This window comes from Flavobacterium subsaxonicum WB 4.1-42 = DSM 21790 (assembly GCF_000422725.1).
GTDB lineage: Bacteria > Bacteroidota > Bacteroidia > Flavobacteriales > Flavobacteriaceae > Flavobacterium > Flavobacterium subsaxonicum.
This window is the reverse complement of sequence record NZ_AUGP01000025.1, coordinates 1-57,671: the sequence shown is the minus strand read 5'-3', so window position 1 is coordinate 57,671 and position 57,671 is coordinate 1. Positions and strand designations below refer to the sequence as shown.

Annotated in this window: 49 protein-coding genes (1 of these 49 running past the window's edge); 38 read left to right on the top strand and 11 right to left on the bottom strand. The window is 43.1% G+C overall.

Annotation, left to right across the window (positions count from 1 at the left end):
* The 3 genes in view from G509_RS0108085 to G509_RS0108075 are tightly spaced (at most 60 nt apart) and all read left to right on the top strand, a layout consistent with a single transcriptional unit that may run on beyond the window.
* On the top strand, nucleotides 1-1,671 hold the 3' portion of the coding sequence (locus G509_RS0108085; RefSeq protein ID WP_026991055.1) for a TonB-dependent receptor. The gene continues 768 nt to the left of window position 1, outside the view; the window shows 1,671 of its 2,439 coding nt (coding positions 769-2,439); its start codon lies beyond the left edge, outside the window; the stop codon is at nucleotides 1,669-1,671.
* A 60-nt stretch (nucleotides 1,672-1,731) separates the two neighbouring features.
* Nucleotides 1,732-2,469 carry a DUF4198 domain-containing protein gene (locus tag G509_RS0108080; protein WP_026991054.1) on the top strand — a complete coding sequence of 246 codons (738 nt, stop codon included), beginning with the start codon at nucleotides 1,732-1,734 and terminating at the stop codon, nucleotides 2,467-2,469.
* A gap of 9 nt (nucleotides 2,470-2,478) precedes the next feature.
* Complete coding sequence (locus G509_RS0108075) at nucleotides 2,479-3,657, top strand: PepSY-associated TM helix domain-containing protein (RefSeq protein ID WP_026991053.1); 1,179 nt, start codon at nucleotides 2,479-2,481, stop codon at nucleotides 3,655-3,657.
* A 46-nt stretch (nucleotides 3,658-3,703) separates the two neighbouring features.
* Here G509_RS0108075 and G509_RS0108070 read toward each other — a convergent pair whose 3' ends face one another.
* Nucleotides 3,704-4,684, bottom strand: a complete 981-nt coding sequence (locus G509_RS0108070; RefSeq protein ID WP_026991052.1) for a helix-turn-helix domain-containing protein — start codon at nucleotides 4,682-4,684, stop codon at nucleotides 3,704-3,706.
* Nucleotides 4,685-4,884: 200 nt separating this feature from the next.
* Here G509_RS0108070 and G509_RS0108065 point away from each other — a divergent pair, with 200 nt between their 5' ends.
* Both G509_RS0108065 and G509_RS0108060 read left to right on the top strand, forming a co-directional pair.
* Nucleotides 4,885-6,840 (top strand): GEVED domain-containing protein, encoded by a 1,956-nt coding sequence (locus G509_RS0108065; RefSeq protein WP_081663269.1) that lies wholly within the window; start codon nucleotides 4,885-4,887, stop codon nucleotides 6,838-6,840.
* 7 nt (nucleotides 6,841-6,847) lie between these two features.
* A complete protein-coding gene (locus tag G509_RS0108060) occupies nucleotides 6,848-9,523 on the top strand; it encodes a T9SS C-terminal target domain-containing protein (RefSeq protein ID WP_026991050.1) in 2,676 nt (891 codons plus the stop codon).
* A gap of 55 nt (nucleotides 9,524-9,578) precedes the next feature.
* Here the strand turns inward: G509_RS0108060 and G509_RS0108055 are convergent, their stop codons facing one another.
* On the bottom strand, nucleotides 9,579-9,926 hold the full coding sequence (locus G509_RS0108055; protein ID WP_026991049.1) for a toxin-antitoxin system YwqK family antitoxin: 348 nt from the start codon (nucleotides 9,924-9,926) through the stop codon (nucleotides 9,579-9,581).
* Between the two features lie 170 nt (nucleotides 9,927-10,096).
* Nucleotides 10,097-11,089 carry a TlpA family protein disulfide reductase gene (locus tag G509_RS0108050; protein ID WP_026991048.1) on the bottom strand — a complete coding sequence of 331 codons (993 nt, stop codon included), beginning with the start codon at nucleotides 11,087-11,089 and terminating at the stop codon, nucleotides 10,097-10,099.
* Nucleotides 11,090-11,226: 137 nt separating this feature from the next.
* Here G509_RS0108050 and G509_RS0108045 point away from each other — a divergent pair, with 137 nt between their 5' ends.
* The 17 genes from G509_RS0108045 (at nucleotide 11,227) to G509_RS0107965 (ending at nucleotide 27,444) form a co-directional block, all read left to right on the top strand.
* Nucleotides 11,227-11,778 carry a hypothetical protein gene (locus G509_RS0108045; RefSeq protein WP_026991047.1) on the top strand — a complete coding sequence of 184 codons (552 nt, stop codon included), beginning with the start codon at nucleotides 11,227-11,229 and terminating at the stop codon, nucleotides 11,776-11,778.
* A 72-nt stretch (nucleotides 11,779-11,850) separates the two neighbouring features.
* Nucleotides 11,851-13,599 carry an aspartate--tRNA ligase gene (gene aspS, locus G509_RS0108040; RefSeq protein ID WP_026991046.1) on the top strand — a complete coding sequence of 583 codons (1,749 nt, stop codon included), beginning with the start codon at nucleotides 11,851-11,853 and terminating at the stop codon, nucleotides 13,597-13,599.
* Nucleotides 13,600-13,761: 162 nt separating this feature from the next.
* Nucleotides 13,762-13,959 carry a cold-shock protein gene (locus G509_RS0108035; protein ID WP_026991045.1) on the top strand — a complete coding sequence of 66 codons (198 nt, stop codon included), beginning with the start codon at nucleotides 13,762-13,764 and terminating at the stop codon, nucleotides 13,957-13,959.
* Between the two features lie 292 nt (nucleotides 13,960-14,251).
* The gene (locus G509_RS0108030) at nucleotides 14,252-14,617 is read left to right on the top strand and encodes an NADH-quinone oxidoreductase subunit A (protein ID WP_026991044.1); all 366 of its coding nucleotides are present in this window, start codon (nucleotides 14,252-14,254) and stop codon (nucleotides 14,615-14,617) included.
* 61 nt (nucleotides 14,618-14,678) lie between these two features.
* The gene (locus G509_RS0108025; RefSeq protein WP_026991043.1) at nucleotides 14,679-15,230 is read left to right on the top strand and encodes an NADH-quinone oxidoreductase subunit B; all 552 of its coding nucleotides are present in this window, start codon (nucleotides 14,679-14,681) and stop codon (nucleotides 15,228-15,230) included.
* Nucleotides 15,231-15,235: 5 nt separating this feature from the next.
* On the top strand, nucleotides 15,236-15,766 hold the full coding sequence (locus G509_RS0108020) for an NADH-quinone oxidoreductase subunit C (RefSeq protein WP_026991042.1): 531 nt from the start codon (nucleotides 15,236-15,238) through the stop codon (nucleotides 15,764-15,766).
* Nucleotides 15,767-15,789: 23 nt separating this feature from the next.
* A complete protein-coding gene (locus G509_RS0108015) occupies nucleotides 15,790-17,025 on the top strand; it encodes an NADH-quinone oxidoreductase subunit D (RefSeq protein ID WP_026991041.1) in 1,236 nt (411 codons plus the stop codon).
* A gap of 116 nt (nucleotides 17,026-17,141) precedes the next feature.
* Nucleotides 17,142-17,684, top strand: a complete 543-nt coding sequence (locus G509_RS0108010; RefSeq protein ID WP_026991040.1) for an NADH-quinone oxidoreductase subunit NuoE family protein — start codon at nucleotides 17,142-17,144, stop codon at nucleotides 17,682-17,684.
* A 2-nt stretch (nucleotides 17,685-17,686) separates the two neighbouring features.
* Nucleotides 17,687-19,054: an NADH-quinone oxidoreductase subunit NuoF gene (gene nuoF / locus G509_RS0108005; RefSeq protein ID WP_026991039.1), complete on the top strand. Its 1,368-nt coding sequence runs from the start codon at nucleotides 17,687-17,689 to the stop codon at nucleotides 19,052-19,054.
* Between the two features lie 148 nt (nucleotides 19,055-19,202).
* Nucleotides 19,203-20,246, top strand: coding sequence for an NADH-quinone oxidoreductase subunit G (locus G509_RS0108000; protein ID WP_026991038.1), 1,044 nt, complete (start codon nucleotides 19,203-19,205; stop codon nucleotides 20,244-20,246).
* A 2-nt stretch (nucleotides 20,247-20,248) separates the two neighbouring features.
* Nucleotides 20,249-21,289 (top strand): NADH-quinone oxidoreductase subunit NuoH, encoded by a 1,041-nt coding sequence (nuoH, locus tag G509_RS0107995; RefSeq protein WP_026991037.1) that lies wholly within the window; start codon nucleotides 20,249-20,251, stop codon nucleotides 21,287-21,289.
* A 43-nt stretch (nucleotides 21,290-21,332) separates the two neighbouring features.
* Nucleotides 21,333-21,878, top strand: coding sequence for a NuoI/complex I 23 kDa subunit family protein (locus tag G509_RS0107990; protein WP_026991036.1), 546 nt, complete (start codon nucleotides 21,333-21,335; stop codon nucleotides 21,876-21,878).
* Nucleotide 21,879: 1 nt separating this feature from the next.
* A complete protein-coding gene (locus G509_RS0107985) occupies nucleotides 21,880-22,383 on the top strand; it encodes an NADH-quinone oxidoreductase subunit J family protein (protein WP_026991035.1) in 504 nt (167 codons plus the stop codon).
* A 1-nt stretch (nucleotide 22,384) separates the two neighbouring features.
* A complete protein-coding gene (gene nuoK, locus G509_RS0107980; RefSeq protein ID WP_026991034.1) occupies nucleotides 22,385-22,705 on the top strand; it encodes an NADH-quinone oxidoreductase subunit NuoK in 321 nt (106 codons plus the stop codon).
* A 6-nt stretch (nucleotides 22,706-22,711) separates the two neighbouring features.
* On the top strand, nucleotides 22,712-24,592 hold the full coding sequence (gene nuoL / locus G509_RS0107975; RefSeq protein ID WP_026991033.1) for an NADH-quinone oxidoreductase subunit L: 1,881 nt from the start codon (nucleotides 22,712-22,714) through the stop codon (nucleotides 24,590-24,592).
* Between the two features lie 9 nt (nucleotides 24,593-24,601).
* Entirely contained in the window at nucleotides 24,602-26,047 is a 1,446-nt protein-coding gene (locus G509_RS0107970; protein ID WP_026991032.1) for a complex I subunit 4 family protein, read from the top strand.
* The gene (locus G509_RS0107965) at nucleotides 26,047-27,444 is read left to right on the top strand and encodes an NADH-quinone oxidoreductase subunit N (protein WP_026991031.1); all 1,398 of its coding nucleotides are present in this window, start codon (nucleotides 26,047-26,049) and stop codon (nucleotides 27,442-27,444) included. Before G509_RS0107970 ends, G509_RS0107965 begins: the two co-directional genes overlap by 1 nt.
* A 75-nt stretch (nucleotides 27,445-27,519) precedes the next feature.
* On the opposite strand, the gene G509_RS0107960 is transcribed toward G509_RS0107965, so the two are convergent.
* Nucleotides 27,520-28,266, bottom strand: coding sequence for an NUDIX hydrolase (locus tag G509_RS0107960; protein WP_026991030.1), 747 nt, complete (start codon nucleotides 28,264-28,266; stop codon nucleotides 27,520-27,522).
* Between the two features lie 402 nt (nucleotides 28,267-28,668).
* Between G509_RS0107960 and G509_RS0107955 the strand changes: the two genes are divergently transcribed.
* The 6 genes from G509_RS0107955 to G509_RS0107925 all read left to right on the top strand — a co-directional run bounded on the left by G509_RS0107955 (nucleotide 28,669) and on the right by G509_RS0107925 (nucleotide 39,152).
* Nucleotides 28,669-30,930 (top strand): TonB-dependent receptor, encoded by a 2,262-nt coding sequence (locus tag G509_RS0107955; protein WP_026991029.1) that lies wholly within the window; start codon nucleotides 28,669-28,671, stop codon nucleotides 30,928-30,930.
* 332 nt (nucleotides 30,931-31,262) lie between these two features.
* Nucleotides 31,263-32,066 (top strand): haloacid dehalogenase type II, encoded by an 804-nt coding sequence (locus G509_RS0107945; RefSeq protein WP_026991028.1) that lies wholly within the window; start codon nucleotides 31,263-31,265, stop codon nucleotides 32,064-32,066.
* Between the two features lie 6 nt (nucleotides 32,067-32,072).
* Nucleotides 32,073-33,122: a nucleoside hydrolase gene (locus G509_RS0107940; protein ID WP_051200063.1), complete on the top strand. Its 1,050-nt coding sequence runs from the start codon at nucleotides 32,073-32,075 to the stop codon at nucleotides 33,120-33,122.
* Nucleotides 33,122-35,209 carry a beta-galactosidase gene (locus G509_RS0107935; RefSeq protein ID WP_081663268.1) on the top strand — a complete coding sequence of 696 codons (2,088 nt, stop codon included), beginning with the start codon at nucleotides 33,122-33,124 and terminating at the stop codon, nucleotides 35,207-35,209. Before G509_RS0107940 ends, G509_RS0107935 begins: the two co-directional genes overlap by 1 nt.
* Nucleotides 35,210-35,211: 2 nt before the next feature.
* On the top strand, nucleotides 35,212-36,693 hold the full coding sequence (locus G509_RS0107930; RefSeq protein WP_026991025.1) for a glycoside hydrolase family 30 protein: 1,482 nt from the start codon (nucleotides 35,212-35,214) through the stop codon (nucleotides 36,691-36,693).
* Between the two features lie 17 nt (nucleotides 36,694-36,710).
* Nucleotides 36,711-39,152, top strand: a complete 2,442-nt coding sequence (locus G509_RS0107925; RefSeq protein ID WP_026991024.1) for a glycoside hydrolase family 3 C-terminal domain-containing protein — start codon at nucleotides 36,711-36,713, stop codon at nucleotides 39,150-39,152.
* Nucleotides 39,153-39,489: 337 nt separating this feature from the next.
* Here the strand turns inward: G509_RS0107925 and G509_RS0107920 are convergent, their stop codons facing one another.
* Nucleotides 39,490-40,242: an SDR family NAD(P)-dependent oxidoreductase gene (locus tag G509_RS0107920; RefSeq protein ID WP_026991023.1), complete on the bottom strand. Its 753-nt coding sequence runs from the start codon at nucleotides 40,240-40,242 to the stop codon at nucleotides 39,490-39,492.
* A 148-nt stretch (nucleotides 40,243-40,390) separates the two neighbouring features.
* Between G509_RS0107920 and G509_RS0107915 the strand changes: the two genes are divergently transcribed.
* The 6 genes from G509_RS0107915 to G509_RS0107885 all read left to right on the top strand — a co-directional run bounded on the left by G509_RS0107915 (nucleotide 40,391) and on the right by G509_RS0107885 (nucleotide 48,072).
* Nucleotides 40,391-41,662 (top strand): Y-family DNA polymerase, encoded by a 1,272-nt coding sequence (locus G509_RS0107915; RefSeq protein WP_026991022.1) that lies wholly within the window; start codon nucleotides 40,391-40,393, stop codon nucleotides 41,660-41,662.
* Entirely contained in the window at nucleotides 41,653-42,102 is a 450-nt protein-coding gene (locus tag G509_RS0107910) for a LexA family protein (protein ID WP_026991021.1), read from the top strand. Before G509_RS0107915 ends, G509_RS0107910 begins: the two co-directional genes overlap by 10 nt.
* Before the next feature lie 112 nt (nucleotides 42,103-42,214).
* Complete coding sequence (locus G509_RS0107905) at nucleotides 42,215-43,972, top strand: glycosyl hydrolase family 28-related protein (protein ID WP_161627175.1); 1,758 nt, start codon at nucleotides 42,215-42,217, stop codon at nucleotides 43,970-43,972.
* 327 nt (nucleotides 43,973-44,299) lie between these two features.
* Nucleotides 44,300-45,481, top strand: a complete 1,182-nt coding sequence (locus tag G509_RS0107900; protein ID WP_026991019.1) for an MFS transporter — start codon at nucleotides 44,300-44,302, stop codon at nucleotides 45,479-45,481.
* Between the two features lie 296 nt (nucleotides 45,482-45,777).
* On the top strand, nucleotides 45,778-46,860 hold the full coding sequence (locus tag G509_RS0107890) for an L-dopachrome tautomerase-related protein (RefSeq protein ID WP_026991017.1): 1,083 nt from the start codon (nucleotides 45,778-45,780) through the stop codon (nucleotides 46,858-46,860).
* 309 nt (nucleotides 46,861-47,169) lie between these two features.
* Nucleotides 47,170-48,072, top strand: a complete 903-nt coding sequence (locus G509_RS0107885) for an Abi family protein (RefSeq protein ID WP_026991016.1) — start codon at nucleotides 47,170-47,172, stop codon at nucleotides 48,070-48,072.
* A gap of 41 nt (nucleotides 48,073-48,113) precedes the next feature.
* On the opposite strand, the gene G509_RS0107880 is transcribed toward G509_RS0107885, so the two are convergent.
* Nucleotides 48,114-48,368 carry a twin-arginine translocase TatA/TatE family subunit gene (locus G509_RS0107880; protein ID WP_026991015.1) on the bottom strand — a complete coding sequence of 85 codons (255 nt, stop codon included), beginning with the start codon at nucleotides 48,366-48,368 and terminating at the stop codon, nucleotides 48,114-48,116.
* A gap of 228 nt (nucleotides 48,369-48,596) precedes the next feature.
* Between G509_RS0107880 and G509_RS0107875 the strand changes: the two genes are divergently transcribed.
* Together G509_RS0107875 and G509_RS0107870 are read left to right on the top strand one after the other, a co-directional pair.
* Nucleotides 48,597-49,901, top strand: a complete 1,305-nt coding sequence (locus tag G509_RS0107875; protein ID WP_026991014.1) for a cytochrome ubiquinol oxidase subunit I — start codon at nucleotides 48,597-48,599, stop codon at nucleotides 49,899-49,901.
* Between the two features lie 2 nt (nucleotides 49,902-49,903).
* Entirely contained in the window at nucleotides 49,904-50,929 is a 1,026-nt protein-coding gene (locus tag G509_RS0107870; RefSeq protein WP_026991013.1) for a cytochrome d ubiquinol oxidase subunit II, read from the top strand.
* 64 nt (nucleotides 50,930-50,993) lie between these two features.
* On the opposite strand, the gene G509_RS0107865 is transcribed toward G509_RS0107870, so the two are convergent.
* Both G509_RS0107865 and G509_RS21695 read right to left on the bottom strand, forming a co-directional pair.
* The gene (locus G509_RS0107865) at nucleotides 50,994-51,437 is read right to left on the bottom strand and encodes a response regulator (RefSeq protein ID WP_026991012.1); all 444 of its coding nucleotides are present in this window, start codon (nucleotides 51,435-51,437) and stop codon (nucleotides 50,994-50,996) included.
* 142 nt (nucleotides 51,438-51,579) lie between these two features.
* A complete protein-coding gene (locus G509_RS21695; RefSeq protein ID WP_051200078.1) occupies nucleotides 51,580-52,065 on the bottom strand; it encodes a response regulator in 486 nt (161 codons plus the stop codon).
* A gap of 342 nt (nucleotides 52,066-52,407) precedes the next feature.
* On the opposite strand from G509_RS21695, the gene G509_RS0107855 reads away from it, so the two are divergent.
* Both G509_RS0107855 and G509_RS0107850 read left to right on the top strand, forming a co-directional pair.
* Complete coding sequence (locus G509_RS0107855; protein WP_026991011.1) at nucleotides 52,408-55,215, top strand: TonB-dependent receptor; 2,808 nt, start codon at nucleotides 52,408-52,410, stop codon at nucleotides 55,213-55,215.
* Nucleotides 55,216-55,287: 72 nt separating this feature from the next.
* Entirely contained in the window at nucleotides 55,288-56,343 is a 1,056-nt protein-coding gene (locus tag G509_RS0107850; protein ID WP_026991010.1) for a phytase, read from the top strand.
* Nucleotides 56,344-56,412: 69 nt separating this feature from the next.
* On the opposite strand, the gene G509_RS0107845 is transcribed toward G509_RS0107850, so the two are convergent.
* From G509_RS0107845 to G509_RS21690, 3 genes are all read right to left on the bottom strand, one after another.
* Nucleotides 56,413-56,751, bottom strand: coding sequence for a hypothetical protein (locus tag G509_RS0107845; RefSeq protein ID WP_026991009.1), 339 nt, complete (start codon nucleotides 56,749-56,751; stop codon nucleotides 56,413-56,415).
* A 210-nt stretch (nucleotides 56,752-56,961) separates the two neighbouring features.
* On the bottom strand, nucleotides 56,962-57,327 hold the full coding sequence (locus G509_RS0107840) for a hypothetical protein (protein WP_131450748.1): 366 nt from the start codon (nucleotides 57,325-57,327) through the stop codon (nucleotides 56,962-56,964).
* Nucleotides 57,328-57,452: 125 nt separating this feature from the next.
* On the bottom strand, nucleotides 57,453-57,671 hold a 219-nt coding region (locus G509_RS21690), incomplete at its 5' end, for a GIY-YIG nuclease family protein (RefSeq protein ID WP_035738735.1).

Here is a 57,671-nt window from a genome sequence, read left to right as displayed (position 1 = left end):
CTTGGCAGTTTCGACCTTTACAGAACAAGCCTGGACTTAGATGGTAAACTGTCTGAAGATGGCAAACTACTTTACCGCTTAAACCTTTCGGCTCAAAACAAAGGGTCTTTCAGGCCATACGAACATAACGACCGTTACGTAATTGCCCCGGTAGTATCGTACCAGATAGACGACCAGACTAAAGTTACTGCAGAGTACAACTACCAGCATGCGAACATGACCGAGGTTGGGTCTTATTACGTTTTTGGAACCGGCGGCTATGCATCGGCACCAAGAAACACAACAATGACACAGCCGGGTTTACCCGATACTAAAATAGACGACCACAGTGTTTATGTTATGTTAGAGCATAAGCTTGATGATAACTGGAAACTTACAGGCCAGCTTTCTTACTTTAACTATCAGCAAACGGGTTATAGCTCATGGCCAACTTCTGTTGGGCCATATGCTGCCGATACCGATGGAGATGGTGTAACCGAAGACCTTCTTGCTCCCGGTGAAGTTATAAGAAACGTAGGTATCTGGGATGCTAAAAGCACCATGAAATTAGGCCAGGTATTTGTAAACGGTAAATTTCAGACAGGCGCTGTTAGCCACAAAATATTGGCCGGTTTAGATATGGGTAATAAAAACTACATGGCCGATTGGGGCCAGTCGCACAACCTTGACACTTTCGAGAATCCGTTTAACGTACTTGCCCCTAACTACGGTTATCCGGCAAACGGAATGCCGGTATTTGACCGTACAACTTCGTTAGAAGAAAGGGCACTTATAGCAGGTGGCTTAATGGATAGTAAGTACTCAGCGGGTTACATTCAGGATGAAATTGGTTTCTTCGAGAACAAGCTTAGGCTTACCCTTGCTGGCAGGTATACGTATGTTAGCCAGTCGAGCTGGGGTGGTGCACCAATTTCAGACAAGCACATTACACCTCGTGTAGGTATTAGCTACTCTGTTAACGAGAGCACATCGGTTTACGGATTGTACGACCAGGCTTTTACACCGCAAAGCGGTATTATAAGAAACGGCGATAACGTTAAGCCACTTACAGGTAATAATACCGAGTTTGGTATTAAAAAAGACTGGTTTAACGGCGACTGGAGCACATCGCTTTCTGCCTACAGGATTTTAAAGAAAAACGAGTTAACGGGCGACCCTCTTAACCTGCCAAACGAGAACTACAGTATTGTTTTTGGCGAAAAAAGAGCGCAGGGTATAGAATTTGACGTAAGGGGTAAAATTACCGATGGCCTTAATGTTATTGCTAACTACGCCTTTACAGAGTCTATTGTTAACGAGGTTGCCAATGGTGTAACCGGTATTAAAAAGGGCGATGTGGTACCGGGCTACTCTAAGCATGTTGCCAACGCATGGATAAACTATACCATACAAAGTGGTGTTTTAAAAGGCCTTGGAGCATCGGGTGGTTTTACATTTTTAGGAGACCGTGCAACAGATACCTGGAGCGTAGGTTTACAAAAACTACCGGATTATTTTAAACTGGATGGCGGACTTTCTTACGAAAAAGGAAAAGTTAAGCTTACAGCAAACATGTTTAACATTCTAAATAAGTACCTTTACAGCGGCTCTTATTATGCCTACCTAAGTGCTTATTACTGGCAGGCAGAAGCTCCAAGAAATGTAAGGTTTAGTGTAACATATAAATTTTAATAACAACAAAACATACCTTTCTCAATACCGGGAAAGGTATTCTTTCTTAACTATAGTACTATGAAAAAATGTCTTTTATTATTGTTGGCGTTAGTAGCTTCGGGCAATGCATTTGCGCACTTTATGTGGGTAGAAACCAGTGCAACAGGCAAAGTAAACCAAAAACAGGAGGTTAAGGTTTTCTTTGGCGAATACACCTACGGGCTTCAGGAAAAAGTGGGTGGCGAAGCCTTCGAAAAAATGAAAAACTTTGAAGTTTGGGCTGTAGCCCCTAACGGAGAAAAAACCCTGTTAGAGCTTAAGCCGGGCGAATTGTTTTACAGCGGTTACTTTACCCCTAAAACTAACGGCACCTATACTATTGTGCTTAACAATAATAAAATTGATGTTATAGATTATACGCAATACGATTTTGGTATTTTTAAAACGCATTACCACGCCATTACAAAAACCCAGATTGGTGGTACCCCTGCCCCAACTGCGGCAATAAATGCCGATGGCCTTACGGTTGTAGATACATCAGTTAAAGAAGCTAAAGAAAAAGGCGAAACCACCCTAAAGGTTTTGTACAAAGGCGAACCTGCTAAAGAAACAGAGGTTACCGTTTTTATAAACGATCAGTGGTCTAAAAAACTGTATACGGATGCTAATGGCCTTGTAAAATTTACTCTGCCTTGGAACACCAAATATGTAATAGAAGTTACTAAAAAAGAAGAAGTGCCGGGCAAATACAACGGTAAAGACTACCAGTTTGTATGGCATTGTGCTACCTATACAATACCTTTGGCTAAAAATTAGCAGCAGCCTATGACTACTAAGAAAAAGAAAAAAAAGGATTTTAAATACTGGGCCGGTAAAGCCCACCTTTGGCTCGGATTAGCATCCGGGCTTATTGTTTTATTTTTAGCCATAACCGGTTGCATTTATGTATTTAGCCAGGAAATTAGTAACTGGGCCCGTAAAGATGAAATATACGTACCACAGGTAACGCAAATCCGCATTCCGGTAACGCAGCTGTGGCAGCAAACCCAGAAAGCCGTTGGTAAAAAGATTCAGATAAACAGTGTACAGGTTTATAATAACCCCAAAAAATCAGTGGTTTTTACCTGCTATAAAGGCAGCGAAGGCTCTATATGGTATTTTGGCAATATCGACCAGTATTATTCTATTTATGCTGACCCCTACACCGGTAAGGTATTGGGCATTTATGATGAAGAGATGGACTTTTTTAACATCGTAAAAATGCTGCACTGGAGCCTGCTGCTGTCTCACCCCATAGGGCAGCAAATTACAGGCTGGGCTACCTTTATATTTGTAATAATGCTTATAACAGGCATTATACTATGGTGGCCTAAAAACAAGGCTGCACGTAAGCAAAGGGTTTGGTTCCAATGGAAAGAAACCACCAAATGGCGCCGCAAAAACTACGACCTGCACAACATCCTTGGCTTTTATATAGCCTCTATAGCACTTATTATAGCCTTAACAGGTATGGTATGGGCCTTTAGCTGGTTTCAGGCGGTGGTTTATGTAGTGGGATCGGGTAGCGTAACGCCGCCGGAAAATGTTCAGAAAAAATCGGTTATGATAGCAGAAGCCAATAAAGACGCCGCAATGGAAAAGGCCTATGTTGTGATAAAGCAAAAATATGCCGATGCCAGCGCATTCTCTATGAGTCCGCCTGCCGATAGCACTGCTGTTATAAGCGCTTATATACAACAGTATGATGGTGTTTATTATGTAAACCACAGCCTTCAGTTCGACCAGTATACCGGCAAGCTTTTACACGAGCGCAGGCAGGAAGAAAAAAACTTTGGCGAAAAACTTATCACTGCAAATTACGATATCCATGTGGGGGCCATCTTAGGTATACCCGGTAAAATAATTGCTTTTATAGCCAGTTTTATCTGCATGCTGTTGCCAATATCGGGCTTTTTAATATGGTATGGCCGTACCTTTAAAAAAGGTGCTGCTGCAAAAGCATAATTCAAATAGTGTTTATACTAAAAGAGCGGCCCATAAGCCGCTCTTTCTATTTCCTGAACTTTTCGGGGGTAACCCCAAATTTCTTTTTAAAGGCCGTTATAAACGACTGTACGTAGGCATAGCCACAGTATTCGGATATCTCGGCAGTGCTTTTGTTGTTTTCCAGCAGCATTTTTTGGGCAATATCCATACGGTGGTCGTGCAGGTAGCCAAAAACGGTGTTGCCAAATACCTCTTTAAACCCCTTTTTAAGTTTAAAATCGTTAAGGCCGGTGCGCCTGGCAAGCTCTGCCAAAGAGTACGGATTGGTAATGTTTTGCTCCAGTAGCTGCCTGGCATGGTGCAGTTTATCAACATCATAATCTTTAACCCAAGTGTAATGCTCTTTTACAAATGCCGCCTCATACTGCTCAAATTGCAATTGCAGTAACTTAAGTACGCTGGTTTCTATAGACAGTTGTTTAATAATTCCCTCTTTTTCGCAGTGCACAATATCATCTAACACCGTATACATCTGTGGGGTTATCTGCAAATCGAAATCGCTTAAAATAGAAAGCTCTTTTTTACCGATACTCTCTATAAACGAAAGCAACAGCGGATGGTTTATCTGGGTAAAGCGGTTAAAATAAGCTTCGGTAAATTGTATTTGCAGCGTAATGTTCTCTTCATCGTTTATGGCAGGTTCTATATAAAATTCGGTATCGGGTATATAAAATAAATTGTGGTGGCCCTGGGCTACATTGCTGCGGGCACTGCTTTGTGTAAATACCATACGCCGGCAGCCTGCCAGAGAAAAATACATCTCTACAAACGGCTCAGAGTTTTCTATCTTAACCGGAAAGGGTTTTTTAAAACGCAGCTTGCCATAAAGCAGCCTTACCCCGCTAAAGTTTATTTTTTTGAATGATGTACGCCCAAATTCGTACGCAAATGATATCTCCTTTTCAGTGATTTCCTTCACAGTACCAAGGTCGGCCGGAAGGTTAATCCTGCAAATTACTTCGTCTAAAAAAGCAGCTGTATCCATACCAGTTTTAAAATATCCGTTTTACAAACATCAAAATCCGTTTATCAAACAACAGATCTTAATTAGTTTATGAATTTTGCACAAATCTAACTATTATTATTTAGACTAAATACACATAGAGGCTATTAAAATGTTATATCTACTACAATAACAAATTAATTAGCTGTGGTTACAAACACAATTCAATTTTAAATACATCTATGAAACATTCTCTATTGAGTACTGCTAAAGTAGTAGCAGTGCTATTTATGCTTGCACTTACCCCTGCACACGCGCAGGATTGTGCCGCACCACAAAGCCTTTCGGTTTTATCTAACGGCATGGCCTACGGTTCTTTTACCTGGACAGCCCCAACTACCGCCCCTGCAAACGGTTATGCCTGGCAAATTAAAATTACAGGAACCAATACCCCCCTTCAGCAAGGCACCGTACAAACCAACAACCTGCTTGTACTAAACCTTACTGCCGATACCGATTATACACTTACGGTACAATCACTCTGCGGTACAGACAATACAAGCGAGTGGGCATCTCAAAATTTCACAACCTTACCGGCTGCCTCGCCTTACACCATTCAGATTGGTGTGGGTACCGGCCAGGACCTCTCTTTATACGGGCCAATAATGTACAGTATGGTTACTACCAGAAAAGGATCTGTAGCTAACATGCTGTATTCTGCGGCCGAATTGCAGGAAACCGCCATTCCGGTAGGCGCCACGATAACCGGTGTTGCTTTTAATAAAGTAAGCAACGCCACCAGCGAAGGTTTTGCACCGGTACGCTTAAGGCTGCTTGCCATGAACTCTACCAACGTTGCCCCACTAAGTATGGAAACCACACTTGCCGATGTAGAGGCATCGCATACCGAAGTGTACGATAATAGCGAGCTTACCCTATCGGCTGCGCAGGGCTGGATCGATTTTGATTTTAACGAGCCGGTAGAATACACCGGTAACGGACTGGAAATTGCTAGTGTGTTTTACCATTCTAACTATCCGGCGGCACAATTCAGCAGCTTTGTAGCATGGCAGTTTACACCGGGCTATAAAGATTACATGACCGGTGCATGGCCCTTGCCAACCATAGACATGGAAGCTACCGAAACCATAATTTTAAGTCACAATAGTGGTAGTGGGCAGTTTAAAGACCGCCCGAACATCAAGATACATTACGAGGTTTCTAATGTAGTTGAATCGGTTACAGTAGCTACTGTAGCCAATGTCGAACCTATAATAACAGAAAACCAGGGCAGCCTTGATTTAACGGCAGCGGTTTTACCGGAAAACATCAGCCAGTTGGTTATCTGGGAGATAGTTTCAGGGTCTGAATTTGCCACAATAGACCAAAACGGACAAGTAGCTGCTTTTGCAAATGGCACGGTGGTTATCAGGGCAACATCTGCTGAAAATGGTACTATTTACGATGAAATAACAGTAACAATAAGCAACCAGCACCCTTGCGAGGTTAGCTTTCCGGGCAATGTAGAGCCTATTACGCAGGTTATCTTTGGTGGTTTAAACAACCAGTCGTTAGCAACGGTAGGCACTACTACACCCGCGTTAGAAAATTTTACAACACTTATAGCCAATATCGCTTTAAGCGAAACCCTGCCTATTACAGTTAAAGGTAACACCAACGGTAACTTTACCCACCACATTACTGCTTATGCCGACTGGAACCGCAACAATAGTTTTGACGACGAAGGCGAAAGCTTCGAAATTGGAACGATAACCAATTCTACCGGCCTTGATGCTATTGCAGCAACAGGGTCTATAACTGCCCCAGCAGATGCCCTGCTTGGCACTACGCGTTTAAGGATTATTAAAAAGTTTAACAGCCCGGCGCCATCGTGCAACACCGTAGGCTACGGACAGGCCGAAGATTACACCATTAATATTACCGAAGAAAGTACTGCCGATGTTAAAGACTTCTACAAAAATGGTATGGTACTTTATCCAAACCCTGCAACCGATGGTATTACGGTAGCTCCCGCAAATGCTGTTATAGCATTAGAAGTTTACAATTCGTTAGGCCAGTTAGTACAATCTACAAACGGTAATACGGCTAACCTTTCGGCTCTTGGCAATGGTATTTATATGGTTAAGGCCAATCTTATAAATGGTACATCCAAAACATTTAAGGTAGTAAAGCAATAACCATCTAATGAAAAAAAGTATTGTATTACTGTTCTTTATACAGTTGTTTTTATTTACCTGTACGGTATCTGCACAGGGTGTTGAAATTTGCGATAACGGCATAGACGATGACGGCGACGGTCTTGCAGATCTTAACGACCCGGAGTGCACCTGCCAGTTACCATCGCTTTTGCTTAATTCTTCTTTCGAAGAGTATTCGCAATGCCCCAGTACCTACGGACAGCTCAACTACAGCTCATCGTGGGTGCAGGGTAGCATGTTTACCACCACCGATTATTATAATTCCTGCGGCTTTTTGCTGCAGGATTTTGCCACTACAGGGCTGTACCCTTTTCCGCATGGTAACGGTGTTGTAGGCGCCGCTTTTATAAACAGCTATAAAGAGTATCTGGCCATGTGCCTGCCATCAGAATTGCAGACCAGTACAAATTATACCCTTAAAATGCATATTGCCTGTTTTGCATTAACAAACACGGTATACCATCCTGCCGGTGTTGTATGCAGCTCAATACCCGATTATGAGCCCGTAGAAGTAACCATATATGGTTCGGCTAACTGTAACAATATACAGGTTTGGAGCATGAACGAGCCCACAGCCGACCCATCGTGGATTGTGTTAGGCAGCGCTACTTACACCCCTGCCATGCAGTGGGCTGAGCTAACCCTTAACTTTACGCCTCCCACAAACATTAAGGCCATAAGCATAGGTCCGCCCGAGGGTATCCTGCCCCCCAACTACCCTATGTTCTCTTCACTGTACCCGCCAGACCAGTGCTCTCCATATTTTCTATTCGACAACCTTGTGTTGAATGAAACCCCGGTATTTGAGGTAGATTATGGCGATGTTTGCATTAATGGGGCTGTACTTACCGCAACGCCAACGCAGCCGCTAAGCACTGCTGCCATATACCAATGGTATTATCAGGGTATTGCCATACAAGGCGCAACAGGGCCACAGTACACTGTAACCCCGGGCACAAACATTGAGGACTACAGCATAAAAATTACCGATAATAGTTACTGTATGGTGCTTATTCCGTACAGCGTGCCTATGGATACACCGGTGTTAACACAAACCGATAATTGCAACAGTTTTATTACCGCTACACCGGGCATGGAGCCTTACCAGTGGTACCTTAACGGAATAGCTATTGCAGGTGCTACAGCCGCACAATACAGCCCTGTTGCAACGGGCAATTACACCGTAACGGGTACGATGCCGTGCGGAATAACCAATCAGTCGGAACCTGTAGCCGCAACCGTATGCAGCGATTTACAGATTACTAAAGAAATTACCGATGTTGTAAACGGGCAGGTTACTTTTAAGCTTACCGCAAAGAATAACGGGCCGCAAAATAATAATGCCGTAGTAGTTACCGATGTTTTACCATCCGGGTACACTTACACATCGCACACCACCACTGCCTTAACTTATAATAACATTACAGGTATTTGGGATATTGGCGATCTGGCTGTGGATAACGAGGTAGAATTATACATATCGGCGCAGGTAAACATTACAGGCAACCACACCAATACTGCTACCGTAACGGGGCTTAATAACGATACCAATCTTGCTAACAACACGGCATCGGTAACGCCTAACGGGCAGTTGTATTTAAGCAAAGCCGCACAAAGTAGTGTTTATCATAATGTGGGCGATGTTATAACCTACACTCTTGTGCTTACCAATACGGGTAACGTTACGGTGCACGATATAACTGTAGATGACGATAACGCCAATGCAGGCAGTATCATTCCCAGCCAGGTAGCACAGCTAACTCCCGGCGAGAGCGTTACCATTACAGCCCAGCATACTATTACCGATGCGGATGCTGCTGCCGGGGTTGTAATTAACCAGGCAACCGTTATTGGCGAAACGTATAACGAGATATTTGTTAAGACAAGTTCTGACAATCCTGAAACCACAGCCGTTGAAGATGCTACCATAACCAATGTGGTTATAGAATCTGATCTTGAAATAACTAAAACCAACAACCAGGAGGAGTACCAGGCCGGCACTGTTGTTACATATACCATTACGGTTACCAATAACGGGCCTTCTACAGCTTATAATGTAGTAACGTATGATGCTATGCCCGCAGGCATAACCACTATGCAATGGACGGGCAGCGATGCATCAAGCGGCAGCGGAACTTTACAACAAACCGCTGCAAGCCTTGGCGAAGGCGAAAGTATAACCTATACGGTAACGGTAACAATACCCGACAATTTTGAGGGCAACCTTGTTAACACGGCAACTGTACAGAGCGATATCCCCGATCCGGACCTTGCTAATAACGAGGCTACCGATACCGATACGCCATGCCTTACCTGCCCTACCGAGCCAGTGCCTTGCGATAATTGCCCGCCGGACCCGTGTGATACCTGCCCGCCCGAACCTTGTGTGGATTGCCCGCCACCATTTATACCAAAAGGCATATCGCCAAATGGCGACGGTATGAACGACACGTTTGACCTAACCGCAATGGGAACCGTTAGCAAACTTGAAATTTTTAACCGCTACGGCAAACAGGTTTACAATTTTACAAACTACACCAACCAGTGGCAGGGCCAAGACAATAACAATAACAATTTGCCAACGGGCACCTATTACTACATTGTTTATTTTGAAGATAAAACCACCCAAACGGGCTGGGTTTACATTAACCGTATGGACTAAAAAACACAAAGGCAGCCAATTGGCTGCCTTTATTATTTGGTATACGTATGTAATTTTATTTATTTACGGCAATAGCATCTTTAGACCATTTTTTAATGTCGGCTATCCTGCTGTTAGAGTAATCTACTTCGTTAAGTACAGACCCGGTCCAGAAAAACCATTTACCTGATTTTTGTCCGTTTACATACTCGCCCATAGATTGTTTGGTGCCATCTTCGTTATAGGCAACCCAGCTACCATGCAGTTTACCATCTTTATAATAACCGGATTGTTTTACGTTTCCGTTATCATAAAAGTAAGTAGATTTTATTATATTGTTCTCTATTTCGTGTGTTGGTTTAACTGACTGGGCTGATATTACACCTGCAAAAAGTAACATTCCGGCAACTATTATCTTTTTCATATCTGTTTAGTGTTTAAGGTTATACATATTCTTAAAACAAATATATTAAATATTATTTACACAAAAGACACGTTGGCTTAACAATTTGGTAACATTGAGTAAAACTTAACATTGGAAAAATAAAAAAACCCTGCCAATGGCAGGGTTTATAAGGGTTTTGGGCTATTTGCCTATTTTAGCAATTTATCCAATTGTGCCTGTAAAGCAGGGTCAGATGGGCGTTTAGCATCGGCTTCAACCACTTTACCCTGCGGGTCTATTAATATAAACCTTGGTATAGAGTTAACACCATAAGCTGTAGTAAAGGCAGATTTCCAATCGTTATCTGCAATAATCTGCACACCGCCTAACGATTTATCGCCTACCATCTTTCTCCATTTTTCGTAATCCTTTTTAGTATCTATAGAAAGGCTTACAAATTCAATATTCTTGCCTTCGTATTTTTTTTCTACTTCTTGTAAATACGGAATTTCCTGGCGGCAAGGCCCACACCAAGTAGCCCAAACATCTATATATACGTATTTACCTTTAAAATCTTCCAGTTTGGTAGTACCGCCCTTGTAATTTTCGTACGCAAAAGTAGGAGATTGCTGCCCTTTCATTTTATTAGCTTTCATACTTTGCTCAGCCATACCTTTAAGTTGCTCGCCTTCGGCTTTAAGCTGGTGGCTTACCATAGTCCTAAATTCTGCATCAATATCTTTATCGGCAAGTGCAGCCTCATACTTGGCGTTCCTTGCAATAAGAAACTTATCTACGGCAGCCTCATCGGTAGAAGCAGTACTAAGATCGGCAACCAGGTTTTCATCACCTATGGTTTTTTGGGCAAGTAGGTTGTTCTCTTTAGCCCCTTTACCTTTAAAAGCAATAGATTCGTCAAATTTTTTGGCATCCATAGTCATACTAAGGTCGTAACCGTTTTTAAGGTAGAGCGTAGCATACTCGGCACCGTCAAACAATTGGTACAGGCCGGCCTCTGGTACAGCAAAGGCATCGGCAAATGCCCCTTTTTTATCGGCTTTTAAAGTTTTAGTAAAGTTGCGCGACCTTACAACCAGCGAGTCGCTGTTTCGGTTTTCTATTTTTGCAGTAAATTTTACTTTATCGGCTTGGGCAAATGCGCCTGTGGCTACGAAAAGCAAGAGTAACAGGATTTTTTTCATAATTAAATTCGTTATTTGATAGACGTAAAATTAACGTTAGTACATGAGATAACCATATAAAGCAATAAATATTTTAATGCCTTAAAGATTTATCTCATTTTTACTACATTTAGCTTAACCAATACCGTACCATTACTATGAAAATAAAATTATTGCTTGCCGCTTTTGTTGTATTATTTATTACATCGTGCCAGGAACAACCCCAGCTAATAAAAGTTAAAGGCAGGTATAGCCTGGAATTGCCAGCTTCGTTTAGCCTTGCCACCAATCTTAACGACCATGCCTCTTTACAATACCAGGATATTAACTCGGATTTTTATGTAATTGTATTAGATGAAGATAAGCGCGATGTACACTATAATTTTACCGAAAATGATATGGGTTACACCACCGATTTTAAAGGTTACTGTAATTATTTGACAGAATCTTTAAACGAAGGTACCGAATTTGACACCATACTAAAATTAAAGCCCTTAAAAATAAATAAACGCGCTGCCGCAACAGCAAGCATAACCGGCACAATAGACAGCATACCTGTATACTGGAAACTGGCTTATGTAGAGGGTAAAAACTATTACTACCAGATAATAACCTGGACACATGCCGATAACCGGGAAAAACACGACGTACAAATGGAAAAGATTGTACAGTCTTTTAAAGAGACGGATAAGTCTAAAAAGCGTAAATAAAAATGTTTTTTTGCTGCTTTTAGACATTATTGGTAATAGTTACTAAATTTGCAGCACAAAAAATTACATGTAATGTATAGAAGCCACAATTGCGGGCAGCTTAACGCCTCGCATATTAATCAGGAAGTAACACTTGCAGGATGGGTGCAAAAATCGCGTAACAAAGGGTTTATGATATGGGTAGACCTACGAGATCGCTATGGCATAACCCAGCTTATTTTTGACGAACAGCGCACACAAAAAGAGGTGCTGGAGCTTGCTACTACCCTGGGCAGGGAATTTGTTATACAGGTTAAGGGTACAGTTATAGAGCGCGAAAGTAAAAACGCAGCTATGGCTACCGGAGATATTGAGATATTAGTAAGCGAACTTACAGTACTTAATGCCTCTATTACCCCACCTTTTACTATAGAAGATGAAACAGACGGTGGCGAAGACATTCGTATGAAATACCGTTACCTTGATATTCGCCGTAACCCGGTAAAAAACAGCCTGCTGTTTCGCCACAAAGTAGCCATGGAGGTACGTAACTACCTTTCGGCACAAAACTTTGTAGAGGTAGAAACACCGGTGCTTATAAAATCTACCCCAGAGGGCGCACGCGACTTTGTGGTGCCAAGCCGCATGAACCAGGGCCAGTTTTATGCCCTTCCGCAATCGCCACAAACCTTTAAGCAGCTGCTTATGGTGGGCGGTATGGATAAATACTTCCAGATTGTTAAATGCTTTAGGGATGAGGACCTTCGTGCCGACCGCCAGCCGGAGTTTACACAAATAGACTGCGAAATGGCTTTTGTAGAGCAGGAAGACATTATACAAACCTTTGAAGGCCTTGCAAGCCACCTGCTTAAACAGGTTAAAGGTATTGATACAGGCGCTTTTCCTCGTATGACGTATGATGAGGCCATGAAAAAATACGGTAACGATAAACCGGACATTCGTTTTGGGATGGAGTTTGGCGAGCTTAACGCAGTGGCGCAGCACAAAGACTTTGCGGTTTTTAATAACTCAGAGCTTGTTGTAGGTATTGCAGTTCCAGGCGCGGCATCGTACACCCGCAAGCAAATAGACGAGCTTATAGAGTGGGTAAAACGCCCACAGGTAGGTGCCAGCGGTATGGTTTATGCCAAGTATGAGGCAGATGGCTCTATAAAATCATCTGTAGATAAATTTTATGATGCTGCCGATTTACAGCAATGGGCACAAATTACAGGCGCACAACCGGGCGACCTTATAGTAGTACTAAGCGGCGATGCCCATAAAACACGCACACGCCTTAGTGCCCTGCGTATGGAGCTTGCCACACGCCTTGGCCTGCGCAACCCGGAGGTTTTTGCTCCGCTTTGGGTAGTAGACTTCCCATTATTAGAGTGGGATGAAGATAGCCAGAGGTTCCACGCCATGCACCACCCGTTTACATCGCCAAAACCGGAAGATATTTCACTTTTGGAAACCAATCCGGGCGCAGTACGTGCCAACGCTTACGATTTAGTGCTTAACGGTAACGAAATTGGCGGCGGATCTATCAGGATACACGATAAGGCCACGCAGGCACTTATGTTTAAATATTTGGGCTTTACAGAAGAGCAGGCTAAAGCACAGTTTGGCTTCCTTATGGATGCCTTTCAGTATGGCGCACCGCCACACGGCGGCCTTGCTTTTGGTTTCGACAGGCTTGTTGCCATATTAGGTGGCCAGGAAACGATAAGAGACTTTATAGCATTCCCTAAAAACAACTCTGGGCGCGATGTAATGATCGATGCGCCGTCTACAATAGATGAGACCCAATTAACCGAATTACATATAAAATTAAGAGGATAGTTTTAACAGGTAAAACCTACAGTTAAACTGTAATAAAATTTACAACATAATAAAAAACAGAAGGTTAAATTAATTATTATTTAATTTTTTTAACGTTTCGCTTTGTAGTGTCAATATTAATTTTACCTTTGGAGCATTATTAATTATTTTTTTTATTGCATAATGCGAACAGGCAAAGTAAAATTTTTTATTGAATCTAAAGGTTTTGGATTCATTACAGACGACGAAACAGGCAAAGACATTTTTGTACACGCTACAGGACTTCAGGTTGAAGGCCTAAGAGAAGGTGACAAAGTGAGCTATGTTGAAGAAGACGGCAAAAAAGGTAAAGTAGCTGCTCAGGTAGCTGCCATTGACTAATATACTATATATTTATCAATACCTCCAACAAATTAAGCCACCCAATAGGGTGGCTTTTTTTATGCTAAACCATTGTTAAATGCACTTTTTTATATGTTTTTCTGCCAAATTGATAAACATTAAAAAAGTATTATAGCAAATCCGTAGAAATGCCTTATTTCATTGCGAAATTTGCTTTTATTTAGAACCAATAAAAATTGGGGTTATATTCTTTATCTCTCAACAAAACCTTGAAATTGTTTCATTATGACGTGTATATTTGTGAATTGTTTCACAAATTAAGCATCTGTTTATGCAAACAACGCAGGTAGATTACTTCCCAATATTAATGCAAACCTTACTGGCTATAGGTTTTGTGGTTGGAACTATTTTTGTATCAAGCCTTTTGGGGCCAAAACGAAACTCGTTAAACAAAGACAAAAACTTTGAGTGCGGTATAGAGTCTGTAGGTAACGCCCGTATACCTTTTTCTGTAAAATATTTTCTTGTAGCCATACTTTTCGTATTGTTCGACGTAGAGGTTATATTTATGTACCCATGGGCGGTTAACTTCCGCGATATGGGTTTTGAAGGATTAATGAAAATGGGCATATTTATGTTCCTGCTTATTGTAGGCTTTTTCTATGTTATGAAGAAAAAAGGCCTTGAGTGGGAATAACAAAAGAGCTATTAGGTATGCTTTTTGCACTATATACCTGATAATCAAAAACTAAATTACAATGAGCAATTCAAAAGATATTAAATTAGTCGACGCTCCTCCGGGGGTAGAAGGCAGTGGCTTTTTTGCCACACAGTTAGATACCGTTGTGGGTATGGCCCGTGCCAACTCGCTTTGGCCTTTGCCTTTTGCAACATCTTGCTGTGGTATAGAATTTATGGCCACTATGGCATCACATTATGATGTGGCCCGTTTTGGGTCTGAACGTATGAGCTTTTCGCCACGCCAGGCCGATATGCTTTTGGTAATGGGTACCATTGCCAAAAAAATGGCACCAATTTTACGCCAGGTTTACGAGCAAATGGCCGAGCCACGCTGGGTTATTGCCGTGGGTGCCTGCGCATCATCGGGTGGTGTTTTCGATACATACTCTGTACTACAGGGCATCGATAAGGTTATACCGGTAGATGTTTACGTACCGGGCTGCCCACCAAGGCCGGAACAGATATTAGACGGCATTATGAGGCTTCAGGACATTGTAAGGTCGGAGTCGGTTAGAAGAAGAAATTCGCCAGAGTATCAAGAACTTATGGCTTCTTATAATATTACATAAGTAAAATGGCTTTAGAAACATCTGTAATAGAAGAAAAGCTTACCGATAAGTTTGGCGACAAAGTTACCGGCTATATCCAGCTTAAGGATATATTTTCGTTTGAAGTAGATTCGGCCTCAATGGCCGATGTAATGGGGTTTCTTAAACAAGACCCCTTGCTTCGTTTTAATTTCCTTACTGATGTGTGCGGGGTGCATTACCCTGACAACAGCATAGACAGGCAGTTTGCCGTGGTATACCACATGCACAACTGGTACGATAACGTAAGGATTAGGTTTAAATGTTTTTTAAACGGCGAACAGCCCGAAATAGAAACTGCAACCAACCACTTTTTAAGCGCCAACTGGCAGGAACGCGAAACCTACGACTTTTACGGTATTATTTTTAAGGGGCACCCGCAGCTTAAAAGGATACTTAATATGGACGAGATGGTATCGTTCCCTATGCGCAAAGAGTTTCCTTTAGAGGATGGCGGCCGTACCGATAAGGATGACCGTTTCTTTGGCCGTAAGCCAGATAATGTTAACAATAATTAACCGGGAATAAATTTTTATATAAAATGTCAGACCTGTTATTACCACCAGAGCACCGCTATGCCAAGATGATTGAGCAAAGGCAGAATGAAGACGGCAGCGAACTCTCTATACTTAACCTTGGGCCTACTCACCCTGCTACACACGGTATCTTTCAGAACATCCTGTTAATGGATGGCGAGAGAATTGTGGATGGCGAAGGCACTGTGGGCTACATACACCGCGCTTTTGAAAAAATTGCCGAAAACAGGCCGTTTTACCAGATAACCCCGCTTACCGACAGGATGAACTATTGCTCATCGCCCATTAACAACATGGGCTGGTGGATGACTTTAGAAAAAGTGCTGGATATTGAGGTACCTAAACGTGTACAATACCTTAGGGTTATTGTTATGGAGCTTGCCCGTATTGCCGACCATATTATATGCAACTCGGTTTTAGGTGTAGATACCGGTGCATTAACAGGGTTTTTATACGTTTTTCAGTACCGCGAAAAAATTTACGAAATATACGAAGAGATCTGTGGCGCCCGCCTTACTACCAATATGGGCCGCATTGGCGGTTTTGAGAGAGACTGGAGCCCGGCTACCTTTAAAAAAATAAACGACTTTTTAGAAGATTTCCCTAAAGTATGGCAGGAGTTTGAAAACCTGCTAATGCGTAACCGAATCTTTATGGACCGTACTATAGACGTAGGCCCAATATCTGCCGAAAAGGCAATAAGCTACGGTTTTACAGGCCCTAACCTTAGGGCAGCAGGTATCGATTATGATGTTCGTGTTATGCAGCCATACAGCTCTTACGAAGATTTTGAATTTGATATTCCTGTAGGCAAATCAGGCGATACGTACGACAGGTTCTGCGTTCGTAGTGCCGAAGTTTGGGAAAGCCTTAAAATTATAAAACAAGCCATGGATAAGCTGCCCGAAGGGCCTTTCCACGCTAATGTGCCTGATTATTACCTTCCGCCAAAAGAAGATGTTTACAACAACATGGAGGCGCTTATTTACCACTTTAAAATTGTAATGGGCGAAATACCCGTGCCAAAAACAGAGGTGTACCACGCGGTAGAGGGCGGTAATGGCGAGCTTGGCTTTTACCTTATTACAGATGGTAGCCGTACGCCTTTCAGGCTGCATTTCCGCAGGCCGTGCTTTATATATTACCAGGCATTTAACGATATGGTTAGGGGGCAAATGCTATCTGATGCCATTGCAACCTTATCAAGCCTAAATGTTATTGCAGGCGAATTAGACGCATAAAGAGAATTTATTTTAAATGATGAATTATAAATTTTGAATTTTGGGTTGAGGATTAAAGATGATGCTACATCATTTAAAGTTCAGGATTCATCATTTGAAATAGAAATAAAAAGAGGATGGAAATTAGTAACGCAAAACAGGTTATAAATATTGATGCAGCCCTAACAGCACGCATTGATGAGCTTTTAAGCCACTACCCTGCAGATAAAAGAAAATCGGCGCTGCTGCCCGTGCTTCACGAAGTACAGGATGCACACGATAACTGGCTTAGCATCGAATTACAGGACAAAGTAGCCGAAATTTTAGGCATCAAACCTATAGAAGTATACGAGGTGGTATCTTTTTACACCATGTACAACCAAAAGCCCATTGGCAAATATATGTTCGAGTTTTGCAGGACTTCGTGCTGTGCGCTGCGCGGTGCCGAAGACCTGATGGACTATACCTGCAACAAACTTGGCATTAAAGAAGGCGAAACAACGCCCGATGGCCAATTTACCGTTGTTGGCGTAGAGTGCCTTGGCGCATGCGGCTATGCACCCATGCTACAGTTAGGCGATTACTATAAAGAGCACCTTACCAAAGAAAAAGTAGATGCACTTATAGACGACTGCAGGGCAGGAAAAGTAGATTTACATAAACTGACCATTACTGAATAACAATGGCTACAAAAATATTATTAGAACATGCAAATGTTCCCGGCATAAAAACCTACGACGTGTACCGCCAAAATGGTGGTTACCGCTCTGTAGAAAAAGCACTTAAGGGCATGACGCCCGATGAAGTGGTAGAAGAGGTTAAAACATCGGGGCTTCGTGGCCGTGGTGGAGCCGGTTTCCCTACGGGTATGAAATGGAGCTTTATCGACAAAAAATCAGGCAAGCCAAGGCACTTGGTTTGTAATGCCGATGAGTCTGAACCCGGTACGTTTAAAGACCGTTACCTTATGGAGTACATTCCGCACCTTTTAATAGAAGGGATGATAACTTCAAGCTACGCATTAGGCTGTAACTTATCGTACATCTACATCCGTGGCGAATACATGTGGGTTTACCGCATTTTAGAAAAAGCAATTAAAGAAGCCTATGCCGCAGGCTGGCTGGGTAAAAATATATTAGGTACGGGCTGGGATCTGGACCTTCACGTTCATTGTGGTGCCGGAGCTTACATTTGTGGCGAAGAAACCGCTCTTATTGAGTCGTTAGAAGGCAAAAGGGGTAACCCAAGGATAAAGCCACCGTTTCCGGCAATTAGCGGTTTATGGGCCAACCCTACCGTGGTTAACAATGTAGAGTCTATATCGGCTGTGCCGTGGATTATTAACAACACCGGTGCAGAATATGCTAAAATTGGTGTTGGGCGTTCTACAGGCACTAAACTATTCTCTGTTTCGGGCCACGTTAAAAACCCGGGCGTTTACGAGATAGACATGGGTATGACGGTTGATGAATTTATGAATTCTGACCAGTACCTTGGCGGAATGATGAACGACAGGCCTTTAAAAGGCTTGATTCCCGGAGGGTCGTCGGTGCCAATATTGCCATCGCACCTTATTTTTAAAACCGCTGCCGGAGAAGACAGGTTAATGACGTATGAGTCGCTTGCCGATGGTGGGTTTGCCACCGGATCGTCTTTAGGTTCAGGTGGGTTTATAGTGTATAACGATACGGCATGTATTGTACGTAATACCTGGAACTTTAGCCGTTTTTACCACCACGAAAGCTGTGGCCAGTGCTCGCCTTGCCGCGAGGGTACCGGCTGGATGGAAAAAGTACTGCACCGTATAGAAAACGGCCATGGCCGCGAAGAAGATATCGATTTGCTTTGGGATATACAGCGTAAAATAGAGGGCAACACCATTTGCCCGCTTGGCGATGCAGCAGCATGGCCGGTGGCAGCAGCCATTCGCCATTTTAGGGACGAGTTTGAATACCACGTTCGTTTTCCTGAAAAAATCAAGAACAGAGACCACTTTGTTGCCGAGCCTTTTGAAAAGGTGAAGCATTTAGTGGCAAAACAAGTAGTGTAAGTAAGTCATAAAGTTTAAAAGTCAAAAGTCATAAAGCCTGATTAAAAAGCGGGCCATGCTTTAAAATATAGTTTGTAACGTTTTTGATGTAAGGTGCCTAACGGCAACCTGAAACCTGAAACCTGAAACTTTCAAACAAAAAATTACAATGAAAGTAACAATAGACGGCCAGGAAATAGACGTAGAACCGGGGACCACCATCCTGCAGGCTGCGCGAATGATAGGGGGCGAAAGCGTGCCTCCAGCCATGTGCTACTACTCTAAACTTAAAGGTAGCGGGGGCAAATGCCGTTGCTGCTTAGTAGAGGTTTCTAAAGGTAGCGAAGCCGACCCACGCCCTATGCCAAAACTTATGGCATCTTGCGTAACCGGTGTTATGGATGGTATGGAAGTAAAAAGCATCTCATCTGAAAGGGTTGTGGATGCCCGTAAATCGGTAACCGAATTTCTTTTAATTAACCACCCGCTGGATTGCCCCGTGTGCGACCAGGCCGGTGAGTGCGATTTGCAAAACCTTAGCTTTAAGCATGGTGCTGCCAAAACGCGCTTTATTGAAGAGAAAAGAACTTTTGAGCCCGAAAATATTGGCGATAAGATACAGCTGCACATGAACCGTTGCATTTTATGCTACCGTTGTGTTATGACTGCCGATCAGCTTACTGATAACCGTGTACACGGTGTATTAAACAGGGGCGACCATTCGCAGATATCTACAGCCATTTCTAAAGCTATTGATAATGAGTTCTCGGGTAACATGATCGATGTTTGCCCTGTTGGAGCACTTACAGATAAAACATTCAGGTTTAAGCAAAGGGTTTGGTTTAACAAACCGTATAACGCCCACCGCGATTGCGATAAATGCTGCGGTAAAACTACACTTTGGATGTTTGGTAACGAAATACAAAGGGTTACTGCCCGTAAAGACGTATACCACGAAGTGGAAGAGTTTATTTGCAACGAATGCCGTTTTGACCACAAAGACCCGGCTGACTGGGTTATTGAAGGGCCTCGTAAATTCGAGAAAGATTCGGTTATCAACCAAAATAACTACACCAGGCAAATTGAGCCGGTTAAAATTGAAACCGAGCACAACATTTTGTTAGGCCGCGACCAGGACCGTAAAAAAATCAGTATGCCTGCTGTTCCGCTTAAGCGCGAAGAGGCAGAAATTTATAAAGAAGGAAACGTATAACTATGGATCAGGCAATAATTATAGAAAAAGGTATTTTTATAGTGGTGATCTTTGCCATTACAATGCTTTTTGCAATGTACGAAACATTAGCCGAGCGTAAAATTGCTGCTTGGTTCCAGGACCGTGTTGGCCCTAACCGCGCAGGTAAAGGTGGTATATTACAGCCCCTTGCCGATGGTTTAAAGCTATTCTCTAAAGAAGAGTTTTTTCCTAATACAGAGAACAGGTTCCTTTTTATTGCAGGCCCGGCCATATCTATGACCACCGCTTTAATGACGAGTGCCGTTATACCTTGGGGCGATAAGCTAACGCTATTTGGCCGCGATGTTATCCTTCAGGCTACCGATATTAATATTGGTATGCTGTACGTTTTTGGCGTACTATCGGTAGGTGTGTACGGTATTATGATTGGCGGATGGGCTTCTAACAACAAATTCTCGCTTATGGGCGCCATGCGTGCTTCATCACAAATGATATCGTACGAGGTTGCCATGGGCCTTGCCATTATCTGTTTGGTAATGATGACAGGAACCCTTAGCCTTGGCGAAATTGCCGCGGGCCAGCATGGCTGGAGATGGAATGTGCTTTACCAACCGGTAGGGTTTATCATCTTCTTAGTGTGCTCGTTTGCAGAGACTAACCGTACCCCGTTTGACCTTGCCGAGTGCGAGGCCGAGCTTATAGGTGGTTACCATACCGAGTATTCTTCCATGAAAATGGGCTTTTACCTGTTTGCAGAGTATGCAAGTATGTTTATATCGTCTACCATATTAGCGGTATTGTACTTTGGTGCTTACAACTATCCGGGCATGGACTGGGTAGAGAGCGTTGCAGGTGCTAACATTGCCAACATTATTGGCATATTTGTTTTATTTGCCAAAATTTGCTTCTTTATCTTCTTCTACATGTGGGTGCGTTGGACGATTCCAAGATTCCGTTACGACCAGCTGATGAAGTTAGGATGGAAAATGCTTATACCACTTGCCATTGCAAACATTATTGTAACCGGTATTATTATATTACTGGCAGACCAAAACCTTTAGATTTAAAGACAACACCTGTAGTTCAGGTTAAAAGAATATTACAATGTCTATAGAAACCATATCGTTATCCGGCCGTAAAAAGGAGGTTTCCAATAAAAAGATGACCTTTGCAGAGAGCCTTTACCTTATTGCTATTGCAAAAGGTTTATGGATTACCCTAAAGCACCTTTTTACCAGAAGTGTTACTATTAAATATCCTGAGCAAACGCGCGAGCTTAGCCCTGTTTACCGTGGCCAGCACATGCTGATGCGCGATGACGAAGGCCGCGAGCGTTGTACTGCCTGCGGTTTGTGTGCCCTTTCGTGCCCTGCCGAAGCCATTACCATGAAAGCCGAAGAGCGCAAGCCCGAGGAGAAACACCTTTACAGGGAAGAGAAATATGCTTCTATCTACGAGATAAATATGCTGCGCTGCATTTTTTGCGGCCTGTGCGAAGAGGCTTGCCCTAAACAGGCTATCTATCTTACAACATCGCGTGTTATGGTTAAATCAAGCAGCAACCGCGAAGATTTTATTTACGGAAAAGAAAAACTTGTTATGCCGTTAGATATGGCTATCAGGAATACCCAAATGCAAACGGCTAACTAATATGCTAACACTATTTTACATCTTATCGGCCATTACATTAGGCACGGCGTTTTTAACCATTTTGAGTAAAAACCCTATCCACAGCGCCATATACCTTGTACTTTGCTTTTTTTCTATAGCCGGGCATTACTTAATGTTTAATGCACAGTTTTTATTCATCGTACATATTATAGTTTATTCGGGTGCCATCATGATCCTGATGCTCTTTACTATAATGCTTATGAACCTTAATAAGGCCGACGAAAAAAACAAACCAATACTATCGCGCATAGCCGCCGTAGTTGCTTTTTGCCTTGTGGCATTGGTACTATTGGCTACCTTTATCAAATCGCAGCCGGTAATAAACGAATATAAAGTATCGGGCCAGGATTTTCAGTCTATTAAAGTACTGGGCCAGGTATTGCTAAACAATTATATGGTGCCTTTTGAATTTGCATCGGTACTGTTATTAGTATCTATGATAGGTGCGGTACTATTGTCTAAAAAAGAACACATTAACAACTAAGATGGAAAATATTTTACAACAAGTTGGCATAGACAACTACATTTACCTCTCTACCCTGCTTTTTTGCGTGGGTATATTTGGTGTATTGTTCAGGCGTAATGCCATTGTTATGTTCATGTCTATAGAAATTATGCTAAACGCCGTTAACCTGTTACTGGTAGCATTTTCTACCTACCACCAGGATGCAGCCGGGCAGGTGTTTGTGTTTTTCTCGATGGCTGTTGCCGCTGCCGAGGTTGCCGTGGGCCTTGCCATACTGGTAGCCGTATACCGTAACCATAATGGTATTGACATTGATAATTTAAAGAAATTAAAAGGATAACGCCTGATGGAGACAAATTTGGCCTTACTATTACTATTTGCCCCATTTGCAGGGTTCTTAATTAATATTTTCTTCGGAAAAAAACTTAGCAAAACACTTACCGGTACCCTGGGCACCGTAGCTGTTGCCGTATCTTTTGCCGCTACCCTGTATTTCTTTTTACAGGTACTGCAAACAAAGACACCTGTAATGGTTAACCTTTTTGAGTGGCTGCACCTTGCAAACTTTACTGTAAACTTCAGCTTTCAGTTAGACCAGCTTTCGCTGCTTTGGCTGATGTTTGTTACCGGTATTGGTACGCTTATCCACATGTATTCTATAAGCTACATGCATGATGACGAGAACATGCACAAATTTTTTGCCTACCTAAACCTGTTTGTTTTCTTTATGATAACACTGGTAATGGGCAGCAACTTACTAATAATGTTTATTGGCTGGGAAGGCGTTGGGCTTTGCTCGTACCTTCTTATTGGTTTCTGGTACAAAAACCAGGAATATAACGATGCTGCCAAGAAAGCATTTATTATGAACCGTATTGGCGACCTTGGTTTCCTTATCGGGATATTTATCCTTGCCTACCTTTTCCACACTGTGGAATACGACCTTATGAAAGCCGAGCTTGAAAACGGCTGGTCGGTAGATAAAGCCTGGTTAGGTATTGCAATGTTATGTCTGTTTATTGGTGCCTGTGGTAAAAGTGCCCAGCTGCCTTTATATACCTGGCTACCCGATGCAATGGCAGGGCCTACCCCGGTATCGGCGCTTATACACGCGGCTACCATGGTAACGGCGGGTATCTTTATGATAACGCGCTTAAACTTCTTATTCAACTTAACACCTGATGTTCTCGAAATTATAGCCGTAGTAGGTGCCGTAACCTCACTGGTTGCTGCCTCTATAGGTTTGGTTCAGAACGATATTAAAAAAGTACTGGCCTACTCTACCGTATCGCAATTAGGATTGATATTCCTTGCCCTTGGGCTTGGCGCTTACGAGATTGCAGTATTCCATGTAATAACACACGCTTTCTTTAAGGCATGTTTGTTCCTTGGCTCAGGGTCGGTTATACACGCGCTTCATGGCGAGCAGGATATGCGTAACATGGGCGGACTTAGAAAAGTAATGAAGATTACCTTTGTTACCTTCCTTATCTCTACACTTGCCATTTCAGGTTTACCGCCATTCTCCGGTTTCTTCTCTAAAGACGAAATTTTAATGACGGCGTTCCACCACAATAAACCGCTATGGGTTATAGGGTCGTTAGCCTCTATAATGACTGCATTTTATATGTTCCGCCTTTTATACCTAACTTTCTACAAAGACTTTAGGGGTACCGAAGAGCAGAAACACCATTTACATGAATCGCCTACGCTTATTACCTTCCCACTTATTGTTTTGGCAATACTTGCTCTTGTGGGTGGCGCTATAAGCCTGCCGGGAATGAGTTGGTTAAACGAGTACCTTGCGCCTGTTATGGCCAAGCCTGCCGAACACCACCATTTAGGCAATACAGAGTACATGCTTATGGGTATAGCCGTTGTTGGTGCGCTTATTGGTATTGGCGTTGCCTATGCCAAATACATTAAAAAAGGCGAAGTTCCGCCTGCGGATGCCCAGATTACGGGTGTTACCAATGTATTGTACAACAAATATTATGTAGACGAAATTTATACCGCCATAATTATAAAACCAATTTATGCCATTGGCAGCTTCTTTAAAAATGTTACAGAGGTAGCCTTATCAGGCTTTGTATTTGGTTTGGGCAGGGCAGCCACATTATTGGGCAATCAGGGCAAAACCGTGCAAAATGGCAGCATAGGCTTTTACCTTCTTGTTTTTGTACTGGGCGTTTGCTCTATTTTAGGTTATATTTTTCTGGTAAAATAATTCATACTGATGGACGTATCTTTTATACTTGTTATCTTATTATTTGGGGCAGCGGCCACATGGTTTGTTGGCGATAAGCTGGCCTCTAAGGCGGCGCTGATTTTTAGTACGGCAGCCTTAGCGGCAACACTGTACGTTATATACCGCTACAACCAGGGCGCACCTGTAAGTTTTATATACTTATGGAACCAGTCGCCGCGCATATTCCTGGGCTTTCAGGCCGATGGACTATCGCTGACAATGACGTTGCTAACCACGGCGCTTACCCCTATTATCGTGTTCTCGTCTTTCGGAAATTTATTCCCAAAAACAAGGGCATTTTACGCACTTATCCTTTTTATGGCCTTTGCCATGGTAGGAACATTTTTAAGTGTAGACGGTTTGGTGTACTACGTGTTCTGGGAGCTTTCGCTTATACCTATTTACTTTATTGCCCTTATTTGGGGTAGCGGTACTGCCGAAGAGCGTAAAAAATCAGTTATTAAATTCTTTATATACACCTTTGCAGGATCGTTATTTATGCTGGTAGCCTTTGTTTACCTGTACCAAAGAACGGGTTCTTTCTTAAACCTGCACCTGTATAAAGCAATGCTAACCTCAACAGAGCAAACCTGGATATTTGCGGCCTTCTTTTTAGCGTATGCTATTAAAACGCCAATTATCCCGTTCCATACCTGGCAGGCCAATGTGTACCAAAAAGCCCCAACGGCAGGTACCATGCTACTATCGGGCATCATGCTTAAAATGGCATTATTTAGTATTATAAGATGGCAGCTGCCTATTACCCCGTGGGCTGCCAACGAATATAAATACATTGTTATTGGCCTTTGTATTGCCGGTGTTATTTACGGTTCTATACTTGCCCTTAAACAAACCGACCTTAAAAAACTTTTGGCTTACTCGTCTTTAGCCCACGTTGGCCTTATTGCTGCGGGCGCTTATACGCTTACGCTGGATGGCCTTCGCGGTGCGTTTTTGCAAATGATAGCCCACGGCTTTGTTGTGGTAGGCCTGTTTTTTGCTGCCGAGGTTATTAACCGCAGGTTCGAAACCGGCGAAATTAGCGGCATGGGTGGTATAAGGGTGCAATCGCCTAAATTTACCTCTATGTTTATGATACTGGTATTGGCATCTGTTGCCTTACCGGGAACCTTTAACTTTGTGGGCGAATTTGAAGTGCTGTACAGCCTTGCACAATCTAATATATGGTTTGCCGTAATTGGCGGTACCACAATTATATTGGGTGCTTTTTATATGCTTAGGATGTTCCAGCAGGTTATGCTTGGCGAAAAGAACGAGAAATTCTTTGCAGATGTTACGGTAAGCGAAGGTGCTGTGTTTGTAATTATACTGGCGGTACTGTTATTTTTTGGACTATACCCAAAACCAATTACCGATTTTATTACACCCGAGCTGGAAAAAGTTTTAGTTTATATAAACCGATTTAATAAATAATGGATATTTTAATAGCTATTGCTGCATTAGGCATTATATGTCTTATAGCTGAAATTTTTAACCTCAGGAAAGCCATAGTGCCGGTAACCATTATTGGCCTGTTTGCTGTGCTTGGGCACGCCGTGTACAAAGCTAAATTCGGCACTACCTTATTAAGCTTCGAGCTTGATGAGAACCAGTACTTTAATATGGTTGTAAGCGATAAATATGCCCTTGGTTTTTCGAGCCTGTTTATATTGCTTACTATCTTTTTAGTTGCATTAACCCCTGATTTTCATAAAGAACACAAACCAAAAATATCCGATTTTGTTGCTATAAAGCTATTCCTTTTAACAGGAGCCATTGCTATGGTTGCTTTTGGTAATCTGTCTATGTTCTTTTTAGGTATCGAGATATTGTCTATATCACTTTACGTATTAGCGGCAAGCGAACCTAAAAATGTAAAAAGTAACGAAGCCGGTATGAAATACTTCCTAATGGGGGCATTTGCATCGGGTATACTATTGTTTGGTATCGCGCTTATTTACGGCGCTACCGGTACGTTTGACATTCCATCTATAAAAGCACTTAGCACTACTGACTTACCATCATGGTATACAATAGGCTGCGTAATGGTATTTATAGGTTTACTGTTTAAAATTGCTGCAGTACCGTTTCACTTTTGGGCTCCCGATGTTTACGAAGGATCTCCGGCACTTACTACCGCTACAATGAGTACACTGGCTAAAGTTGCTGCAATGGCATCTTTATTCAAAATGATAACAACGCTTAATCCGCATTTAGCTGGCTATATTACGTGCATAAACGTAGTAGCCGTATTGTCTATGATAGTGGGTAACTTAATTGCCCTAAGGCAAACCAACGTTAAGCGTATGCTTGCGTTCTCAGGTATATCGCATGCCGGCTATATGTTATTATCAATACATTTTACCAACTTTGCCGACGCTCAGGGCAACCTGCTATACTACGCAGCAGCTTATGCCTTTGCCGGTATTGCAGCCTTTGCCGTAGTACTTAGCGTGTGTGGCAAAAAAGGTAACGAAGAGGTGTACAACTTTAACGGCCTTGGTAAAACCAATCCGCTATTGGCAGGTGTGTTAACATGTGCGCTGTTATCTATGGCAGGTATACCAATATTTTCAGGGTTCTTTGCTAAATTCTTCCTGTTTAGCCAGATATTAGCTAAAGGACAGGTTACACTGGTAATTTTTGCGGTAATAAGCTCTATAATCAGTGTTGGCTACTACTTTAAGCTTATAATAGCCATGTACACCAAAGACAGTACCGAAAAAGTACAACCGGTACCTGTGGCTTACACCACCGTTGCTGTAACAGCCATAGCACTAAACATAGCTATTGGCCTTGTACCTTCTCTTGTAATGGGACTGATACGATAATAAAAATTCAACATACAAAAAAGGCGCAGTAATAATTAATAATTACTGCGCCTTTTTATTATATAGCGGTAAGTATTACCAACCCTCTTTAAGGCCGTTTTTAAGGGCTGTGGTGTACTTTTCGGCATTGAACTTATAAAGGTTAGGTGCTTTGTGCGCGCCGCCTTTACGGGGCTCGTCCAGCTTATCTAAAATATCATAGCCAATCATTTTGCGGTAAAAATTACCACGGTTCAGTTTTTTGTCCAGTATAATCTCGTACAATTTTTGCAGTTCGGGCATTGTAAATTCTTCCGGCAAGAGCTTATCGCCTATAGGTTTGTAATTTAGCTGTCTGCGCAGGGTAACCAAAGCTTTATCAAATATCTCCCTGTGATCCATCATCATTTCAGGCAGAGCATTTATATCAACCCATTCGCAACCATCCGAAAACTCATCTACAACAGGCACAACATCAGTATACGCCACCAAAGCATAAAACCCAATAGATATAAAACGCTGTTTATGCCAAAGGCTATTATCAAACTCTTCAAAAAAGCCTTCTGACCGGTTTACTTTTGCAAACACCTTAAACTGCTGAAGATAAATATCTTCGGCACCGGTACGCTCGTTAAGTATCCTTCCGGCTGCTTCTTTTAAATCTTCCTCTTTACTCATATAACCTCCGGGTAATGACCACAATGGCTGATCTTTTAACTTAGTAAGAAGCACTTTTAAAGAAGATTCGTGAAAACCAAATACGGCACAGTCTATTGATATGTGGGGTATATTTTCCTGCCACAACACTTCCGACTTTTTTTCCAACAGTTTTTTTAAACTCATTTTCCTTTTTCTTTGGTTTACAAAAGTAATTATTTACTCTTTTACGTGCTAATCCTCTCTTATTTTATTATTTGGGTAAAAAAAGTTATCAACTATCTTTTTATTGATTAACGATTGAATTTTCGTAATCGAAATAGTCGACAGGTAAAATCTCATTTTACAGAACATCCAGTAAAATAAGGGTTTTGCCGCAAACGTAGTAGTATTTGCAAGTGTAAGATACACATCTTTTCGGTAATTTAAAAATTATTGAATTTAATACAGCATACTTCAACGATCGATGCCGTAATAAAAATTATTGGCTCTTTTTTTTGCAGAATTAAAAAAACGCCTTAATATTGCTTCATATTGAAACAATGATTCGATATGTACTCAACCCAAACTCATAACCCAAATTTTAAAATGAACAAAAAATTACTCCTGATGCTGGCCTTTTCTATGGCGGCAACTGCGAATCTAACTGCGCAGGAAACGCCAACCGGCACCCCACCCGCCGCTACCGATACTATAAAAAAAATAAAGGTGGTTAATAGCGATACCAAAGAAGAAAAAAACCGTAACGTAATGCTTAATGCAGCCAACAATACAGGCCCGCGTGAGGTTAATATAGGTTTGCCCTCTACAGTTGGTGGTATTACCATTCAGGAAAATGATTTACCCGTTGTATATTTCTTTTGGCCCGAACTGCCCAACCGTACCTGGAGGCAAAGCACCAGCCTGGGCCGTACAGGCCTTTTAAAAATTAGCGAAGCCGCCATTACAACCGGCGACCTTGGCTTTGCCGTAAACTCGTACACCAAACTGGGCAGCGATAAGCAGGAAGTGGTGGGTAACCTTTCGGGCAGCCACTTTGGCTGGTTAAAAGGCGATGTAAACATATCTGGCCCAATGGGCAAAAACTGGTTTTACACCCTTGGTGCTTATGCCAACTACGACCCCAGCACTTATGATATGAAGTTTGCCAAATACTCTGACCGTACCCAAATTTACCGTGCAGGTGTTACCAAACGTTTTAATAATGGCAAAGGCCAAATTAACTTTTTATACAAATACGCCAACTCGGCATCGTTAACCAACTATGCTATCTTTAAATATAAAGAAGGCGGTAAGGTAGAAGAGGTTAACGATTTTAGGATTGGCCGCGACTCATACATTGTAAACGATGGTACGCTTAAATTTAAAGACCTACTTACAGGCAAAACCAAATTTGCGGATATGGGAGGCAGCGATGCAGCATCATTCTCGCACTCGTTTGATGTTAACGGTAAATATACATTGCAAAACGACTGGAACTTTACGTTTGCATCGCGCATAAGGTATGCCGAATCGTCTCAGCTAATAGGCATCCCGTTAGGAGTATTTAATGTTACTGCCGAAGATGGCTACGCTTACCAAAAAAGTGGCCAGGCCTATACCGGTGCTGTAAACTCTATGTTGGGCCTTTATACCGATGGTACGCCAACTACTACATTCTTATCGCGTTTTGAGGTTAAGAAAACCAAGAATGCCCACAACATGAGGATAGGCTTTACAGAGTACTATTACAACGTAGACCAGTTTACAAGCAACAGGTCGTTTTATAACCAGACTGCAAGTGCAGCACCCGATAAACTGGTGCACAACCAGGTTGGAAGCTCATCTAACACCGATGCCGACGGTTTTTACAACTACAACATAGGTGGCGAGTACCACAATGGTTTCGAAAATAAAATGTCGACTTATTTTTCTGATGACTGGGCGGTTACCGATTGGTTTAGCGTTAACTACGGTATCAACCTAAGGTACCAGAAAATTAAAGGCGATTATTACCTGACTCCAAGAACCGATGGTTTTGTTTTTGATCCTTCGCAAAAAACATATTTTGATAACGACTGGTTCCACATTGGCGGATCGGTAAACACGGTCTTAAAAGTAACCAAAAGGGCCGGTGTGTTGTTAGATTTTACTTATACCCAAAACAATGGCCAGTTAGAAAGCTACTCAGGCTTTGTAACGCCAAACCTGTCTAAAACTAAGAGCCCGTTATTAGGCTTTGGAGTATACTATAACGATAAGATATTCAGCGTGGTTTCTCAGGCAACGTACCTTACAAGAAACAACTTCCAGGCAAGGCTAAACCTTGTTAATCCGGATGATGTTAGCCAGTCATCGGTAGCAACCATATTTTACGACATACAAACATTAGGCTGGACTACCGATGTTGTTGCCAGTCCGTTTAAAGGCTTTAGCCTGCACTACCTTATAACATTCCAGAACCCGGTATACAAAAACTACGATTTTACCGCTTTTGGCAACAACTACTCATACAACGATAAAAACGTATTAGAAATATCTAAAACCCTAATGGAGATAGACCCAAGTTACTCATACAAAAAATTCAAGGTATGGGCCAGTTTCCGTTATTTCTCTAAACAGTTTGCCAACCTTACCAACGCCCTTTATTTTGATGATCGTTGGGAAACCTTTGGCGGCGTAAATTACCAAATTAACGACCATTTAGATTTTGGTGTTACTGCGGTAAACTTTTTAAACCAAACCGGTGCTAAAGGAACCATTAACGGTGCCGAACTTATTACCGATGCTTCGCAGTACTACGACCAGACACTGGTAGGATCGTACATAAGGCCATTTACATTAGAGGCTTCGCTTAACTTTAGATTCTAATAATTAAAACTATAATAACCTCATCAACCGTGGCCTGTACAAAAGGCGCGGTTTTGGGGTATACAGCTGTTTCGGGTTTCAAAAAAACGCAGCATTTTTAGCAGGAGGCCCAATAACAAATGCTAATTAAAAGACTGTACCTTTAAGGGTACGACTGTTACAGCAGCCCATACAATGGATTAAGGACCATTGCCGACACGAAAACTCTGGTGGGAGACAAACGGTAATTGTGTCGGTAACGGCTGCTAATAATGGTTTTTGCCTGGTTTAAGACACTGCCGGGTAAAAGCCGGCAACAACAATTAAAAAAATTGTTTTTAAAACATTTTTATATGAATAAAGACAGAAGAAAATTTTTAGCACAGGCAGCAACAATAAGTGGTATAGGGTTGCTTTCGCCCCTTGAATTGTTAGCTGCGCAAACGGCAGACAGTACGGAATATCAATATCCAAATCCCGCCGAAAGGCCTAAAGCCTTATTTTTTGATATAAATGAAACGGTTTTAAACCTTGAACCATTAAAGGTAAGCATAAATACGGTTTTAGGCAATAAACCAGGGCTGGCAACACTTTGGTTTACAACCATGCTGCAATACTCTTTAGTGGTTACTGCCGCCGGAAAATATGAAGACTTTGGGGCCATAGGCGCAGCCGCACTTTTAATGGTGGCAAAAAATAACGGCATAGCCCTAACGCAGGAGCAGGCTAAGAATGCTATTAAACCTATACTGAATTTACAACCCCACCCGGATGTTGTTAGTAGCCTTAAAAAGCTAAAAGCGAACGGCTACAAGCTTGTATCGTTTACCAACTCGTCTAACAAAGCTGTAAAAACGCAATTAGAAAATGCAGGCCTATCTGCTTATTTTGAGCAGCAGTTAAGCATAGAAGATATTGGCAAATTCAAACCTCATACCGATGCTTATAACTGGGCGGCAAAAAAGCTTAACCTGCAAAATAAAGACTGCATGCTTATAGCAGCACACGGCTGGGATGTTGCCGGGGCTGCCTGGAGCGGCTGGCGAACCGCGTTTATTGCGCGCCCGGGCCAGCAGCTTTTTCCGTTAGCACCCGAAGTGGAAATTAACGAACCCAACTTAACAGCAATTGCCGATAAGCTGTGTGCTTTAAAATAACCAACCATGATACATTACAACAATAAAACATTACTGCTTATAGCCTTTAGCCTGATCGCAATAGTTACTGCCAGGGCCCAAAAGGCAACGCCTTTATATCCTGAAAGCGTGGTTAAATCCCGCTACCGTGTTATTGTAGATAACGATTTTGGCGGCGACCCCGATGGATTATTTCAACTGGCGCACCAATTGTTAAGCCCGTCTACCGAAATTAAGGGCATTATAGGCTCACACCTGCGCAAGGGCGACCCTTTTGATTCGTCTGACCAAACAGCAACTAACGCCGTTAAAACGATAGAAGAGTTGCTTAAGGCCATGAAACTTAGTGGTGCCTACCCCATATACCAGGGATCTAATTCGGCTTTAACCGATATGGAGACCCCGCAAAATTCGGCTGCAGCCGATGCCATTATTAAAGAGGCATTGAGCGATGATAAACGTCCGCTTTTTGTAGTGTGCGGTGCCGGCCTTACCGATGTTGCCAGTGCCTACCTTAAAAACCCTGAAATTGCCAAACGCCTTACCGTAGTGTGGATAGGCGGGCCGGAATATCCTGCCCTTGCCACACCCCCACCCGGCTATACCAGTTTAGAATACAACCTCAACATCGATATCAACGCAGTGCGTGTGGTGTTCAATAAATCAGACCTCAACATCTGGCAGGTGCCCCGCAATACCTACAGGCAGCCGCTTATGGCATATTCTGAACTGCTTACTAAAGTAAAGCCGCAGGGTGCTACAGGCGCTTACCTTGCCGGAAAAATTGAAGGCTTGATGCAACGCCTGGCATCTATGGATTTCCCTTCGGGCGAAACCTACATTATGGGCGACAGCCCGTTGGTGCTGCTTACGGCATTGCAATCGTCTTTTGAGGCCGACCCATCGTCCAGCGATTACGTGCTTATGCCATCGCCACTGGTAAACGAACAGGGACTGTATGAAACCAATCACAAAGGCAGGAACATACGCGTGTACACCAAACTGGACACCCGTTTGCTGTTTGAAGATTTTTATAATAAGCTTGCATTATTCAACCAACCAAAACCTAAAAAATAATGACAATCTCCCACAAACTGACTGTTTTTGCCGCAATGGTGCTATCGGCAAATACGCTCTCGGCACAATTGCCCAAAAACGAGCTGCTATACGGCGTAGCCTACTACGATGAGTACATGCCCTACGACCGTTTGGATAAAGACATCAAGATGATGAAAGATGCCGGCATTAACGTAGTGCGCATTGCCGAAAGTACCTGGAGCACTGTAGAGCCCAGCGACAACGTGTTTAATTTTAGCCACATAGACCGTGTGTTAAACGCCATGCACAAAGCCGGGATAAAAGTTATTATTGGCACGCCAACCTATGCCGTGCCGGCCTGGCTGGTTAAAAAATACCCCGATGTACTGGCTACAACGCCGGGCGGCCGCAACCAGTACGGCATGCGTCAGAATATGGATATTACCAATAAAGACTACCTGTTCCACTCCGAAAGGGTTATCAGAAAAATAATGGAGCATGTTAAAGACCACCCGGCCATTATTGGCTATCAGGTAGATAACGAAACCAAATCGTACAACACGGCAGGCGCTAATGTGCAGGCGCAGTTTGTACAGTACATGAAAGACAAGTTTAAAACTACCGATGCCATAAACAAAGCTTTTGGGCTGGATTACTGGAGCAACCGCATTAACTCGTGGGAAGAATTTCCCAGTATGGTAGGTACTATTAATGCCGGTTTAAAGAGCGAGTTTGCTAAATTTTCGCGCGGGCTGGTTACCAACTTTTTATCATGGCAGGCAGGCATAGTGCGCGAGTACAGCAAAAAGGGCCAGTTTGTTACCCAGAATTTCGATTTTGAGTGGCGCAACTACAGCTACGGCATACAGGAAAGTGTAGACCATTTTGCCGCTGCCAAAGCGTTAGATGTTGCGGGTGTAGATATTTATCACCCGTCTCAGGACCATTTAACCGGTGCCGAGATATCGTTTGGTGGCGATGTGGCCCGCTCTATGAAAAACGGTCAGAACTATCTGGTTATTGAGACAGAGGCACAGGGCTTTCCGCAATGGGTGCCGTATGCGGGGCAACTGCGCCAGCAGGCGTTTAGCCATATAGCATCGGGCGCCAACATGCTGGAATACTGGCACTGGCATTCCATTCACAATTCAGCCGAAACGTACTGGAAAGGTTTGTTAAGCCACGATTTTCAGCCTAACCCTACTTATAACGAGGCCATGACCATTGGCGCCGACTTTAAAAAACTGAGCCCTAAACTGGCCAGCCTTAAGGTAACCAACAAAGCAGCCATATTGTTTAGTAATGAGGCACTATCGGCGTTTAACGAATTTAGCTTTGGCTGGGGCCGAAGAGAAAATTATAACGATGTGCTGCGCCCCATGTATGATGCACTTTACAACATGAATGTGGGTGTTGATTTTATAGACCCATCTACACAAAACTGGGATAACTACAAGCTCATCATTGTTCCTGCGCTATATGCCGCCCCCGATGCGCTGCTGCAAAAGCTAAACCAGTTTGTAAAGAATGGCGGGCATGTAGTGTACACGTTTAAAAGCGGCTTCTCGGATGAAAATGTAACCGTTCGCAATACGGTGCAGCCGGGCATTATTAACGAGGCAGCGGGCATTACCTACAGCCAGTTTGTATTACCGGAAAATGTATCGCTTAAAGGCGACCCGTTTAAAGCAGGCGAGGGCAATAAAGAAATTAAGTACTGGATGGAGCTGCTAACCCCAACCACCGCTAAGGTACTGGCATCTTACGACCACCCCGAGTGGGGCAAATATGCCGCTGTTACCCAAAATAGTTACGGCAAAGGCACCGCAACCTATATTGGCTTTATGCCGGGCGATGCGCTATTAGATAAAATAATGGAAGGCGCCGTTAAAGAAGCCGGCCTGTGGCAGGAAGACCAGAAACTACATTTTCCGCTTATAACCAAATCGGGTAAAAACCTGTCAGGCAAAACGCTGCGCTATTTCTTTAATTATTCGGCGCAAACCAAAACCTTTACCTACACCCAAGGCAATAACGGTACCGAATTACTTACCGGTAAAAAAGTGGCTAAAAATGCCGAGCTAAACTTAAAACCGTGGGATGTACTAATTATAGAAGAAAACTAACCATGAAAAAAACTGCACTATATATAATTGCTGCCCTTAGCCTTACGGCCTGCTCAAAAAAAATGTACGTAAAAGAATGGGTGGCCACTACCGAGGCTTCGGCATGGAAAACGCAAAATACCAAAGCACTTTCGGCTAATGGCACTACTGCTGGCGTTGAAATTTATACCGATAAACCCCTGCAATCTATAGACGGTTTTGGGTCGTGCTTTAACGAACTGGGGTGGACATCGCTCAGCGCCCTGAACGAGGCCGACCGCACTGCCATTATGAAGGAATTATACGAACCCAATACCGGTGCCAACTTTACCATTGGCCGTATGCCGGTGGGTGCCAACGATTTTTCGCGCGACTGGTATTCGTATGATGAAGTGGAGGGCGATTATCAAATGAAAAGCTTTTCTATTGCCAACGACCGCGAAACGCTGATACCTTTTATTAAATCGGCTACAGCCTATAACCCCGGGCTTAACCTTTGGGCATCGCCCTGGAGCCCGCCGCAGTGGATGAAGTACAACAAGCACTACGCGCTGGCTAAAGTACCCTCTGTAATGGAAAAGGTAGACAACGAGCTACAGGACAACCAGGTGGGTAAAGAGGGCACGGATATGTTTATACAAACCGACCGCAATTTTGAAGCCTACGCCCTTTACTTTAAACGTTTTGTAGAATCGTATAAAGCCGAAGGTATTACTATAAGCATGGTTATGCCGCAAAACGAATTCAACTCGGCGCAATGGTACCCAAGCTGTACCTGGACGCCCGAAGGCCTATCCAATTTTGTAAGCTACCTGGGTCCGGAAATGGACAAGCTGGGTGTAAAAGTGTTCTTCGGGACACTGGAAAGGCCAAAAGCACAATTGTTTGAAGACGTGTACAACAATCCAAAAGCCGGTAAATACCTTAAAGGTGTTGGTGTACAATGGGCCGGTAAAGAGGCGGTAGTGGATATTCATAAAACGCACCCCGACCTTAAAATTTACCAAAGCGAGCACGAATGCGGCGATGGCAAAAACAACTGGGATTATACTGTTTACAGTTGGGATTTAATGAAGCATTACCTGCTTAATGGTGCCAACGCGTATCTGTACTGGAATACATCGTTGCTAAAAGGTGGCGTTAGCCGTTGGGGCTGGAGGCAAAACTCGTTAGTTACGGTAGATGCCGATAACAAGACCTACGCCTGGAACCATGAGTATTATTTAATGAAACACCTTAGCCATTACGTTAAACCGGGCGCTACCCTATTGCAAACCAGCAGCGCGGCAGCCGTTAACCACCGTAACGATGTACTGGGCTGGTGGGAAGGCGACCTGAGCAGCAATGCCGATAACCTTTTGGCCTTTAAAAACCCCGATGGTACTATTGCTGTAATTATCTACAATAATTCTGATGCCGAAAAGCAAATAAGCCTGTCGGTTTCCGGTAAAAAGGTAACCCCTACCCTTGCGGCAAAATCATTCAACACCTTTTTAATAAAATAAGAATTAATACAACCCAAATGAAATATATTAAAATGAACAAACGTGTAAAAGTAACCTTGCTTACGGCATTGGTACTGGCTAACCTTTCGTTTAAAGGCGCCCCCGGAGATGAAAAAAACCCACCCCTGCTTACGGTAGACGGCCTGCAGTTTGCCGACCTTAACCGCAACGGTAAACTGGATGTATACGAAGATTACCGCCGCACTATAGAAGACCGCGTTAACGACCTTGTTGCCCAAATGACAGAGGACGAAAAAGCGAGTTTTGTATTGGGTACCGGTATGCCCGGATATGACGGTATTACACCTGTAGTTGGCGCCATAGAAGGCCGCGTACCGGGTGCCGCCGGAGGTACTTACGAAATTGAGCGCCTTGGCATTCCGGCTATTATTGTAGCCGATGGCCCTGCCGGCCTTCGTATAAAACCAAAAAGGGATAATGATACCAATACCTATTATTGCACGGCTTTTCCGGTAGGTACAGCATTGGCCTCTACCTGGAATACCGAGCTTATTGAAAGCGTAGGTAAAGCTATGGGTAACGAGGTTAAAGAATATGGTATAGATGTGTTGCTTGCACCGGCGCTTAACATTCACCGTAACCCGTTGTGTGGCCGTAACTTTGAGTATTATTCAGAAGACCCGTTAGTATCGGGTAAAATTGCTGCGGCAATGGTAAACGGTATCCAGAGCAATGGCGTAGGTACCTCTATAAAACACTTTGCTGCCAACAACCAGGAAACCAACCGCCTTTCTATCAACGAGCATATTAGCGAAAGGGCTATGCGCGAATTGTACCTTAAGAATTTTGAGATAACCGTTAAGGAGTCGCAACCGTGGACGGTAATGTCATCTTACAACCTTATTAACGGTACGTATACATCAGCACGCGAAGACTTGCTTACAGAAATTCTTCGTAACGAATGGGGCTTTAAAGGCATTGTAATGACCGACTGGTTTGGTGGTTACGCAGGTTTTGAGTCGCTTAAAGGTACAAGTAACGTAACGGCACAGCTAACAGCCGGTAACGACCTGCTTATGCCGGGTATGGATCAGCAGAAGAAATCGATACTTGCCGACTTAAAAAGCGGCAAACTTAGTAAAGATGTTTTAGACCGTAACATTAAAAGGATATTGGAACTGGTTATGAAATCGCCGGTTACCAAAAAATATAAATATACCGATAAGCCAGATCTTAAAGGCAACGCCAAAGTAACCCGAGATGCCGCTGCCGAAGGTATGGTACTGCTTAAAAACGAAAGCAACGTACTACCTTACACCAATAAAACAGGTACTATTGCTGCGTTTGGTGTAACATCATACTCATTTATAGCCGGTGGTACCGGTAGTGGCGATGTTAACGAGGCCTACACCATATCGTTATTAGACGGTTTAAGTAATGCCGGTTTTAAATTAGACGAAGAGCTTAAAAAAGTATACGTTCCGTTTGCCGAAAAAGAAAACAAAAAAGAACTGGCACGACGCGAAAAAGAAGGCTTATTAGTACCGCCGCCAAGGTTTTCTGAACTTGACATGACCACTGATTTTATTGCACAAAGGGCTGCTGCCGATGACCTTGCTATTATAACGCTGGGCCGTAACAGTGGCGAAGGCGGAGACAGAGCCATATCTGACTTTAATATTGGTACCGATGAGGCTAAGCTTATTGATGATGTTAGCAAGGCCTTTCATGCCAAAGGTAAAAAGGTAGTGGTAATACTAAATATTGGTGGTGTTATGGAAACCGCCAGTTGGAAAAATAAAGTAGATGCTATTTTATTAGCATGGCAGCCGGGCCAGGAAGGCGGTAACTCTGTAGCCGATGTATTAAGCGGTAAAGTAAACCCATCGGGTAAATTAACCATGACGTTCCCTGTTAAGTATGAGGATACGCCATCGGCCAAAAACTGGTTGGGCACCCCGGCAGATAATCCTAAAGAGGTTACGTATGAAGAAGGTGTTTACGTAGGCTACCGCTACTACAACACGTTTAACGTAAAGCCATCGTATGAGTTTGGTTACGGTAAATCGTACACCACGTTTGATTATACCGATGTTAGACTGGGCAGCAAAGCCTTTGATAAAACCATGACGGTTACCGTTACGGTTAAAAACAACGGTAAAGTAGCCGGTAAAGAGGTGGTTGAGGTGTACTTATCTGCCCCTGCTAAAAACATCGACAAACCAAAATCAGAACTAAAAGCCTTCGGCAAAACTAAAGAGCTCAAACCGGGCGAAAGCCAGACACTTACGCTAACACTTAGTGCCAAAGACCTTGCCTCTTTTGTGGAAAGCAAAAGTGCATGGGTTGCCGAAGCCGGTACGTATACCGTAAGTGTGGGTGCATCATCATTTGATATTAAAAAAACAGCCACGTTTACCCTTGCTAAAGAGCAGGAGGTAGAAAAGGTTAAAAAAGCGTTTGCGGCAGATAAGAAATTTGCCGATATGAAACCCTAAACTATTTTTTTGGTTATAAATAGTGTTACGTTTTGTTACTTTTTATGTGTAAAAACCACTGTGCTACGGCATAGTGGTTTTTTGCTTTTAATATAATCCCGATAGCCTACACCCAACCTGCAAGGTTTTTTGAAACTTTGTAGGTTTATCAATAAGCTAAATTTAAAACCTACAAGGTCTTAGAGACCTTGCAGGTTGCTAAATCGTAAATAGCAGACCCTGAAAGGGTCGCACATAATAGCGTAGGGAAACGCCCTGCGAAAACGCCCAAGCAACGCATAAAAAAAGGCTGCTCCCAAAATAAGGAACAGCCTGCAAAGTAAAGGCATTCGAAAAATTAGATGGCGGTATAACCACCATCGGCAATAATATAGCTACCTGTAGTAAACGACGATTTATCTGAACTAAGAAAAGTAACCAGATCGGCAATTTCCTGCGCCGTACCCAGGCGGTTCATAGGTGCTTTAGCCTCAAGGGCTTTCAGCATATCTTTATTAGAGTGTGCAGTAAGCAGCGGAGTCTCAATATAACCGGGACCTACCGCATTACAACGAATGTTTTTAGTACCGTACTCTGCCGCAATGTTTTTAGTAAGGCCAACCACACCGTGCTTAGCAGCCGTATAAGCCACACTGTTAGGTGCTGCCACCGTACCGTGAATAGAAGCGATATTTACAATGCTGCCACCACCATTTTTTTCCATCTGCTCTAACTGGTAACGGCAGGCATAAAACACACCGCTAAGGTTAAGGGCAATAACTTTATCCCAGGCATCTGTTTCATATTCACCTGTTGGGGCAGCGGGGCCACCAATACCGGCGTTATTGCAGGCCACATCTAAACGGCCGTATTTAGCCACAACGGCTTCCACTAATTTCTTGTTCTCTTCGGCTATAGACGAGTCGGCTTTTACAAAAAAGGCCTCGCCACCGGCATCCTGTATTGCTTTAACGGTTTGTTCGCCGTGTTCAGCACTAACATCTGCAACTACTACTTTGGCGCCCTCCTGGGCGTATGTTTCGGCTATTGCGCGGCCAATTCCCGATCCTGCTCCGGAAACCACAGCCACTTTGCCTGCTAATAAAGACATGTGTTTGATTTTTAAAATTATACTATAAAGTTAGCGAATATCCTGCCATCATTGTCTCTATAAGAAGCATTTGTATAAACTTTAACAATAGCTTAAAATGACGTGTTAAAACATGGCTGTCAATTTAAAAATCAGGTAACTTTGCAGTATGTATGCCCTGATTGACTGCAATAATTTTTACGCCTCTTGCGAGCGTGTTTTCCAGCCCAAATGGCAGGGAAAGCCCGTTGTAGTATTGTCTAACAACGATGGCTGCATTATATCGCGCAGCGAAGAAGCCAAGGCTTTGGGCATTGGCATGGCCGTGCCGGAGTTTAAAATCAGGGATATGCTACGCGAAAACGGCGTGGGTGTGTTCTCTTCCAACTATTCCCTTTACGGCGACCTTAGTGAGCGTGTTATGGGCATTATGGAACTGTTCTCGCCCAACGTAGAAAAATACAGCATAGACGAGGCTTTTGTAGACTTTAACGGGGTTGCAGTACAAGATTACCATAGCCGCGGCCTTGAGATGCGCAACCGCGTTTTAAAATGGCTGAGCATACCTATTTGTGTGGGGGTAGCGCCTACCAAAACCCTTTCTAAAGCAGCCAACCGCATTGCCAAAAAATACCAGGACCACACTCAGGGCGTGTATGTTATAGATACCGAAGAGAAACGTATTAAAGCCCTTAAATGGCTTAAAATAGAAGATGTTTGGGGCATTGGCTACCGCACCGCGCGCAAGCTTAAGGCGCGTAATGTGGTTACAGCCTACGATTTTACGCTACCCCACATGGAAGACTGGATAAAGAAAGAAATGGGCGTAGTAGGCATGCGCATAAAAATGGAGCTGGAAGGCACACCCACCCTTGGCGATGGCGCCGTGCCGGAAAAGAAAAAAAGCATTGCTACTACCCGCAGTTTCCCTAAACAGTTGACTGATTACGATTTAATCAGGGAGCGTGTAAGCACGTTTGCATCTGTCACTGCCGAAAAGCTGCGCAAGCAAAACTCAATGTGCCATACCATTATTGTAATGCTGGTGGCCGATAAGCACAGTATAGACACCCCAAAATACCATTACAGCCGGGCGGTAACGCTTCCGTTTGCTACCAATTCGGCTATAACTATAAGTAATGCTGCCATACAACTGCTTAAAGATTTAATGCAAAGCACTGATACCGTTAAGTTTAAAAAGGCCGGCGTTATTGTAAGCGAGCTGGTGCCCGATAATACCAAGCAGTTTAACCTGTTTGTAGATGAAGACCCACGCCACGCCGCCATTATGAAGGCAATGGATAAAATGAACACCAAAAACGGCAGCCGGGTTGTTCGCCTGGGCGCGCAGGCAGAAAAAACGTGGGACATGAAGCAGGAAATGCGGTCACCACGCTATACCACAGCTATTAACGATATACTTGTTGTACAATGCCATTAGATAAAAACAACAAGCCTAAGCTTACCCTTTTTTCGCCTGATTTTGAGGGCGGTGCAGAGTTGCCCCTTATAAATCACGGGGTTAAGGCAGGATTTCCGTCGCCGGCACTCGATTTTATGGAGTACGCCATAGACCTCAATAAGCACCTGGCACGCAACCCTTTAGCCACCTTTTATATTAAGGTAGATGGCAACTCTATGACCGATGCCGGTATAGACCACGGCGACCTGCTGGTTATAGACCGTAGCCTGGAACCTGCCGATGGCCGCATTGCCATTTGCCTTATCGATGGCGATTTTACCGTTAAACGCCTTAAACTGCAAACCGACTGCCTTTACCTTATGCCCGAAAACCCTGCTTACCAGCCCATTAAAGTAACCGAAGACAACCAGCTCGTTATCTGGGCTATTGTAACGTATGTAATTAAAAGGGTGGGATAATAAGCCTATGGCAAAGAAAAATGCCATTTACCTTTTACGGCAACCGTTGTTTTTGTATTTTTCTGCATCAGATAGCAAACAGCCTTCCCAAAAAAAAATTCAATATCTCAGAATGAAAAAAATTGCTGCACTTATAGCCTTCCTTTTATCGTTTATGGTTCAGGCACATACACACCACGCAACAACCGGTTTAGGTGCTGTAGCACAGTCTAATCATAAAAAAAAGGCTCAGGGTAGTAAAGATTTTGAGGTGGTAAACGCTATTGCCGATATGCAAAAACTTGTAGTTGCCGCACCCAATAACAACCAGCTTTTGTATGTTAAAGGCTATTTTAAGCCGGGTGATGGCGGCGAGGGCTTCTTTTTATACAAGCATGCCGACACCCTTAAAACCAACCTGGGTACTATTTTTGCCTCATACAAAAAAACCGGCAGATGGATACGCCAATACTCTGGTTATATGAATGTTGCCTACTTTGGAGTGCAGCGCAACTGGGAATTTGATAAGGTAATTACCAATTCTGAAAGGATACAAAATATGATAGACTTTGCATCTGAAAATCAAATTTATAGCACCCAAAGCGATGTAACCATCTTTTTTCCGAACGGGCAGTACTTTATAGATAAACCACTGATTATAAAAGACTACGTTAAGCTATTAGGTTCTCCGGGCACATTGCTTACCAATAAGGGCGACAAGTACGATTATATGTTTAAACTCAACAAAGGTGCTGTAACCCACGTGCGTATGGAAAATTTCCAGATAAACTGCAACAGGCAGCCAGGCGTTGGGGGGATGCATTTTAAAGCAGAATTTCCTGCAAAAGGCAATCAGCAGGGTGGGCTTTGGGATGCCGTTTTTAAAAACATTACTATATCCGAAGCCTCAAACACAGGCATTTACATGGAAGGCGGCGAGGCATCTGTAAGCTATAACCTGGCGCACCAGTTTATATTGTTTGAAAACGTGAGGGTTAGCCGCATTAATGCAGAGCATCCTGCTCTTAAAATGACAGGCTATAACGCCAATTTTACCTATACCAACTGCGAGTTTAGAAACACGGGCACTTTTGCCGATAATAAATATAACGCCGTAGATGGCGCTTGCATACTTATAACATCTAACGATCCACCCCCTTATCAGCAGGGGTCGTATGCTGTTTCGTTTATAAATTCGGGGTTTGGCGGGTATCCAAAGTATGGGGCAATTATAGAAAATTCAGGACAAATAACTTTTGACACCGGCTTTTACGAAGGATCTGATATTGCTTTTGATATTAAGAACAGCAAGCATGTGCAGATTATTAACAACCGGTTTGCCAATGCCGCCGGCTGCGGTGCTAAAGAGGGCCTGTTTTCTCATACGGGGAATTCCGGTGCCATTGTAACCGCCGAAAACTCTGTAATAGAGGTATCTAACAACCGAATGGATGTAAGCCTGGACGAGTATCCGGCGCTGAAAGATCAGTATTTTATTATAGGCAAAGGCAATAACAACGTGTTTAACATTCAAAACAACTCTTTTAATGTGCCGGCCCTTTCAAAAACATTAGGCCTCGTACAAGCTATACAGGTGGTTAATGGTGCACTGGATCTTGCCGGAAGAAAGATAGTTAGCGTAAACCCGCCCGACAACTACGACTATACTATAATTGATATTGAGACACTTAACGCTACGTCCAGCACCGGCGAAACCTTTTTTATAAAGGCTAACGAATGCCGACTCAGGTTTGTACAAATGGATGCCAACGATACCTCCGGGCCAAATATTTACTTAAATGGTAAATCGTCGTTGAGTTTAAGTAATGGCCAGTCGGCTACGTTTATCAAAATAGAAAACACCTACCACCTGGTTTCTGTTACTAAATAAAACATGGCAAAAAACGCTTAATATTTCACTTTCGGACTTCGAGTTACGCTATTTTTGCGCATAAAATATCCGGCACGAATTTCCTCAATCCTAACCTTTCAAAATTTGTGAAAATTCGAAAAATTCGTGTCAGCATTTTTTCCTTCCCATCATAATTTTCAAAAACGAATGATGAAACTTTTTCCGACACGAATTTTCACAGATTTTCACGAAGCTCAAATTTTGTATTTGAGAAATTCGTGTCGGATGATTCCCTTATCACATATCTACAACAAACTATCGTATTTATACAATTGCGTTTCCTGATTATTCCCGAAATTTGTAATCATGGAAAAATCCGGAATAACCAAAACACAAATAGCGGTAATGAGCGTGGCTGCCGGCGTTTGCGTAGCCAACATTTACTACAACCAACCCATACTAAAAGACATAGCCCTAAACTTTAAGGTAACCGAAAGCCGCGCAGGCATTATATCGGTACTGGCGCAGGCGGGCTACGGACTCGGGCTGTTCTTCCTTACCCCGTTGGGCGACAAAATAAACCGCAAGAAACTCATCGTGGCCTTAATGATAGCCCTTGTGGCAGTATTGGTAGGCATTACGTTTGTACAGAATTTCTTTTGGTTGTGTATCTTTAGCCTGCTTACGGGCTTGTTGGGCGTGGCAGCGCAGGTAATTTTACCTATGGCGGCAAGCATGGACAGCAAAAACCGCGGCCGCACCGTGGGCATTATATTTACCGGCATATTGGTGGGCATACTGGCGGCCCGGGTGTTTAGCGGTTTTATTGCCGAATGGCTCAACTGGCGCTACGTATACGGCATATCGACGGGTATGGTGGTGGTTAGCACGGTTATGATACAAGTGGCACTACCCAATGTAAGTCCTGGGTTTCAGGGCAACTATGCCAGCTTGTTAGGCAGTACCCTGCACCAGTTTAGGCGTTTTCCGCAATTGCGAAAAACAGCCCTGTTAGGAGCATTAGCCTTTGGGGTATTCTGCTCGTTCTGGACAACCCTTACATTCCAGCTCGGCGGAAGCCCGTTTAACTTTAAGTCAGATATTATAGGCCTGTTCGGCATCCTGGCCATAGCCGCAGCGCTGCTGGCACCGCTTTTTGGCAAGCTGGCCGACAAAGGCAACCCCGCCCGGGCACAGCTTATAGCCATAAGTTTAGTGCTGGTAAGCATTATTTTAGTAAAATTTTATCCATTTTCGGTAATAGCCTTTGTAATTTCGGTACTACTGTTAGATGTTGGCATTCAGGCCACGCAGGTAACCAACGTAGCCACCATTTACACACTCGACGAAACCGCCCACAGCCGCATTAACACCGCCTACATGACCACCTATTTTATAGGCGGCGCCCTTGGCAGCTTTGTGGGCATACAATGCTGGAACGCCGGCGGCTGGCAAATGGTAACCTGGCAGTTGCTTATATGGTGCCTGCTGGCTTTGGGGATAGTGCTTTTGGGAGTGAGGAATTTAAAAACCTCAGCCTCTCAATAAGAAGTCCTTACCCAGCCCCTCTCCGAAGGGAGGGGAGCCAGCTACACTCAGAAGAGTAAGCACGATTGAATGAAGCTCTGGCGGCCTCATCTTTTTGCGTTAAGCAAATTATAAGAAGAGGCGTTAAAATCATTTGCTGTTTGAGCGCCAGCGAGCCTGCCTGCCGGTAGGCAGGTTCAAATGATTTAGCCGAAGCGAAATAATTGTAGCTAAAAAAGATGTAGCCTTGAATTTTTGTTTCTTTTGTTTCAAGACAAAAGAAAAATGAACATAGAACACATGAAAATACCCATATTATGAAAAATATACTCCTCACCATACTACTATCCGGAACTGCCTTTGCACAAAACAAGCTCGAAGAAGTAGCCGAGTTTGGCAAGAACCAACCCATAGGCGTGGCGGTGCAAACCGGCACCAACAGGCTGTTTGTGTCGTTTCCGCATACCGAGCCGTTTTTGTATGCCGTTACAGAAATTGTAAACGGCAAGCGCGTGCCCTACCCAAACGAGGAATGGAACAAGTACCTGCCCGAAAAACCGGCCGATCATTTTGTAAATGCCCAGGATATGTATGCAGATGATAAGGGTTTCCTTTGGGTACTCGACTCTAAGCCTGCAGGCGCGGCAGCCGTAATTGGCGAAGGCGGTACCGAAACCGAGGGTACATTCAAGATGCTTAAAATTAACCTTGCCACTAATACCGTTGCCAAAATTTACACCTTTGGCGGACTCGATAAAACCAAAAGCGCCCTTAACGATGTGCGTGTAGATACCCAAAACCAACTGGCCTACCTGTCAGACCCCGGCCTTAAAGCCATTGTAGTGCTCGACCTAAATACTGATGCCGTTAGGGTTGTGCTGCAAAACCATACCTCTACCACCGTTACCCCGGGCTACAAAGTGGTTATAGACGGCAAAGAAATGACAGACGATAAAGGCAAGCCCTTTAAAAGCGATGTTAACGGCATTGCGCTTACTAAAAACAACAAATATTTTTACTACAAGCCCATTAACCACGACAAGCTGTACCGTATAGCAACCCAATACCTGGCCGATGCCGCGCTAACCCCTGCCGCCATTGCCGCCAAGGTACAAACGGTTGGCAACGCCGGTGTTACCCACGGCCTGGAAGCCGACGCCAAGGGCAATATTTACTTTGGCAATTCGCCCGAGCATGCCATTAAGTACATTTCGCCTGATGGTAAGCTGCATACCTTGGTAACCGACGACCGCATTATCTGGCCCGACTCTTTTGGCATTGGTGCCGATGGCTACCTTTACTTTAGCTGTGCCCAAATGCACCGCCTGCCCAAATACAACAACGGCGAAAACAGGGTGGAGTATCCGTTCAGGGTTTTTAGGGTTAAGTTGGGGGAGTAGGGGATTTTGTTCGATAAGGTGGACACTAATAATCAGGTAAATTTCACTTTGGTTAAAATTCTTTTTTTTGATCACTGTACTTTAAAAAAGCTACAATTCAAGGGCATGTCCTTAAATAATCTACTATTCAATGACATGTTTTAAAAATAAGTTGTATTTTTGCAGCAACAGTACACACCACGCGATAGGCTTCTTTTAAAGAAACACAGCGTCCCAGGGTGTGTCTTTTGCTTTTATAAAGGTTTGTAAAACTATATAGCCTCGCTGATAATACATTTTTTAGTATTTTAGCGAGGCTAATTTTATTTTATGTTCACAAAAAAGGCCTTTACAATAGAGGCACAAATCAGTCAGCTGAAAGAAAGAGGGTTAATTATCAACAATCAAGATAATGCACAACATTATCTATCACACATAAGCTATTACAGATTAGGAGAATATTGGTTTTCTATGCAGGAAGATAAAGAAAATCACTTATTTAAGCCCAACAGCAGATTCCCTGATGTAATTGCCTTGTACAATTTTGACAGAGAGTTACGAATATTACTTTTTGATATTATCGAAAAGATAGAAATAAGCTTAAGAACAAAATTGATCTATCACCTTTCGCATGAATTTGATGCCTGGTGGTTTCAGAATTTTGAAATTTTTATTGATAGTAAAGCGTTAGTAAAAACTTTAGCAAGTTTAGAGGAAGAACTTGAACGCACAAAAGAAGTAACCATAAAAAATCATTTTAAAAAGCATAAAGATGATTTGCGATTCCCCCCGTCCTGGAAATCCTTAGAACAGACCAGCTTTGGGGCTTTATCTAAACTATATGGTAATTTAAAGAACAATGTCAAATCAAAAGACACTATCGCTATCGAATTTGGTGCAGTTAATCATACATATCTTCCAAGTTGGCTTCAGTCAATTGCTCAAATAAGAAATTTATGCGCACATCATTCGAGACTATGGAATAAAAATTTACCAGGAGCACCTAAACTTTTAACAAAGCCACCTTTTGCCTGGGTTAATGATGTGCCTGGCCAATTTCAAAAACTATACGTGCATTTGTGCATAATGAAGTATCTAATCAATATTATTCAGCCGGAAAATAATTTCACAAATAGGTTAAACGACCTATTTGTGAAATATCCCAATGTTGATCCTGATGCGTTAGGGATGAAACCCAAATGGCAGGATGAAGAATTATGGAAAGTCACATAATGATAAACAAGCACTTACACAAAAGCCAAAGCGTGATTAATTTAATCTTGCTTTGGCTTTTGTGCAGTCGCTCCAGTACTTACCACAGGATTAGCATTACTTCTTGCACTATTTAAATAGGGCGAGTTAATTTCCGGTTCACCTGCAAGTTTTCGTAATAATCTGTTAGTCTCATGTTGCTGCGTAATACGTTCATCAATTTTATAATACCATAAAATCAATACACGAAGTGCAAAAAATATAATTGCTATTACTGCCAGAATTACAACAAGCTCCATTATGCCAAATTTTCCCATAAGTAAGAATTTTAATTGTTACATTTAAATCTAAAACCAAAGATAAATGGTATACTGCTAAACATTTTATGGAAATCCTCATTCGATATAGATTATTACCTTACGCTTATATAGATGGACTCCCAAAACCTAAACAACTCCCCCAAAAACCTAAAACAAAAGTCCGTATCCCGTTAGGGTAAGAAATGTTTGTGGCGTATCTTTACTACGCCTAAAAAACACCCCTTCATGGATAATTTAGATGCAGCAAGAATGCAAATGGCATTCACCCTTATATTTCATATTGTTTTTGCCTGTATTGGTATGGTAATGCCCTTTTTTATGGTCATTTCGCACTACAAATGGCTTAAAACCCGCAAACCCGAATTTTTAACCCTTACTAAATCGTGGCAAAAAGGCGTAGCCATATTTTTTGTTACGGGCGCCGTGTCGGGCACCGCACTTTCGTTTGAGCTGGGCCTGCTGTGGCCCAATTTTATGAAGTACGCCGGCCCCATTATTGGTATGCCTTTTTCGTTAGAAGGTGCCGCCTTTTTTATAGAGGCCGTGGCCTTGGGCTTTTACCTGTACGGGTGGAACAAAATACCCGAACGCTTTCACCTGCTTACCGGTGTAATTGTGGGGGTATCGGGGGTACTGTCGGGCATACTGGTAGTTTCTGCCAACAGCTGGATGAACGCCCCCAGCGGTTTCGACTACGTTAACGGCCAGTTTATCAACATCGATCCCGTTGCGGCTTTTTTAAACCCCGCCTGGTTTGCACAGGCCCTGCACATGACGCTGGCTGCCTTTGCCGCCACATCATTCGCCGTAGCAGGCATACATGCCTGGCAAATTTATAAAGGCCGAAACACCGTTGTACACAAAACCGCCTTTAATATTGCCATTGTATTTGGTGCCATAGCCGCATTGCTGCAACCCCTTAGCGGCGATTATTCGGCCAAGGATATTGCCGAGCGCCAGCCCGCCAAGCTCGCTGCCCTTGAGGCGCATTACAAAACCGAAAAAGGCGCTCCCCTTTATATTGGCGGTATTGTTAACGAAGACACCCACCAGGTTACCCACAAGATAGAAATCCCTAAAGCGTTGTCCTTTTTAGCCTTTGGCGATTTTGATGCCGAGGTTAAGGGCCTTAACGACTTCCCGGAGCAGGACCGCCCGCCCGTTGCCATAACGCACTATGCCTTTCAGGTAATGGTGGGCCTGGGCACGCTGCTAATGCTGGCCGCTGCCGTTTACCTCATCAGCCTTAAAAAGCGCACCTGGCAGGATAACAAACGCTACTGGCTGTACTTTGCCGTTATGGCTCCCGTTGGCTTTTTAGCCCTGGAGGCCGGCTGGATAGTAACTGAAGTTGGCCGCCAACCGTGGATAATACACAACGTTATGCGCACTAAAGATGCCGTTACCCCCATGCCGGGCATGATATACAGTTTTTATATGTATGTGTTTTTATACGTAATCCTGTCAATCTCGGTAACATGGCTTATGGCACGCCAGATAAAAGTGCTTAACACCACCCAAACCTCATAATTATGCTGTATGTAGTGCTGTTTTTTACCGTTCTTTCGTTTTTTTTATACGTGCTTTTGGGTGGCGCCGACTTTGGTGCCGGCATACTCGAAATGTTTTCGGGTGCAGAGCATAAAAAGTCCATCAAAAAAACGGTGTATAGTGTATTGGGTCCCGTTTGGGAAGCCAACCACATCTGGATCATTATCCTTATCGTAATTTTATGGATCGCCTTTCCGGCCTTTTATAATGTGGTAATTATTTACCTACACATTCCGCTAACCTTAGTGCTGTTGGGCATTACCCTGCGCGGTGTGGCATTTGTTTTCCGTCATTACGATGCCGTTAAAGACAAAACCCAGCACCTGTACGACCGCATGTTCGAATTCTCGTGCCTGGTTACCCCTATTTTTCTGGGAATGACGTTTGGCACCCTCCTGCACGGCGACATCATGCTGTTGGAAGACTCTCCCAACGCCGACTTCTACGCGCTATACATTCATCCGTGGCTACAGCCGTTTCCTATATTTACCGGGTTCTTTTTTAGTGCGTTGTGTGTGTTTTTATCGGCTACTTTTTTAATTGGCGAAGCTAAAGATTACGAAAAACGCATGTATATGCGCAAGGCCGGTATTGCTACCTTAGTGGTGGTGGTACTGGGCATGGCAACCCTTATTGCGGGTTATATTGCAGGCAACGAGTTTACACAGGAGTTTTTATCCAATTACTACGCATTGGGTGCCGTAACCTTATCCGGGTTATTGCTGTACCCGTTGTGGAAAAGCATACGCATTGGGCGTATAATATACTGCCGCTTTTTTGCAGGCTTGCAGGTGTTGCTTATACTGTTTGCAGCCATAGGCATACACTACCCCAACCTTATTATTACCAGGAGTGGCGAGATTAGCCTGCTGGCCAACAGGGCCCCGGATGCCGTTATAAGCGTACTGGGTATCTCGTTAATAATTGGCGGACTGCTGATTATTCCCGGGTTGTTGCACCTTTTAAAATCGTTCAGGATGATAAAAATACTCGAAGAAAGAGATTAGTTGATATTGTTTGGAGGCAATAGCTTAATGATAGCGCTGATAGGTGTATGCAATTTGGGTACATTTACAAACTCAGCATAAAGTTTTCGCGGTTAAGCCCATCAGTAAGATACAGCTTGCTAATGCTCATTACATCAGACAGCATTTTTTTTAGTGCCGAAAAATCATTTGGCTTTTTAACGTAGATATTTGCACCCGCAACAAAAGTATCTTCAATATCTGCAATAGAGCCCGATGTAGAATATATGGCTACAGCTACTTCTCTAAACTTTGCATTGCCCCTAATTTCTTTAAGGCACTCTTTACCGGGCTTGCCGGGCATGTTAAGATCCAGGAAAATAATATCAGGAAGTTTCTCGGCCAAAGCCAGATAGCTCATCAGGGCATAGCCATCATTAACCATATCCAGGCTATGCACCATCTTTACCTCGTTAAAGGCATCTTCAAACAGCATCCGGTCATCCTGATCGTCATCTGCTAATACAATATGTAATTGATAAGAGCGCATTAATATGTTGGGTTAACCAAACCTGTTAGCAGTATTAAGGTATGCTTAGAATTGGTTAACCCTCCAAAAGTACTTCTAATAAAATGAAACTAATCATTAAACCGTAAAAATCTGTTTTTCAATAAATTATACATCAAAAACACTACTTAATACCGGTAGGCATAAGGGGCAGTTCTTTATCTTCCAAGTAACTCATCATAAAGCTTTCACGGTTAAGCCCATCGGTAAGGTAGAGGCGGCTTACGCTAATAACATCGACAATAATTTTTTTAAGCGATATATAATCGCCCGGCTTTTTAATAAAAATGTTAGCCCCGGCTACAAAGGCAGATTCCAGATCTTCTACAGATCCTGATGCCGTATAAACGGCCACAGCCATATCTCTAAACATTTTATTGTTCCTAATAATTTTAAGGCAGTCCATACCACTTTTATCGGGCAGGTTAAGGTCTAAAAAAACAAGGTGGGGCAGGTTTTTAGTCTGCTTTAAATGGCTTATAAGGTCTTCGCCACACGTAACAATAGTAAGGGTGTGCGCTACCCGCACATCATTAAATGCATCTTTAAACAGCATCCGCTCATTGGGGTTTGCAGCGGCAAGAACAATATTTAATTTACCTATCTTCATACATAAAATGCTAATCAATTTTTCTGCATTGTTATCCTCAAACATCCTGATTAACAAAATAAATTTAAATAATACCACGCATGACTACAAATAATTTAAGATTATTCTAAGCAATAATTATGATGTTATTCACAATTTAAGGCGCATATAATTTTATTTTAACACTATCTTACTATAATAATATACGTTTTTCCTGCTCCTGCAGATTTGATTCTTATACTTCGGTTTACAAAAAATTGCCCTTTGCTTTACGGTAACTTATTATAGCCTGCGGTGCAACTAACACCTACTTAACATGCGGCTTATAGTTTTGCGGCAATTAACAACGCAAATTATAAGTACATGAAAAAACTACTACTAATCCTGTCGGTTTTTATGCTGGCCCTAACGGCTAATGCACAAAAAACCGGCGTTATTTCCGGAAAGATCACCGATCTGGAAGGCAACTTCTCACTACCCGGGGCAACGGTAAAGCTTAGCGAAGGCAGTCGCTATACGATATCCAACCAAACCGGCGATTTCGAATTCCTTAACATTCCGGCAGGCAGCTATACTGTAGAGGTAATTTACTTAGGTTACGAAACAAAAACAGAGCAGGTAACTGTAAACGAGGGTGCCAATACTACCGTAAACATTGTTATGAGCACCGGTGCCGAAACACTGCAAAATGTTACCGTAGTAGGCGAACGCCTTAAAGGCCAGGCACGTGCCCTTAACCAGCAAAAAAACAACAGCAATATAACCAACGTAATCTCGTCTGACCAGGTGGGGCGTTTTCCTGATAGTAACGTGGGCGACGCCTTAAAGCGTGTTCCCGGTATTACCATGCAGAACGACCAGGGCGAAGCGCGTAATATTATCATCCGCGGCTTGGCGCCATCATTAAACTCGGTTACCCTTAACGGCGACAGGATACCATCGGCCGAAGGCGATAACCGTAATGTACAGATGGACCTTATTCCGTCGGACATGATTGCTACCATACAGGTAAACAAAACCCTTACGCCAGATATGGATGCCGATGCCATTGGAGGATCGGTAAACCTTATTACCCGTGCCACGCCAAACGGCGAGAGGATATCGGCTACATTAGCCGGTGGTTACGGCCCTATCAGGGAGAAGGCTATTTACACTGCAGGCCTTGTTTACGGTAACCGCTACCTTAGCAACAAGCTGGGCATGGTGGTTAGCGGATCGTACAATAACAACGATTTTGGGTCGGACAACATTGAGGCCGTTTGGGTTAAAGATGAGTTTAACAACGTATATGTAGAAGAGCACGATATCAGGAAGTACGATGTACAGCGTATTCGCCGTAGCGCATCTGTAGCGTTAGATTATAAGTTTAACGATAACAACGTTATTTACGCCAATGCCATTTACAACTGGAGGGATGACCGCGAAAACCGTTTTAGGACTACCTATGATGATATTGCGCCGGAGTATGAAGGCGAAACCATTATTGGCTACACCGGAAGGGTAAAGCGCGAAACTAAAGGCGGTGTAGATAACAGCCGCAACAAAAGCAGAAGGCTGGAAGACCAGCGTGTGCAAAACTATGCACTACGCGGCGAGCACCTTTTAAGCTCTACGTTAGATATGGACTGGTCTATGAACTACGCCAAGGCAAGAGAATTTAGGCCGGGCGAGCGTTACATAGAGTTTGAGCAGGAAGACCTTGCTTTTACACAAGACCTTAGCAACACTAAAAAACCTTTTATTGGCACCACAGGCGAAGATGCAGCTTCTTTTGCACAGTCGGCATTAACAGAAAACCGCGATAATACTGAGGAGAGCGAGTTTGGCGCAAGGGTAAACATCCGTTTTCCTTTCTCTGCTATAGCTGGGCAAAAAGGCCGTTTAAGAACCGGGTTACGCTTAAGGATAAAAGATAAAGACCGTAACAACATATTCTACTCTTACGAGCCAACCAGCGACGTTACACTGGCCGATGTGCAAACCAGCTACTTTGGTGGCAACGGTTTTAATCCGGGCAGCAAGTACGTACCGGGCCTGTTTGCTTCGGCCAACTACCTGGGCGGGCTTAACCTTAACAACACCGACCTTTTTGAGGGCGAGGCAGATCCGTCAGAATTCTTAGCGGTTAACTACAAAGCCAAAGAAAATATTTATGCCGGCTATGTGCGCTGGGACCAGGATTTTAACAGCAAACTGTCTATGATATTAGGTGTGCGTATAGAAAACACCAACATAGACTATACCGCAAACAGGGTATTGGACGAAGAAGAGCTTGAAGGCCAGATAAACAACACCAACTCGTACACCAACGTGTTGCCAAGTGTTACCTTTAAGTATGATGCTACCGAGAATTTCATCCTGCGTACGGCCTTTACAACGGCATTGGCACGACCGGATTATTATGCGCTTGCACCGTATGTAAACAACATTGCAGCCGACTCTGAAATTATTGCCGGTAACCCGGAGCTTGATGCTACCTACTCGTACAACTTTGATTTAATGGGCGAGTACTATTTTAAATCGGTAGGGCTTTTATCAGGTGGTGTGTTTTACAAAAACCTGAACGATTTTATTTATACATACAGCAACAACCAGTACTCTACAGCCGATTTTGCTGCTGATTTCCCTACCCAGGCCAACCCTGTGCCGGTAGGCGAAGAGTGGACGTTTATCCAGTCGCGCAATGGCGATAATGTAGATGTGTATGGTTTAGAGGTGGCTTTTCAGCGCCAGCTTGATTTTCTTCCGGGATTTGCGAAGCATTTTGGGGTGTATACTAACTATACCTACACAAAATCTAAAGCTAAGGGTATTGCTGATGAAGATGGTAACGAACGTACCGATGTTAGCCTTCCGGGCACGGCACCGCACATGTTTAACGGATCGTTATTTTGGGATAACAACCGTTTCTCTGCAAGGGTATCGGTTAACTACGCCTCTGATTATTTAGATGAGTTAGGGTCAGACGATTTCCAGGACAGCTACTACGATAAGCAATTGTTTTTAGATGTAAACGTATCGTACAAAATAACCAGGAACCTGCGCATATTTGCCGATGCCACCAACCTTACCAACCAGCCGTTGCGTTACTACCAGGGCATATCGTCTCGCGTTAAGCAATTAGAGTACTACCAGTCGCGTTTTAACCTGGGCATCAAATTCGACCTATAAAATTTTAAAGTAATTTAGCCTTTGCGGGGCAGATACTATTTCCTCCGTAAGGGCTAAACTAATATAGTTACAATGCGTAAAACACTTATACTTTGCACTGCTGCTGCGCTGGCTACCGCCTGTGGATCTCACCTGGCTGCCATAAGGCCGGATGCTATCATCCCCACAGTTATTACCCAGGCCACACCGCACGATACCGATGACCCATCCATTTGGGTAAACCCGGCCGATGTTACCAAAAGCCTTATTATAGGCACCGATAAAGATACCGATGGCGGCCTTTACGTTTACAACCTTGAGGGTAAGATAGTAAACAAGTCCATTACCCTAAAAAGGCCCAATAACGTAGACATAGCTTACGGCCTTTTAGTAAATGGCAAAAAAACAGATATAGCGGTTACTACCGAAAGGGAAACCAATAAGATACGAATCTTCAGCCTGCCCGATATGGTGGCTATAGACAACGGCGGCATAGACGTTTTTACCGGCGATTTAGAGAGAGACCCTATGGGCGTTGCCCTTTACACCCGCCCAGACGACGGTGCTATTTTTGCCGTTGTAGGCAGAAAAACCGGCCCAACGGGCAGTTACCTTTGGCAATATGAGTTAACAGGAACTTCAACCGGAACCGTTACTGCCAATGTGGTGCGAAAATTTGGAAGCTTTAGTGGCAAAAAAGAAATTGAGGCTATTGCTGTAGACAATGAGCTGGGCTACGTATATTACTGCGACGAGAACGAAGGCATTAAAAAATACATAGCCAACCCGGCAATTGCAAATAATACCGAGCTTGCCTTTTTTGGCCAGAAAGATTTTAAGGCAGACCACGAGGGTATTGCTATTTATAAAACAGGGCCAACAACGGGCTATATACTGGTTTCTAACCAGCAGGCCAATACTTTTATGGTATACGCTCGAGAGGGCAGTAACGGCAATGTAAACGAGCACAAGCTGCTTGCAGAAGTGCCTACATCTACCATAGAGTGCGATGGCGCCGATGCCACAAGCTTAAATATGGGTGGTAAATTTCCCAAGGGGTTTTTGGTTGCCATGAGCAACGGCATGACGTTTCATTTATACGATTGGAACCTTGTACAGGCACGAATAGATGCTGCCGTAAAAAAATAAAAAGGACCGGGAAAGTGTGCATCCCTACGCACTGCTTTCCCAACCCTTTTATTTATAGTGTGGCGTGTATTAAACTAAAGCCGTATTAAGGTAGCGCAAAATATCGGTGCGCGCCACTTCGGGCATACGGTCGGGATTTTGCTCATCAAAGTCAAAAACCGTATGGTCTATCTCTATGCTGTACCTACCCGGATTTTTGCTCAGCTTTAAAAAACCTTTTTTGGCAGGCTGCCCGCTAACCTTAGTGGTAGCAAAAGACGGCCTGAACCTAAAACGCTTAATACTGTGGCTTGCCTTATGGTACATAAACCAAAGCATCTCTTTAAAACCGCTGTTGCGATCTTCTACCTCAACTATAGCTATATCGCTGTTGTCCAGAAAATACACTATTTCATGTCCGTTTTCCATATTGATTTCATTGATGATTAAACTTATAACGACTAAGTTGTAAATTTGTTACAAAGGAAATCAAAAAAAATTAAACGCTTGTTTAAAAAATGAAATATTTATGGGCATATCTTTTTTTTGTTCGTCATATCACAGGAGTGATAGTGCGGATTTGTAATTCGTGCCCTAATAACGTATCAGTTAAAAACTTTACTTGTACGCATTATTGAATTATTCAGTAAAGGTAAAGCGATATGTAATTGTGTCTTTTTTAAGGTAAAGTGTATCGCTGCAAGGTTGTTTTATTATGCTGTCTCCTTGGGCAGCAATCTTATTAAAGCTCGGATTGTATGTAGTATCAAAAAATTTAAGACGATAAGCCTTAAAAGGTGCAAATACATACTTTTCGCCATTTTTAAGGGTAAATGCAACACACCGGTCTTCATAATAAACACGGTCCAGCTGCCCTTTAATAGATGCCTGTTCAAACTTTTTAAAATTTTCAGCTCCCCGCCTCCTCATTTCAATTTGATTAGATGCCAAAAATGCTATTACCATTATAGCACCTAAGGTAACAACAATATATTTCCATTTCATTACAGCATTGCTTTTAAACAAAGTTAAAATAAAATTTATAAACATAAAAAAACCTCTCATTGCTGAGAGGTTTTGTACCTGGAGTGGGAACCTGCCTGCCGGCAGGCAGGTCGAACTTCACACACCTAAGTACACGAGTTTGAGTCGTGCCCCTGGTTATCTCTTATTATTTTTAATTTCTCTTTACCAATACCAGATTTATAATATTTCTCAATCTTTCTGGCCGCTTCACGGGTTTCGCATTCTTCAATATAAATCAATCTAAACGGCAAATACGGCCTTGTGGTTTTATTTCTGCCCTCATTATGTTCAGAAAACCTCCTGTCTACATTATCGCTAAGGCC

Excerpts from the sequence above, each read along its gene's own strand:
- G509_RS0108030 (WP_026991044.1), top strand. The coding sequence starts at position 14,252 with ATGCAAACAACGCAGGTAGATTACTTCCCAATATTAATGCAAACCTTA.
- G509_RS0107865 (WP_026991012.1), bottom strand. The coding sequence starts at position 51,437 with ATGCGCTCTTATCAATTACATATTGTATTAGCAGATGACGATCAGGAT.
- G509_RS0108060 (WP_026991050.1), top strand. The coding sequence starts at position 6,848 with ATGAAAAAAAGTATTGTATTACTGTTCTTTATACAGTTGTTTTTATTT.
- nuoH (WP_026991037.1), top strand. The coding sequence starts at position 20,249 with ATGGATCAGGCAATAATTATAGAAAAAGGTATTTTTATAGTGGTGATC.
- G509_RS0107935 (WP_081663268.1), top strand. The coding sequence starts at position 33,122 with ATGACAATCTCCCACAAACTGACTGTTTTTGCCGCAATGGTGCTATCG.
- G509_RS0107890 (WP_026991017.1), top strand. The coding sequence starts at position 45,778 with ATGAAAAATATACTCCTCACCATACTACTATCCGGAACTGCCTTTGCA.
- G509_RS0107845 (WP_026991009.1), bottom strand. The coding sequence starts at position 56,751 with ATGGAAAACGGACATGAAATAGTGTATTTTCTGGACAACAGCGATATA.
- G509_RS0108015 (WP_026991041.1), top strand. The coding sequence starts at position 15,790 with ATGTCAGACCTGTTATTACCACCAGAGCACCGCTATGCCAAGATGATT.
- G509_RS21695 (WP_051200078.1), bottom strand. The coding sequence starts at position 52,065 with ATGAAGATAGGTAAATTAAATATTGTTCTTGCCGCTGCAAACCCCAAT.
- G509_RS0107915 (WP_026991022.1), top strand. The coding sequence starts at position 40,391 with ATGTATGCCCTGATTGACTGCAATAATTTTTACGCCTCTTGCGAGCGT.
- G509_RS0108035 (WP_026991045.1), top strand. The coding sequence starts at position 13,762 with ATGCGAACAGGCAAAGTAAAATTTTTTATTGAATCTAAAGGTTTTGGA.
- G509_RS0108080 (WP_026991054.1), top strand. The coding sequence starts at position 1,732 with ATGAAAAAATGTCTTTTATTATTGTTGGCGTTAGTAGCTTCGGGCAAT.
- G509_RS0107990 (WP_026991036.1), top strand. The coding sequence starts at position 21,333 with ATGTCTATAGAAACCATATCGTTATCCGGCCGTAAAAAGGAGGTTTCC.
- G509_RS0108050 (WP_026991048.1), bottom strand. The coding sequence starts at position 11,089 with ATGAAAAAAATCCTGTTACTCTTGCTTTTCGTAGCCACAGGCGCATTT.
- G509_RS0107965 (WP_026991031.1), top strand. The coding sequence starts at position 26,047 with ATGGATATTTTAATAGCTATTGCTGCATTAGGCATTATATGTCTTATA.
- G509_RS0107930 (WP_026991025.1), top strand. The coding sequence starts at position 35,212 with ATGAAAAAAACTGCACTATATATAATTGCTGCCCTTAGCCTTACGGCC.
- aspS (WP_026991046.1), top strand. The coding sequence starts at position 11,851 with ATGTATAGAAGCCACAATTGCGGGCAGCTTAACGCCTCGCATATTAAT.
- nuoL (WP_026991033.1), top strand. The coding sequence starts at position 22,712 with ATGGAGACAAATTTGGCCTTACTATTACTATTTGCCCCATTTGCAGGG.
- G509_RS0108000 (WP_026991038.1), top strand. The coding sequence starts at position 19,203 with ATGAAAGTAACAATAGACGGCCAGGAAATAGACGTAGAACCGGGGACC.
- G509_RS0108025 (WP_026991043.1), top strand. The coding sequence starts at position 14,679 with ATGAGCAATTCAAAAGATATTAAATTAGTCGACGCTCCTCCGGGGGTA.
- nuoF (WP_026991039.1), top strand. The coding sequence starts at position 17,687 with ATGGCTACAAAAATATTATTAGAACATGCAAATGTTCCCGGCATAAAA.
- G509_RS0108045 (WP_026991047.1), top strand. The coding sequence starts at position 11,227 with ATGAAAATAAAATTATTGCTTGCCGCTTTTGTTGTATTATTTATTACA.
- G509_RS0107985 (WP_026991035.1), top strand. The coding sequence starts at position 21,880 with ATGCTAACACTATTTTACATCTTATCGGCCATTACATTAGGCACGGCG.
- G509_RS0107850 (WP_026991010.1), top strand. The coding sequence starts at position 55,288 with ATGCGTAAAACACTTATACTTTGCACTGCTGCTGCGCTGGCTACCGCC.
- G509_RS0107960 (WP_026991030.1), bottom strand. The coding sequence starts at position 28,266 with ATGAGTTTAAAAAAACTGTTGGAAAAAAAGTCGGAAGTGTTGTGGCAG.
- G509_RS0108010 (WP_026991040.1), top strand. The coding sequence starts at position 17,142 with ATGGAAATTAGTAACGCAAAACAGGTTATAAATATTGATGCAGCCCTA.
- G509_RS0108075 (WP_026991053.1), top strand. The coding sequence starts at position 2,479 with ATGACTACTAAGAAAAAGAAAAAAAAGGATTTTAAATACTGGGCCGGT.
- G509_RS0107945 (WP_026991028.1), top strand. The coding sequence starts at position 31,263 with ATGAATAAAGACAGAAGAAAATTTTTAGCACAGGCAGCAACAATAAGT.
- G509_RS0107970 (WP_026991032.1), top strand. The coding sequence starts at position 24,602 with ATGGACGTATCTTTTATACTTGTTATCTTATTATTTGGGGCAGCGGCC.
- G509_RS0107925 (WP_026991024.1), top strand. The coding sequence starts at position 36,711 with ATGAAATATATTAAAATGAACAAACGTGTAAAAGTAACCTTGCTTACG.
- G509_RS0107885 (WP_026991016.1), top strand. The coding sequence starts at position 47,170 with ATGTTCACAAAAAAGGCCTTTACAATAGAGGCACAAATCAGTCAGCTG.
- G509_RS0107900 (WP_026991019.1), top strand. The coding sequence starts at position 44,300 with ATGGAAAAATCCGGAATAACCAAAACACAAATAGCGGTAATGAGCGTG.
- G509_RS0108055 (WP_026991049.1), bottom strand. The coding sequence starts at position 9,926 with ATGAAAAAGATAATAGTTGCCGGAATGTTACTTTTTGCAGGTGTAATA.
- nuoK (WP_026991034.1), top strand. The coding sequence starts at position 22,385 with ATGGAAAATATTTTACAACAAGTTGGCATAGACAACTACATTTACCTC.
- G509_RS0108070 (WP_026991052.1), bottom strand. The coding sequence starts at position 4,684 with ATGGATACAGCTGCTTTTTTAGACGAAGTAATTTGCAGGATTAACCTT.
- G509_RS0107880 (WP_026991015.1), bottom strand. The coding sequence starts at position 48,368 with ATGGGAAAATTTGGCATAATGGAGCTTGTTGTAATTCTGGCAGTAATA.
- G509_RS0107910 (WP_026991021.1), top strand. The coding sequence starts at position 41,653 with ATGCCATTAGATAAAAACAACAAGCCTAAGCTTACCCTTTTTTCGCCT.
- G509_RS0107955 (WP_026991029.1), top strand. The coding sequence starts at position 28,669 with ATGAACAAAAAATTACTCCTGATGCTGGCCTTTTCTATGGCGGCAACT.
- G509_RS0107840 (WP_131450748.1), bottom strand. The coding sequence starts at position 57,327 with ATGAAATGGAAATATATTGTTGTTACCTTAGGTGCTATAATGGTAATA.
- G509_RS0108065 (WP_081663269.1), top strand. The coding sequence starts at position 4,885 with ATGAAACATTCTCTATTGAGTACTGCTAAAGTAGTAGCAGTGCTATTT.
- G509_RS0107870 (WP_026991013.1), top strand. The coding sequence starts at position 49,904 with ATGCTGTATGTAGTGCTGTTTTTTACCGTTCTTTCGTTTTTTTTATAC.
- G509_RS0107905 (WP_161627175.1), top strand. The coding sequence starts at position 42,215 with ATGAAAAAAATTGCTGCACTTATAGCCTTCCTTTTATCGTTTATGGTT.
- G509_RS0107940 (WP_051200063.1), top strand. The coding sequence starts at position 32,073 with ATGATACATTACAACAATAAAACATTACTGCTTATAGCCTTTAGCCTG.
- G509_RS0107855 (WP_026991011.1), top strand. The coding sequence starts at position 52,408 with ATGAAAAAACTACTACTAATCCTGTCGGTTTTTATGCTGGCCCTAACG.
- G509_RS0107920 (WP_026991023.1), bottom strand. The coding sequence starts at position 40,242 with ATGTCTTTATTAGCAGGCAAAGTGGCTGTGGTTTCCGGAGCAGGATCG.
- G509_RS0108020 (WP_026991042.1), top strand. The coding sequence starts at position 15,236 with ATGGCTTTAGAAACATCTGTAATAGAAGAAAAGCTTACCGATAAGTTT.
- G509_RS0107875 (WP_026991014.1), top strand. The coding sequence starts at position 48,597 with ATGGATAATTTAGATGCAGCAAGAATGCAAATGGCATTCACCCTTATA.